49 protein-coding genes and 3 tRNA genes (2 of these 52 running past the window's edge) are annotated in these 57,387 nt (G+C 73.2%); 40 read left to right on the forward strand and 12 right to left on the reverse strand.

Features of this window, described 5'->3' with window-relative positions; genetic code table 11:
- From moaC to AB0D10_RS22805, 7 genes are all read left to right on the forward strand, one after another.
- Positions 1-145, forward strand: partial view of a cyclic pyranopterin monophosphate synthase MoaC gene (gene moaC / locus AB0D10_RS22775; RefSeq protein ID WP_360259380.1) — the end only. 296 nt of this gene lie to the left of the window's left edge; only the last 145 of its 441 coding nucleotides appear in the window; its start codon lies beyond the left edge, outside the window; its stop codon occupies positions 143-145.
- Entirely contained in the window at positions 142-660 is a 519-nt protein-coding gene (locus AB0D10_RS22780) for a MogA/MoaB family molybdenum cofactor biosynthesis protein (RefSeq protein ID WP_360259247.1), read from the forward strand. The genes moaC and AB0D10_RS22780 overlap by 4 nt, the downstream gene beginning before the upstream one ends.
- A complete protein-coding gene (locus AB0D10_RS22785) occupies positions 657-1,283 on the forward strand; it encodes a GNAT family protein (protein ID WP_360259382.1) in 627 nt (208 codons plus the stop codon). The genes AB0D10_RS22780 and AB0D10_RS22785 overlap by 4 nt, the downstream gene beginning before the upstream one ends.
- A 150-nt stretch (positions 1,284-1,433) precedes the next feature.
- The gene (locus AB0D10_RS22790; RefSeq protein WP_360259250.1) at positions 1,434-2,453 is read left to right on the forward strand and encodes a hypothetical protein; all 1,020 of its coding nucleotides are present in this window, start codon (positions 1,434-1,436) and stop codon (positions 2,451-2,453) included.
- An 81-nt stretch (positions 2,454-2,534) separates the two neighbouring features.
- Positions 2,535-2,608: transfer RNA gene (locus AB0D10_RS22795), tRNA-Ala, on the forward strand.
- Positions 2,609-2,862: 254 nt separating this feature from the next.
- Positions 2,863-4,173 carry a glycosyltransferase 87 family protein gene (locus tag AB0D10_RS22800; RefSeq protein ID WP_360259252.1) on the forward strand — a complete coding sequence of 437 codons (1,311 nt, stop codon included), beginning with the start codon at positions 2,863-2,865 and terminating at the stop codon, positions 4,171-4,173.
- 43 nt (positions 4,174-4,216) lie between these two features.
- Complete coding sequence (locus AB0D10_RS22805; RefSeq protein ID WP_360259254.1) at positions 4,217-5,848, forward strand: DUF2079 domain-containing protein; 1,632 nt, start codon at positions 4,217-4,219, stop codon at positions 5,846-5,848.
- 76 nt (positions 5,849-5,924) lie between these two features.
- On the opposite strand, the gene AB0D10_RS22810 is transcribed toward AB0D10_RS22805, so the two are convergent.
- Together AB0D10_RS22810 and AB0D10_RS22815 are read right to left on the reverse strand one after the other, a co-directional pair.
- A complete protein-coding gene (locus AB0D10_RS22810) occupies positions 5,925-6,788 on the reverse strand; it encodes a peptidase (protein WP_360259256.1) in 864 nt (287 codons plus the stop codon).
- 2 nt (positions 6,789-6,790) lie between these two features.
- Complete coding sequence (locus tag AB0D10_RS22815) at positions 6,791-8,140, reverse strand: VWA domain-containing protein (protein ID WP_360259257.1); 1,350 nt, start codon at positions 8,138-8,140, stop codon at positions 6,791-6,793.
- Positions 8,141-8,308: 168 nt separating this feature from the next.
- Between AB0D10_RS22815 and AB0D10_RS22820 the strand changes: the two genes are divergently transcribed.
- From AB0D10_RS22820 to AB0D10_RS22835, 4 genes are all read left to right on the forward strand, one after another.
- On the forward strand, positions 8,309-9,181 hold the full coding sequence (locus tag AB0D10_RS22820) for an ABC transporter ATP-binding protein (RefSeq protein ID WP_360259259.1): 873 nt from the start codon (positions 8,309-8,311) through the stop codon (positions 9,179-9,181).
- Complete coding sequence (locus tag AB0D10_RS22825) at positions 9,178-9,864, forward strand: ABC transporter (protein ID WP_360259262.1); 687 nt, start codon at positions 9,178-9,180, stop codon at positions 9,862-9,864. Before AB0D10_RS22820 ends, AB0D10_RS22825 begins: the two co-directional genes overlap by 4 nt.
- Before the next feature lie 411 nt (positions 9,865-10,275).
- Entirely contained in the window at positions 10,276-11,769 is a 1,494-nt protein-coding gene (locus AB0D10_RS22830) for an amino acid permease (RefSeq protein ID WP_360259264.1), read from the forward strand.
- 128 nt (positions 11,770-11,897) lie between these two features.
- Positions 11,898-13,328, forward strand: coding sequence for a glycosyltransferase family 87 protein (locus AB0D10_RS22835; RefSeq protein ID WP_360259266.1), 1,431 nt, complete (start codon positions 11,898-11,900; stop codon positions 13,326-13,328).
- Between the two features lie 53 nt (positions 13,329-13,381).
- Here AB0D10_RS22835 and AB0D10_RS22840 read toward each other — a convergent pair whose 3' ends face one another.
- Entirely contained in the window at positions 13,382-15,145 is a 1,764-nt protein-coding gene (locus tag AB0D10_RS22840; RefSeq protein ID WP_360259269.1) for a penicillin-binding transpeptidase domain-containing protein, read from the reverse strand.
- Between the two features lie 215 nt (positions 15,146-15,360).
- Positions 15,361-17,160, reverse strand: a complete 1,800-nt coding sequence (locus tag AB0D10_RS22845; RefSeq protein WP_360259271.1) for a phospholipid carrier-dependent glycosyltransferase — start codon at positions 17,158-17,160, stop codon at positions 15,361-15,363.
- Positions 17,161-17,265: 105 nt separating this feature from the next.
- Here AB0D10_RS22845 and rsmI point away from each other — a divergent pair, with 105 nt between their 5' ends.
- The 7 genes from rsmI (at position 17,266) to AB0D10_RS22880 (ending at position 25,518) form a co-directional block, all read left to right on the forward strand.
- Positions 17,266-18,135 carry a 16S rRNA (cytidine(1402)-2'-O)-methyltransferase gene (gene rsmI / locus AB0D10_RS22850; RefSeq protein WP_360259273.1) on the forward strand — a complete coding sequence of 290 codons (870 nt, stop codon included), beginning with the start codon at positions 17,266-17,268 and terminating at the stop codon, positions 18,133-18,135.
- Between the two features lie 289 nt (positions 18,136-18,424).
- Positions 18,425-18,796: a hypothetical protein gene (locus AB0D10_RS22855; protein WP_360259385.1), complete on the forward strand. Its 372-nt coding sequence runs from the start codon at positions 18,425-18,427 to the stop codon at positions 18,794-18,796.
- An 83-nt stretch (positions 18,797-18,879) separates the two neighbouring features.
- A complete protein-coding gene (gene metG, locus AB0D10_RS22860; RefSeq protein WP_360259276.1) occupies positions 18,880-20,502 on the forward strand; it encodes a methionine--tRNA ligase in 1,623 nt (540 codons plus the stop codon).
- Between the two features lies 1 nt (position 20,503).
- Complete coding sequence (locus AB0D10_RS22865) at positions 20,504-21,382, forward strand: TatD family hydrolase (RefSeq protein ID WP_360259278.1); 879 nt, start codon at positions 20,504-20,506, stop codon at positions 21,380-21,382.
- A 226-nt stretch (positions 21,383-21,608) separates the two neighbouring features.
- Positions 21,609-22,595: a 16S rRNA (adenine(1518)-N(6)/adenine(1519)-N(6))-dimethyltransferase RsmA gene (gene rsmA, locus AB0D10_RS22870; protein WP_360259280.1), complete on the forward strand. Its 987-nt coding sequence runs from the start codon at positions 21,609-21,611 to the stop codon at positions 22,593-22,595.
- A complete protein-coding gene (locus AB0D10_RS22875; RefSeq protein WP_360259283.1) occupies positions 22,592-23,512 on the forward strand; it encodes a 4-(cytidine 5'-diphospho)-2-C-methyl-D-erythritol kinase in 921 nt (306 codons plus the stop codon). Before rsmA ends, AB0D10_RS22875 begins: the two co-directional genes overlap by 4 nt.
- Positions 23,513-23,685: 173 nt before the next feature.
- Positions 23,686-25,518 carry an ABC-F family ATP-binding cassette domain-containing protein gene (locus AB0D10_RS22880; RefSeq protein WP_360259285.1) on the forward strand — a complete coding sequence of 611 codons (1,833 nt, stop codon included), beginning with the start codon at positions 23,686-23,688 and terminating at the stop codon, positions 25,516-25,518.
- 52 nt (positions 25,519-25,570) lie between these two features.
- Here the strand turns inward: AB0D10_RS22880 and AB0D10_RS22885 are convergent, their stop codons facing one another.
- Positions 25,571-27,442 carry an FUSC family protein gene (locus AB0D10_RS22885; protein ID WP_360259287.1) on the reverse strand — a complete coding sequence of 624 codons (1,872 nt, stop codon included), beginning with the start codon at positions 27,440-27,442 and terminating at the stop codon, positions 25,571-25,573.
- A gap of 412 nt (positions 27,443-27,854) precedes the next feature.
- Here AB0D10_RS22885 and AB0D10_RS22890 point away from each other — a divergent pair, with 412 nt between their 5' ends.
- From AB0D10_RS22890 to AB0D10_RS22910, 5 genes are all read left to right on the forward strand, one after another.
- The gene (locus tag AB0D10_RS22890) at positions 27,855-28,331 is read left to right on the forward strand and encodes a hypothetical protein (RefSeq protein ID WP_360259290.1); all 477 of its coding nucleotides are present in this window, start codon (positions 27,855-27,857) and stop codon (positions 28,329-28,331) included.
- Between the two features lie 44 nt (positions 28,332-28,375).
- Positions 28,376-30,046, forward strand: a complete 1,671-nt coding sequence (locus AB0D10_RS22895; RefSeq protein ID WP_360259292.1) for a hypothetical protein — start codon at positions 28,376-28,378, stop codon at positions 30,044-30,046.
- 239 nt (positions 30,047-30,285) lie between these two features.
- Positions 30,286-31,539, forward strand: a complete 1,254-nt coding sequence (locus AB0D10_RS22900) for a S8 family serine peptidase (RefSeq protein WP_360259387.1) — start codon at positions 30,286-30,288, stop codon at positions 31,537-31,539.
- 31 nt (positions 31,540-31,570) lie between these two features.
- Entirely contained in the window at positions 31,571-32,944 is a 1,374-nt protein-coding gene (gene mycP, locus AB0D10_RS22905; RefSeq protein WP_360259294.1) for a type VII secretion-associated serine protease mycosin, read from the forward strand.
- A gap of 231 nt (positions 32,945-33,175) precedes the next feature.
- The gene (locus AB0D10_RS22910) at positions 33,176-34,522 is read left to right on the forward strand and encodes an MFS transporter (RefSeq protein WP_360259296.1); all 1,347 of its coding nucleotides are present in this window, start codon (positions 33,176-33,178) and stop codon (positions 34,520-34,522) included.
- Between the two features lie 67 nt (positions 34,523-34,589).
- Here AB0D10_RS22910 and AB0D10_RS22915 read toward each other — a convergent pair whose 3' ends face one another.
- The gene (locus AB0D10_RS22915) at positions 34,590-35,186 is read right to left on the reverse strand and encodes a flavodoxin family protein (protein ID WP_360259298.1); all 597 of its coding nucleotides are present in this window, start codon (positions 35,184-35,186) and stop codon (positions 34,590-34,592) included.
- 177 nt (positions 35,187-35,363) lie between these two features.
- On the opposite strand from AB0D10_RS22915, the gene AB0D10_RS22920 reads away from it, so the two are divergent.
- The 5 genes from AB0D10_RS22920 to AB0D10_RS22940 all read left to right on the forward strand — a co-directional run bounded on the left by AB0D10_RS22920 (position 35,364) and on the right by AB0D10_RS22940 (position 39,363).
- Positions 35,364-35,831, forward strand: coding sequence for a helix-turn-helix domain-containing protein (locus AB0D10_RS22920; protein WP_360259300.1), 468 nt, complete (start codon positions 35,364-35,366; stop codon positions 35,829-35,831).
- Between the two features lie 107 nt (positions 35,832-35,938).
- Positions 35,939-36,011: transfer RNA gene (locus AB0D10_RS22925), tRNA-Thr, on the forward strand.
- A 176-nt stretch (positions 36,012-36,187) separates the two neighbouring features.
- Positions 36,188-36,856: a response regulator transcription factor gene (locus tag AB0D10_RS22930; protein ID WP_360259302.1), complete on the forward strand. Its 669-nt coding sequence runs from the start codon at positions 36,188-36,190 to the stop codon at positions 36,854-36,856.
- Positions 36,857-37,101: 245 nt separating this feature from the next.
- Positions 37,102-38,064: a UDP-glucose 4-epimerase GalE gene (galE, locus tag AB0D10_RS22935; protein ID WP_360259304.1), complete on the forward strand. Its 963-nt coding sequence runs from the start codon at positions 37,102-37,104 to the stop codon at positions 38,062-38,064.
- A 333-nt stretch (positions 38,065-38,397) separates the two neighbouring features.
- Positions 38,398-39,363 (forward strand): response regulator transcription factor, encoded by a 966-nt coding sequence (locus AB0D10_RS22940; protein WP_360259306.1) that lies wholly within the window; start codon positions 38,398-38,400, stop codon positions 39,361-39,363.
- A 52-nt stretch (positions 39,364-39,415) separates the two neighbouring features.
- Here the strand turns inward: AB0D10_RS22940 and AB0D10_RS22945 are convergent, their stop codons facing one another.
- On the reverse strand, positions 39,416-39,913 hold the full coding sequence (locus AB0D10_RS22945) for a MarR family transcriptional regulator (protein ID WP_360259307.1): 498 nt from the start codon (positions 39,911-39,913) through the stop codon (positions 39,416-39,418).
- Positions 39,914-40,024: 111 nt separating this feature from the next.
- On the opposite strand from AB0D10_RS22945, the gene AB0D10_RS22950 reads away from it, so the two are divergent.
- Positions 40,025-40,882, forward strand: a complete 858-nt coding sequence (locus AB0D10_RS22950) for a methyltransferase domain-containing protein (protein ID WP_360259309.1) — start codon at positions 40,025-40,027, stop codon at positions 40,880-40,882.
- Between the two features lie 60 nt (positions 40,883-40,942).
- Here the strand turns inward: AB0D10_RS22950 and AB0D10_RS22955 are convergent, their stop codons facing one another.
- A complete protein-coding gene (locus tag AB0D10_RS22955; RefSeq protein ID WP_360259311.1) occupies positions 40,943-41,545 on the reverse strand; it encodes a TetR/AcrR family transcriptional regulator in 603 nt (200 codons plus the stop codon).
- Positions 41,546-41,748: 203 nt separating this feature from the next.
- Positions 41,749-42,738: a fatty acid desaturase gene (locus AB0D10_RS22960; protein WP_360259314.1), complete on the reverse strand. Its 990-nt coding sequence runs from the start codon at positions 42,736-42,738 to the stop codon at positions 41,749-41,751.
- Between the two features lie 250 nt (positions 42,739-42,988).
- Here AB0D10_RS22960 and AB0D10_RS22965 point away from each other — a divergent pair.
- From AB0D10_RS22965 to AB0D10_RS23000, 8 genes are all read left to right on the forward strand, one after another.
- Positions 42,989-43,059, forward strand: a tRNA-Gln gene (locus tag AB0D10_RS22965).
- Between the two features lie 143 nt (positions 43,060-43,202).
- Positions 43,203-44,657, forward strand: coding sequence for a bifunctional UDP-N-acetylglucosamine diphosphorylase/glucosamine-1-phosphate N-acetyltransferase GlmU (gene glmU, locus AB0D10_RS22970; RefSeq protein ID WP_360259316.1), 1,455 nt, complete (start codon positions 43,203-43,205; stop codon positions 44,655-44,657).
- A gap of 202 nt (positions 44,658-44,859) precedes the next feature.
- Positions 44,860-45,837 carry a ribose-phosphate diphosphokinase gene (locus AB0D10_RS22975; RefSeq protein WP_360259319.1) on the forward strand — a complete coding sequence of 326 codons (978 nt, stop codon included), beginning with the start codon at positions 44,860-44,862 and terminating at the stop codon, positions 45,835-45,837.
- A 279-nt stretch (positions 45,838-46,116) separates the two neighbouring features.
- Positions 46,117-46,704 (forward strand): 50S ribosomal protein L25/general stress protein Ctc, encoded by a 588-nt coding sequence (locus AB0D10_RS22980; protein WP_360259321.1) that lies wholly within the window; start codon positions 46,117-46,119, stop codon positions 46,702-46,704.
- A 114-nt stretch (positions 46,705-46,818) separates the two neighbouring features.
- Entirely contained in the window at positions 46,819-47,397 is a 579-nt protein-coding gene (gene pth / locus AB0D10_RS22985) for an aminoacyl-tRNA hydrolase (protein WP_360259323.1), read from the forward strand.
- Between the two features lie 241 nt (positions 47,398-47,638).
- A complete protein-coding gene (locus tag AB0D10_RS22990; RefSeq protein ID WP_360259325.1) occupies positions 47,639-47,851 on the forward strand; it encodes a hypothetical protein in 213 nt (70 codons plus the stop codon).
- A 102-nt stretch (positions 47,852-47,953) separates the two neighbouring features.
- Positions 47,954-48,475 (forward strand): SigE family RNA polymerase sigma factor, encoded by a 522-nt coding sequence (locus AB0D10_RS22995; RefSeq protein WP_360259328.1) that lies wholly within the window; start codon positions 47,954-47,956, stop codon positions 48,473-48,475.
- The gene (locus AB0D10_RS23000; RefSeq protein WP_360259330.1) at positions 48,465-49,454 is read left to right on the forward strand and encodes a hypothetical protein; all 990 of its coding nucleotides are present in this window, start codon (positions 48,465-48,467) and stop codon (positions 49,452-49,454) included. Before AB0D10_RS22995 ends, AB0D10_RS23000 begins: the two co-directional genes overlap by 11 nt.
- Before the next feature lie 74 nt (positions 49,455-49,528).
- Here the strand turns inward: AB0D10_RS23000 and ppc are convergent, their stop codons facing one another.
- Complete coding sequence (gene ppc / locus AB0D10_RS23005) at positions 49,529-52,327, reverse strand: phosphoenolpyruvate carboxylase (RefSeq protein WP_360259332.1); 2,799 nt, start codon at positions 52,325-52,327, stop codon at positions 49,529-49,531.
- 259 nt (positions 52,328-52,586) lie between these two features.
- Here ppc and AB0D10_RS23010 point away from each other — a divergent pair, with 259 nt between their 5' ends.
- Complete coding sequence (locus AB0D10_RS23010) at positions 52,587-53,855, forward strand: histidine kinase (protein WP_360259334.1); 1,269 nt, start codon at positions 52,587-52,589, stop codon at positions 53,853-53,855.
- Positions 53,856-53,996: 141 nt separating this feature from the next.
- Here AB0D10_RS23010 and AB0D10_RS23015 read toward each other — a convergent pair whose 3' ends face one another.
- Positions 53,997-54,524, reverse strand: coding sequence for an SUKH-3 domain-containing protein (locus AB0D10_RS23015; RefSeq protein WP_360259390.1), 528 nt, complete (start codon positions 54,522-54,524; stop codon positions 53,997-53,999).
- 92 nt (positions 54,525-54,616) lie between these two features.
- Positions 54,617-55,078: a YwqJ-related putative deaminase gene (locus AB0D10_RS23020; protein ID WP_360259337.1), complete on the reverse strand. Its 462-nt coding sequence runs from the start codon at positions 55,076-55,078 to the stop codon at positions 54,617-54,619.
- 615 nt (positions 55,079-55,693) lie between these two features.
- Between AB0D10_RS23020 and AB0D10_RS23025 the strand changes: the two genes are divergently transcribed.
- Positions 55,694-56,695 carry an SMI1/KNR4 family protein gene (locus AB0D10_RS23025; protein WP_360259340.1) on the forward strand — a complete coding sequence of 334 codons (1,002 nt, stop codon included), beginning with the start codon at positions 55,694-55,696 and terminating at the stop codon, positions 56,693-56,695.
- A 76-nt stretch (positions 56,696-56,771) separates the two neighbouring features.
- Positions 56,772-57,387, forward strand: the beginning of a protein-coding gene (locus tag AB0D10_RS23030; protein ID WP_360259342.1) for an SUKH-4 family immunity protein. It continues 2,219 nt past the right edge of the window; 616 of the gene's 2,835 nt are visible here — the first part of the coding sequence; the start codon lies at positions 56,772-56,774; the stop codon falls past the right edge of the window.

Raw genomic sequence — 57,387 nt, forward strand, 5'->3', positions numbered from 1 at the left:
GCTGACCGCCGTCGCGGTGGCCGGGCTGACCGTCATCGACATGGTCAAGGCCGTGGACAAGGGCGCCGCCATCGAGTCCGTCCGGGTCCTCAGCAAGACCGGCGGCAAGAGCGGCGACTGGTTCGCGCCGGAGGTCGACGCGTGAGGGCGCTCGCCGTCACGGTCTCCAACCGCGCCTCGGCCGGGGTCTACGCGGACAAGGGCGGCCCGCTGCTGGTGGCCGGCCTGACCGCGATGGGCTTCACCGTCGACGGCCCCCGGGTCGTCCCGGACGGCGAGCCGGTGGAGGCCGCGCTGCGCGAGGCCGTCGCGGCCGGCTACGACGTCGTGCTGACCACCGGCGGCACCGGGATCTCACCGATGGACCTCACCCCCGAGATGACCGCCCGGGTGATCGACCGCCAGGTCCCCGGCATCGCCGAGGCCATCCGTGCGTACGGGCGGGAGAAGGTGCCGACCTCGGCGCTCTCCCGCGGGCTCGCCGGGCTCGCCGGACGTACCCTGATCGTCAACCTGCCGGGCTCGACCGGCGGCGTCAAGGACGGCCTGGCCGTGCTGGAGCCGCTGCTCGCCCACGCCGTCGACCAGCTCGGCGGCGGGGACCACCCCCGGCCCGACGCCCCGGCACCCGGGGCTCCAGCATCCAGGAGAGGGCACTGAACGCCGGCTGGCCGGTAGAACTCCACGAGGGGGACGTCGCGCTGCGCCCGATCCGGGCCCGCGACCAGCGGGACTGGCAGGAGGTGAGCCGCCGCAACCGGGACTGGCTGCGGCGGTGGGAGGCCACCGTGCCGCCCGGCCCGGCGGGCCGGGTCGCCGGGCCCCGCCCGACGTACCGGCAGATGGTCCGCTTCCTGCGCGGCGAGGCCTCGGCCGGCCGGATGCTGCCCTTCGTGGTGCTCCACGAGGGCCGACTGGTGGGCCAGTTGACCGTCGGCGGGATCACCTGGGGCTCGATGTGCTCGGCGAACATCGGGTACTGGGTCGACGAGGCGGTGGCCGGCCAGGGCATCATCCCGACCGCCGTGGCGCTCTCGGTGAACCACTGCTTCCGCACGCTCGGACTGCACCGGATCGAGGTCTGCATCCGGCCGGAGAACGGCCCGAGCCGCCGCGTGGTGGAAAAGCTGGGCTTCCGCTCGGAGGGAATCCGCCCGCGCTATCTCCACATCGACGGCGACTGGCGCGACCACCTGGTCTACGCGCTGACCGACGAGGAGGTCCCCGAGGGGATGCTGGAACGCTGGCGGGCGCTCAGCTCCGGTCGCGGAGCAAGTAATTGAATATATGTTCGAACGAAATATCGATATGGCATCGACCCGGTAGCGGACCGTCACAAATGCCGGCAAAATAGTCGGAGAATCAGCTTGATCACACGACACGCCGCGTCAAATTGCTGCCAGGCCTTCCCCGCCGCCCGTACGGTGTGAATCGTGAGCAGTAGCGGCCTTATCTACGCCGTCATCGTAGGGGCCTGGGCCGCCTATCTGGTGCCGATGTGGCTCCGCAGGCAGGACGAACTCAACGAGGCGCGCCCGACGGAACGCTTCAGCACCGCCATCCGCCTGCTGGCCGGGCGTTCGGCGCTGGAGCGGCGGGCAGCCCGGGCCCTGGGCGACGAACCGCGTGACGACGAGCACAGCAACGACGGCCCTCCCGAGCGGGACGGGGCCGCCCCCGGCGACCCCGCGGCGCGGGAGCCCGAACCCCCGGCGGAGCGCCCGGCCGAACGGCCCGCCCCCGCCCCGGCGCCCGCCCCGGCGCCGAGGGGCGGGGTCGAGCGCCGGGCACGGCTGCTCGCCCGCCGGCGCCGGATGGTCACCGCCCTCTTCCTCTCCTTCGCGCTCGGCGCGGTGGTCGCGGCGGTGGCCGGACTGGCCTTCCTCTGGGTGCCGGCCGTCCCGGCGGCCCTCCTGACCCTCTACATCGGCCACCTGCGCCGGCTGGAGCGCCAGCGGTACGAGGTGAAGCTCGACCGGGTCCGGGCCGCGCAGGCGGCCGAGCGGCTGCGCAAGCGCGAGCAACAGCGCGCCCAGGCCCCGGCGGCCGACGCCGTCGCGGTCGAGGCGCCCGCGGCGGAGTCGGCCCCGGCCGGGCCCGCCGAGGTGCGCGCCGCGCGCCGCCCGCACCTGCGGCTGGCCGCCGACCCCGAGGAGGCGACCGTCTCGGTGCCCTCCGCCTCCGCGGTGGCCGAGGCGACCGAGCACGAGGAGTGGGTCGACGGCATGCGCGAGCGCGGTGCGGCCGGCCCGGACTCCTGGGAGCCGGTGCCCGTCCCGCTGCCGACCTACGTCACCGCGCCGGTCGCGCCCCGGGTCTCCCGCGGCCTCGACCTGTCGGCCCCCGGCACCTGGACCGCGGGCCGCCCGGCCGAGTCCCGCACCACCCCGCTGTTCGACCAGTACGCCGAGCCGCAGGCCCCCGAGGCCCGCCCCCGCGCGGCCAACGAATGACCCGGGCCGCCCCCCGGCCCGCACCGCGGCCGGGGGGTGGTCACGGACCCCCTCCGAAAGGTGCTAGAGTTTCTTCTCGTTGGGGCTGTGGCGCAGTCCGGTAGCGCACCTCGTTCGCATCGAGGGGGTCAGGGGTTCGAATCCCCTCAGCTCCACCCAACGGACCGGCTCCGGCCGGTCCACCGAAATCCCGCCGGGAGGCAACTCCCGGCGGGATTTCGCGTTTTCTGACGCCGACTCGGTTCCGTCGGCCCCGGAGGTGTTCCGCGGGCTCGCCGTGGCCGGGATCACAACACCTTCCGGGCACGGTTTCTGACGCGGTTCGGGCCTCAGGGGGGTCGGTTATGGTGGGTGGGCCCAGACGCTGACGACGGAACGATCTGGTCTATCTCAACGGGGTGCCATCGCGGTGCGCGAGTTCGGTCTGACACGGCGGGTGCGGCAGTCCGGCCCGGACGAGCCCGGCGGCACCCCGGCGACCGGAAGATCGAATTCCCGGATCCTCGCGGCCTCCTGCGTGGCGGCGGTGTCACTGGCGGTGTTCGCCCTCTTCCGGCACACCCACGGCGCCACCATGGTCGACATGCTGGTCTACCGGGCAGAGGGCCAGGCCGTCGTCCGGGGCGAGGACCTGTACGCGATGCGGCTGCCCGGCTGGGACCTGCCGGCCACCTACCCGCCGTTCGCCGCGATGCTCTTCGTGCCGAGCACCTGGTTCGACGTGAGCATCCTGCGCGTCCTGGTGATGCTCCTCAACTACGCGTTGCTCGCCCTGGCCGTGCACCTGTCGCTGAAGCTGGCCGGGTGGGCGAAGCAGCACCGCACCGCCGTGGTGATCCTGGCGACCGGCCTGGGCATCTGGCTGGAGCCGGTCTTCACCACCTTCCAGTACGGCCAGGTCAACCTCGGCATCCTCTGCCTGGTCCTGTGGGACCTGACCCGCTCGGACCGGAACCGGTTCAAGGGCGTGGGCATCGGCCTGGCCACCGCCATCAAGATCACCCCCGGCCTGTTCGCCGTCTACCTCTTCCTGACCGGCCGGGTCCGGGCCGCGCTGGTCTCGGCCGGCACGTTCCTGGCGGCCGGCCTGATCGGCTGGGCCCTGCTGCCCGACGCCTCGTACGGGTTCTGGACCACGTACCTCTGGGACCCGAGCCGGGTCGGCGTGACCGTCCTCGTGGACAACCAGTCGCTGCGCGGCGCCGTCTGCCGGCTGCTCGACGTCAACGACCCCGGCCTGGTCGGGCTGATCGCCTCCGCGCTGGTCGGCGCCCTCGGGCTCGCCGTGGCGGTGCTCGCCGGGCGCTCCGCGCGGGTGCTGCGCCGGGCCGACGCCTGGGGCGCGGTCTGCGCCGCGTTCACCGCGCTGCTGGTCTCCCCGATCAGCTGGACCCACCACTGGGTCTGGTGCATCCCGCTCATCGCCCTGCTGGTGGTCGAGGCTCGGACCAGGGCGCGGCAGGTCCTGCTCGGCGTGACCCTGCTCGTGTTCCTCTCCCACATCATGTGGACGGTGCCGCACCGCTGGGGCCGCGGGGTCGACTGGTACTGGCAGCTGCCCGGCGCGATCTACCCGCCGATGGGGATCGCCGTCCTGGCCGTCGTCGGGGTCCGGGTGTACCGCGCCCGGAAGCAGGCCGCGGACGCCACCGGCGGCGGTTCCCGGGCGCTCCCGGCCACCGAGCCGGACCGCGATCCCGCGCTGACGAACCGGACCTGACGGACCGGACCGACGGACCCAGACCGGACGGATCAGACCTGACGTGACCACCCAGACCAGCCGGACCGCTCCCGCTCCCGCCCCGCCCGCCGCCGCTCCCGCCGTCCGCGGCGCCGCCACGGCCCTCCTGCGCGGCCCGGCCCGGCGCACCGCGCTGCTCACCGCGCTCTGCTTCGCGGTGATGTGCGCCATCGGCCTGCAGGGCTGGACGTCCGTCTCGCTCGGCGGCTTCGACCTCGGCATCTTCGACCAGGGCGTGCGCGGCTACGCCCACTTCGGGCTGCCCGTCTCGTCGCTGAAGAGCTACCACCACGAGTTCCCGCCAGGCTTCTCGCTGCTCGGCGACCACTTCTCGCCGGTCCTGGCCCTGCTCGCGCCGCTGTACTGGATCTGGGACGACCCGCGCTCGCTGATCATCGGGCAGTCGCTGCTCCTCGCGGCCGGGGTGCCGCTGATCCGGCGGATCGCCGCGCACGCCTTCGCCGCCGCCCCGCCGCGCACCGCCCGGCGGGCCGCCGACCTGGCGGGCCTGGTCCACGCGCTCGGCTGGCCGCTGCTGGTCGCCGCCCGGGTCGGCTTCCACGAGGTCGCCTTCGCGGTGCCGCTGACCCTGCTGATGCTGGAACGCGGCCTGGCGCGCCGGTACGGCACGGTGGTGCTCGCCGCCGCCCTGCTGTGCTGCACCAAGGAGGACCTCGGCCTGATGGTCGGGGCGTACGGGCTGGTGCTGCTGCTGCGCACCCGCCGCACCGAGGACCGGGCGGGCCGTTTCACCGGCCTCGGGCTGCTGCTGGGCGGGCCGGTCGCCTCGGCCGTCGCCATCACCTGGCTGATACCGGCGATGGGCGGGGAACCGGGCTACTACTGGAACTACGGCTCGCTCGGCACGGACGGCGGCGACGCGCTGCGCAACCTGCTGCACGACCCGTTCCTGCTGGTGCAGGCGGCCTTCGACCAGCCGCTCAAGCCGTTGCTGCTGCTTTGGCTGTTCGGCACCACGCTGCTGCTGCCGCTGCGCTCGGCGACCGTGCTGTGCGCGCTGCCGCTCCTGGCCGAGCGGATCCTCTCCAGCAACCCCAACCACTGGTCGATCGCCCGGCACTACGACTCGATGCTCTGGCCGGTCCTGCTCACCGCCGGGATCGAGGTGCTGGGCCGGCTGAGCGCGGCCGGGCGGCCCGCGCGGACCGTCCGGCGGGCGCGGCTGCTGGGACTCGGAGCGGCCGGGATCGCGCTGGTGGCCGCCGTCCCGATCGGGCTGGTGCAGCTGGCGGTGCCGTCCTCCTGGTCGGCCAAGCCGAGCGAGGCCGCGCTGGTGCGGGCGGCCGCCCTGATCCCGGACGGGGCGTCGGTCGAGGCGGACAACCAGATCGCGCCGCGGCTCACCGCCCGGACGGACGTGGTGCTGGTGGACGGCACACCGCGCGGGCGCGAGTACGTGCTCACCCGGTCGAACAAGCGCTCCTTCCCGTTCGCCACGGACACCGAGCAGGCCCAGCGGATCCGGCTGCTGCTGGACCACGGCTACCGGCAGCTCTGGGCCGAGGACGGGGTGGTCCTGCTGCACCGCGAGAGCGGCGAGCCGGTGCCCGGCGAGCACGTGCCGGGGCCGGGCAGCAAGCCGGTCCAGGACGTGGTCCCGTCCGACGTGGGGCACGACCTCTTCCGGGGCTGACACCGGACCCCGGAGAAACGGCCGAGGGCCGGCCGGAGCATCGCTCCGGCCGGCCCTCGCGCCGTGCGGGGACCCGTCAGGGGCGGTCGGCGTACGAGCCGCTGTGGTGCGAGCCCTGGGGCGGGACGGCGCCGTGGTGGCCGGGCCGCCGCCCGTGCGGGTGACGGGTCAGGTGGTAGCCGAGGACGCCCGCCAGCGCGGCCAGGAAGCCGCCGCCGATCGTCCAGTACCAGCGGCTGTTCCAGCCGGAGAACCAGCCGGTGTACCAGTGCTCCTCCTCCGCGACCGGGGCGGCCGCCTTGGCGGTGCTCGCGCCGCCGCCGGCCGGCGGGACCAGCGGGGCCTTCAGCTCCCCGCCCTCCGGCTGGGCGTTGTCCGAGTCGCCCTTGGCGGCGACGTGCAGCCGGACGGAGGAGGCCAGGCCGAGGTCCGGCTGCGGGACGTCGGTGACCGACAGCCGCACGTAGTAGGTGCCGGGCAGCGGGTCTCCGGACCACGGCTCGGCCCAGGTGCGGACCTCGCGCAGGGTGCAGTCGAGCGCCAGCATGGCGGTGCCCTGGTCGGCGGTGGCGTTCTGGGTGCCCGCGGTGCAGGCCTGGCGGCGGCGCAGCCCGTCGAAGACCTCGACGGACCAGGTCTGCGGGCCGTGCCGGTCGTTCGCGGGAGCCAGGTTGACGCTCAGGCTGACCGTCGGGGTCTGCCCCTCGGAGGCGCCGAACGCCCAGTACAGGTAGTCACCGGTGGAGACGGCGACGTTGGCGTCCTGGTTGGGGGAGAGGTTGACCGCGGTCAGGAACGAGGTGCCGGCCTTGGTGGCCGGGGCCGGGGTGCCGCTCGCGCTGGCCGAGGGGGACGGCGCGGCCGAGGCGGCCGGCGCGCCCAGGGCGAGGGCGGGCAGCAGGGCGAGGGCGGCGAAGGCGCCGCGGATCATCGTACGCATGGTCAGTTCTCCCGCCAGATGGCGATCCGCCACCGTGCGATCCAGCCGAACAGCAGACCGCAGACCAGGCCCGCGAGGGTGAGGGTGAGCAGCAGGATCCAGCCGCGGCCGAGGCCCATCGCGGCGCCCTCGGGGGCGGGCGAGGAGGAGGCCAGGTCCACGGTCAGCTCCAGCGGCAGGCCGGGGTCGGCCTGCACGCCGGCCTGCGGGGCCAGCGAGTTGCTGACGACCAGGCAGACGGCGGTCTCCGGCTTCTCCTTCGGGTCCTTCGAGGCGGAACCCGGGCTCGCGGTGACGTAGCCCTTGGAGTCGGCGGTGGACCAGCGCAGGCCGGTGGAGATCACGTCGGTGCGGCTGCTGCCGGCGTCGGTGCCGCGGACCAGCTCCTGGCCGGCGGCGCTGGTGGCCTGCAGCAGGACGCCGTAGTCCCGGGCCACCGGGCGGTCCAGCGCGACGCTGACCGAGGCGCGCAGCTCCTGGCCGGCCTTGACCGGGACCTTGTAGACGCGGTGCTCGGAGAACTTCTCGCGGTCGGTGTAGACGCCCGGGGCGAGCACCGGGGCGCTCTCGCACTTGTCGGTGCCGGAGGTCTTGACCGGCGTCACCGTGTAGGTGTCGTTGGAGCGGTCGACCAGCTGCTTCACCTTGTCGGTGAGCTGCTCCTGGGTGCGCACGTCGGTGTAGGTGCCGCCGGTCGCGTTGGCGATGCAGAGCAGCTGCTGGCGGGTCTTGTCGTCGTGGGCCAGGCCGAGGGTGTCGACCACCAGGTGGATGCCCTGGGAGGCGAGTTCGCGGGCGACGTCACAGGGGTCGGGCGGGGTGCAGGTGTCCTCGCCGTCGGTGATCAGCACCACCCGGCGGGTGGTCTCGCCCTTGCCGAGGTCCTGGGCGGCGCCGCGCAGGGCCAGGCCGATCGGGGTCCAGCCGGTGGGCCGCAGGGTGGCGACGGCGGTCTTCGCCTCGACCTTGTTGGTCTTGCCGACCGGGAACAGCTGCTTGGTGTCCTGGCAGCCCTGGACCTTGTCGTTGCCGGGGTAGGTCGCGCCCAGGGTGCGGATGCCGAACTCGGTCTCCGCGGGCAGCGCGTCGATCACCTCGTTCAGCGACTGCTGGGCCACCGAGATGCGGCTCTTGCCCTGGATGTCGGTGGCGGTCATGGAGCCGCTGACGTCCAGGATCAGGTCGACCCGGGGGGCCTCCTTGGGGGCGGGGGCGCCGGCTGATGGTTCGTCGGCGTGGGCGGGCAGGCCGAGGAGCAGCGAGGCGCCCGTTATCGCCAGGGCGCCCAGCAGGCTGCCGAGCCTGGTCTGTGGTCGTCGTCCGGTAGTCACCCGGCCGATCCTAGGGATCATCAGTTCGCCATGGCGAAACGGGACCGGATCGTACACCCACCGACTCCGGTACGACCTCCGGCGTGACCTCGGGCGTGAACTCCGGCGCGCGGCAGCGCAGTCCGGGCTCACGGCGGCCTTACGCGTCGTGGATAGCCTTCTGGGTCGGTGGACGGATCGGGGGGTCGCATGGAGCTGACGGCGGTCGGGAAGCGGTACGGGCGCGGCGGGCGGTGGATCCTGCGCGGGGTCGATCTGTCCGCCGGCCCCGGGGAGTTGGTGCGGATCGCGGGTGCGAACGGGAGCGGCAAGTCGACGCTGCTGCGGCTGGCCGCCGGGATCGAACGGCCGAGCGCGGGCCGGGTGGCACGGCCCGGCACGACGGCGTACGTACCCGAACGCTTCCCGCCGGCGTTGCCGTTCGACGTCGTCTCGTACCTGGTGCGGGTCGGCCGGGTGCACGGCCTGTCGGCGGATCGGGCACGGCGGCGGGCGGGGGAGTGGCTGGACCGGTTCGGCATCGCGGACCGGGCGGGCACCCCGCTGAGCCGGCTGTCCAAGGGCACCTGCCAGAAGGTCGCGGTCGCCCAGGCGCTGCTGGCCGAGGCCCGGGTGCTGCTGCTGGACGAGGCCTGGACCGGCCTGGACCCGCAGGCCCGGGCGGTGCTGGACGAAGCGGCCGCCGAACGGGCGGCGGCGGGCGGCACGGTGCTGTTCGTCGACCACGACCCGGCCCGGCTGGAGGGACTCACCAGCGCGGCGTACCTGGTCGGCGCGGACGGCGCGCTGCGGCCCGTCGACGACGCGACGGCGGTGCCGGCGCGGGGCGGTCCGGTGATGGAGATCGAGGTGGACGTCCCGGACGGCGCCCCGCTGCCGGACCGGCTGCCGGGAGCACCGGAGCGCACCGCGCTGGCCGGGACGGCGGTGCGGCTGGCGGTGCCGGCCGCGCACTCGGACGCGCTGCTGCGCCGGCTGCTGCTGGGCCGCCCGGCGGTCCGGGTGCTGGCGGTGCGGCCGTGCGGGGAGACGGGGCCGGGGACGAGCGAGGGGGAACGGTGACGGGGCAGGTCGGCCCGCTGGCGCGGTACCACCTGGAGCTGCTGCTGCGTTCGCACGCGTGGCTGCCGCCCTTCCTGACGTACGTGCTGCTGCTGGTGATCGGGGTGGAGGCGGGGGACCCGCTGCTGGGCAGCCTCGGACTCGGCGCGGGGCTGCTGCTGCCGGTGAGCGCCTGGTGCGTCCGTGGCGCACTGGCCGCGGAGCCGCCGTCCTCGCGGGCCTGCCTGGTCGCGGCGGCGGGGCCGGCCCGGGTGCACCTCGGCGCGTTGCTGGCGGCGCTGACGGTCTCGCTGGTGCTGGCGGCCGGGCAGGTACTGGCGGTGTGGTGGACCGCCGGGCAGGTGGCGAACCGGGGCGCGACGGCGCAGCCGGAGGTCGGCTCGGCACTGCTGGCCGGGCTGCTGGCCTCGGTGGTCTGCGCGCTGCTCGGGGTGTCGGCCGGGGCGCTGGCCGACCGGCCGGTGCTGATCCGCGGGCCGTACGGCATCCCGGTGGCGCTGACGCTGGCCACGCTGCTGCTGGTGGTGCCGGTCTCGCCGGCCAACGCGGCGGTGCGCGGCCTGGTGGAGGCGGCCCGGACCGGCCGGGTCGCGGTGCCGTGGGTGCAGCTGCTGCTCGCCGTCGCGCTGCTGGCCGCCTGTTGCGCGGGCGTCGCGGCGCTGGCGGGGCGGCGGCCGGAGTGAGCGGACCGGAGCGGGCGGGCGGGGCCGGCGCCGGCGGCGGCGGTGGTGGCGGACGTGGTGGCGGGCGTGGTGGTGGCGGACGGTGACGCCTCGGACGGCCCGGGTGGCGGCCCGGCTGCGCCGCTCGCCCGCTCGGTGGTGCGGGCGGCGCTCGGCCGATGACCCCCGTGACCGCTCTGAGCTGCTGCTTTATCGGCTCAACGGTCGATGCGCCGTTTGCGAAGTGTCCGGTTTGTACATCAATATATGCCGATTTGGACAATGCGCGTACCCGGACTGTTCGTTTGCGACACTGGTGCTTTCGCCGGGTACTGTCCCATCTTTGTTCGGTTGGTCCACAATGACACCCCCTCGGGGGGATCGGGCGACCAGCCGTCAGGACACCCTCCCCCGCCCAGAAGGACCGCCGTTTTGGCCAGCAACACCCTCGGTGCGCGTCTGCTGCGACGCAAGCCCGTCTCGACCCTGATCGCGGAGAGCGAGGGGCGTGACGCCCTTCCGGCCGGCGCGCCCGAGGAGGGCGGCCGCTCCGGCATCCACCTGCGCCGCTCGATCGGCCTCTGGCAGCTGTCCTCGATCGGCATCGGCGCCACCATCGGCACCGGCATCTTCTTCGTGCTGAACACCGCGGTGCCCTCGGCCGGCCCGGCCGTCATCCTGTCCTTCGTGATCGCCGCGATCACCGCCGGACTCACCGCGCTCTGCTACGCCGAGATGGCGTCCGCGATCCCGGTCTCCGGCTCCTCGTACTCCTACGCCTACGCCACCCTCGGCGAGGGCGTGGCCTTCGGCGTCGGCATCTGCCTGCTGATGGAGTACGGCGTCTCCGCCTCCGCGATCGCGGTCAGCTGGGCGGAGTACCTGAACAAGTTCCTCGACCTGGCCTTCGGGGTCAAGATCCCCGAGGCACTGTCCGGCGCGCCCGACGGCACCCACTGGTTCAACCTGCCGGCGCTGCTGCTGGTCGCCATGGTCTGCGTCCTGCTGATCCGCGGCGTGAGCGAGTCGGTCAAGGTCAACGCGGTGATGGTCGGAATCAAGATCCTCATCCTGATCCTCTTCGTCGGCGTCGCGCTGACCGGCTTCCACTCCGGCAACCTGACCCCGTTCATGCCGCTCGGCATCGGCGGCGTGCAGGTCGCCGCCTCCAGCATCTTCTTCTCCTTCATCGGCCTGGACGCCGTGTCCACCGCCGGTGAGGAGGTCAAGAACCCGCGCCGCACCCTGCCGATGGCGATCATCATCTCGCTGGTCGTCGTCACCCTGCTCTACATCCTGGTCGCGCTCGCCGGCATCGGCGCCCAGCCCTGGAACAAGTTCGACGGCCAGGAGGCCGGCCTCGCCCAGATCCTGCAGGACATCACCGGCCAGACCTGGCCTGCGATGGTCTTCGCGATCGGCGCGATCATCTCGATCTTCAGCATCACCCTCGTGGTGATCTATGGCCAGACCCGCATCCTGTACTCGATGGGCCGCGACGGCATGCTGCCCAAGCGCTTCGCCGAACTCTCCCCGCGCACCGGCACCCCGATCTGGAACACCATCGTGGTCGGCGTCGGCGTGGGCGCGCTGGCCGCGTTCGTCCCGCTGAACGTCCTGGCCGACATCACCAGCCTCGGCACCCTCATCGCCTTCTCGGTGGTCTCGATCGGCGTGATCGTGCTGCGCCGCACCCAGCCCGACCTGCCGCGCGGCTTCCGGGTGCCCGGCTACCCGGTCGTCCCGCTGCTCAGCGTGGCCTTCTGCATCTACCTGATCACCGGCCTGCACGCCGACACCTTCCGGGCCGGCGGGATCGCCCTCGCCGTCGCCGTGGTCGTCTACTTCGGCTACAGCGTCAAGCACTCGCGGCTGGAGCAGGCCGAGCAGCCGGAGGCCGTTCCGGCCGACCGCACCGCCGACTGACCCCCAGGCGAATCCGACGTGAAGGGCCGCCGACCGACCGGACACCCGGCGGCCCTTTTCGTGCCGTCACCCGCCCAGTGCCCGACGCCATGGCGACAGGGCCGGGCCCGCACCCATAACCTTCCACCATGGTGAGCACCCGCACGCCCGGCTTCTCCCGCCCGCGCGGCCGCTTCACCGGCCGCCGCAGAACGCCGGCCCAGACCTTCGCGACCGAGACGTCGTCCGGATCAGGACGACCCCCGAGAGGCTTCTCGACCCGGCCGTTCCCCCGCCAGCGTGGCGAGAGCACGTTTCCGCCCACGCCCGATCGGCTGAATCCCGCCAAGCTCGCCGGTCTCGCCTCGATGCGGACCGTCCAACTGCTCGGCTGCCTGATCGCGGCCGGCTGGGCCGCCGCCTTCCCGCTCGTCTCCGACCTGGCCAACCAGCGGCAGTGGGGCCTGATCGCGGCCCCCGCCTACGCCCTGGCCGGACTGCTCTGCCTGACCCTGCCGCGCCGCTTCGCGGCCCGTGCCGCCGCCGCGGTGGCCCTCGTCGGCGCCGTGCTCCTGCCGCTCGGACTGCTCGCCCTGCACGGCCGCCACCAGTCCGAGGTCATGGTGGTCGAACGCTCGGCCCACCTGCTGCTCACCACCGGTGACGTCTACCTGCCGCACCCGGTGGTGGTCACCGACTACAACCCGTACCTGCCGGCGATGGCCCTGTTCGGGCTGCCGCGCCAGCTGCTCGGCGACTCCACCGCCTTCGCCCGGGTCGCCGGGGACGCCCGGATCTGGTTCGCCCTGACCTTCTTCGTCTGCCTGCTGGCCGCCTGGCGGCTGCTGCGCCCCTCCCGCCCCGGTGGCGACCCGCGCGCGCCGCTGCTTCCGCTGGCCGTCCTCACCGCCTCGCCGCTGATAGCGCTCGCCCTGGTGGTCGGCGGGGTGGACCTGCCGCTGATCGGCGTCTGCTGCCTCGCCATGGCGCTCGCCGAGCGGGACCGCACCGTCGGCGCCGGATTGGTGCTCGCCCTCGCCTGCACCCTGAAGTGGACGGCCTGGCCCGCGCTGCCCGTCGCCGTCCTGCTGCTCTGGCGGCTCTACGGCCGCCGGCCCGCTGCCCGCACCGCGCTGATCGGGACCGCGGTGAGCGTGGCGGTGACCCTGCCCTCAGTCCTGACGCAGGCGGACGCGCTGCGCGAGCAGGTGGTGCGCTTCCCGCTCGGGATGACCGCGATCCGCACCCCGGCGGGCAGCCCGCTGCCCGGCAAGGTACTGGCCGGGTTCGGGCCGACCGGGCACACCATCTCGCTCGCCCTGATGACCGTGGCCCTGGTCGGAGTGGCGATCTGGCTGCTGGCCCGGCCGCCGGTCTCCGCGATCGCCGCCGCCGACCTGCTGGCTGCCGGGCTCGCGATCGCCTTCATGCTCGCCCCGGCCGGGCGCTTCGGGTACCTGGCGCTGCCCGTGGTCCTGGTGATCTGGCCCCGGCTGGCGGCCCGGCGCTGGAGCAGCCGGCGCCCGGCCCCGCCCGGCCTGGTGCCGGACGTGCCGGAGCCCGCCCTGCCGCGAGGCTGAGCGGGCTCCGTGAGCGGGCGGGGCCGGTGCCGGGGAGGCGTCCGGGGACGGCCTCAGCGGCCGGCGGCGGCCTTCAGGATGCCGGCCACCGCCGGGCCGGCCGCGTCGACGCCGTGGCCGCCGCCCTGGACCTCGGCGGCCACCGCGATGTTGCCGCGGAACGCGGTGAACCAGCTGTTGGTGGTGGACGCGCCCTGGACCTCGGCGGAGCCGGTCTTGGCGCCCGCGTTGTCGGTGATCCCGGCCATCACCTGGCTGGCCGTGCCGCCGACGGCGGTGGCGTTCATCATCGCGCGCAGCTTGCCGGCGACGTCCGGCGAGATCTGGCGGGCCGCGGCCTGCTGCGGCAGCCCGGCGACCAGGATCGGCTGCTTGAACGCCCCGCTCTGGACGGTGGCGGTGATCGAGGCGATGGCCAGCGGGTTCATCTGGACCTTGCCCTGGCCGATGTAGTTCATGGCCTGCTCGTCCTTGCTGCCCGGCGTCGCCGGGATCTTGCCGTCGGCGTTCGGCAGGCCGGTCTTCCACTCCAGGCCGATGCCGAACACGTCCTTGGCCGTGCCGGACAGCGTCTCCGGCTTGAGGCTGGTCAGGCCCTGGTTGATGAAGGCCGTGTTGCAGGACACCATGAAGTCCTGCTGGAGCGTGTTGTTCGGGAAGGCGCCCGGGAAGTCGTTCGGGATCGCGACCGCGTTGCTGCTCTTCTCCGGGCAGGCCACCACGGTGTCCGGGTTGATCCCGGCCTCCAGCAGCGCCGCCGAGGTGACGATCTTCATCGTCGAGCCCGGCGCGAGCAGCCCGGTGAAGGCCCGGTTCTGACCGATGGAGGGCGAGTTGGCGAAGGCCAGCACCTGGCCGGTGCTCGGCTCGATCGCCACGACCGAGCCGGGCTTGCCGCCCAGGTCGGTCATCGCCTTCTCGGCGGCGGCCTGGACGGTGTTGTCGATGGTCACCTTGAACGGCTTGCCGGGCTTCGGCTCGACGATGGTGAACAGCTTGTCCGAGGGGCCCTTGCCGGCCGGGTCGTTGATCACCACGGCCTTGCCCGCGTCCTGGTCCCTGGTCGGGTCCGGCGGGAGCAGCTTCTGGGAGTTCTCCTGGACGCTGTTCATCAGCGCCGCGGTGAGCGAGGCGGCCTGCAGCTGCTTGCCGTTGCGGTCGACCACGGTGGACGGCGGGGCGAAGACCGGCTGGGTGGCGATGGTCTCGTTGCCGGACAGGTGCGGGTGGATCACCGACGGCGCCCAGTGCACGGCCGGGGTGTTGTCGCTCATCTTCACGACGCCGAGGAAGCCCTGGTAGTCCCAGGCGCGGCTGGTGCCCTCGAACTCGGCACGGGCCTTGAAGCTCATCAGCGTGCCGGTGGGCCCGGGCGCGGCGGTGGCGGACGGCGAGTCGGTGGCGCCCGGGGCGCCGGCCGACGGCGTCGCGGAGGCGCCGGCGGTGGGCTTGGCCGGGGCCGGGGTGCCGGTGGCGGCGGAGAAGACCTGCTGGGTGGTCGGACCGGTCGGGGTGAGGGTCAGCGCGCTCGGCTTCACCTGGTCCTTGAACGCGGTCAGCGCGGTGGTGGCGGCGGCCGGGTCGTCGGTCAGCGAGGCCGCCTTGGCGATGTCGCCGGCCGCCCATGCCGCCAGGAAGTCCTTCGCGCCGGCCGCCGCCTGGTCGGCCGAGGGCGGCTCGGCGACCACCGTGCGGGCCTTCGCGCCCCCGGACCCGGAGTCCGAGCCGCCCATCAGGCTGTACGCGGCGTAGCCGCCGCCCGCGAGGACGACGATGGACACGCCGGTGATGATGCCGATCTTCGCGCCACTGCGCATGGTGCAGTTCCCCCAGGGGTCTCGCGGCCGGGCGCAACCGGCCGGGGCCGGAAACGCGGTACGCCCCCCACCCTAGGCAGCCGGAATCGGTGCGCCGACGAAACGCCCGGGACTTGTGACGGATCTGGTACGTGTCGTGCACCGCATACGGACGAAACGGGGGGAGGCGGTGTGCGCCGGAGCGCGGGCGGGGCGCCCGGCGGCGGACCCGGCCGTCAGATCCAGGTGTTGAACCACATCCGGCGGCGCCAGTCGTCCAGCGGGATGGTCTGGCCGGTGAAGAGCGGGAAGAAGAACAGGAAGTTCCAGACGATCAGCAGCACCAGCAGGCCGGCCGCCGCGGAGCCGATGATCCGGCGGTCCCGGGAGGCGTCGGCGGGGCCGATCAGGGCGCCGATCAGCATCGTCACCGCGAGCACCAGGAACGGGACGAAGACCACCGCGTAGAACAGGAAGATCGTCCGCTGCTGGTAGGCGAACCAGGGCAGGTAGCCGGCGGCCAGGCCGCACAGCAGCGCGCCCGCCCGCCAGTCCCGCCGGAACGCCCAGCGCCACAGGCAGTAGACCAGCGCCACCACGGCCGTCCACCACAGCAGCGGGGTGCCGATGCCCAGCACCTCGCGGGCGCAGTCGGCGACGGTGCAGCCGGCCTGGCCCTGCTTGGGGGACTCGTAGTAGAAGGACACCGGCCGGCCCAGCACCAGCCAGGACCACGGGTTGGACTGGTAGGTGTGCGGGTCGCTCAGGTGGGTGTGGAACTCGTAGACCGTCGTGTGGTAGTGCCACAGGGCGCGCAGGCCCTCGGGTATCCACGGGAAGTCGGTGGAGCGGCCGACCGCCCAGTCCCGGCCCCAGCCGCCCTTCCCCGGGGCGATGCTGCTGGCGAACCAGCCCCACCAGGACGCGACGTAGACCGCGATCGGGACCACGACGACGGAGACGAAGGCCGGCGCCACGTCCCGGGTGAGCACCGCGCGGAACGGCTGCGGGGCACCGGCCAGGCGGCGGGCGCCGACGTCCCAGAGCGCCGTCATCAGGCCGAAGGCGGCCATCACGTACAGGCCGCTCCACTTGGTGGCGCAGGTCAGGCCGATGCACACGCCGGCCGCGATCCGGTACGGGCGCCAGCCCAGGCCCAGCCGCTGGGCGAGCTCCGGGTCCGCCACCCCGCCCAGCCGTTCGGCGAGCAGCCCCCGGGTGCGGTCGCGGTCCAGCAGCAGGAAGCCGAAGGCGGCGACGATCCAGAACATCACCACCAGGTCCAGCAGCGCGGCCCGGCTGAGCACCAGGTGCAGGCCGTCCACCGAGAGCAGCAGGCCGGCCACGCAGCCCAGCAGGGTCGAGCGGAACATCCGGCGGGCGATCCGGGCCAGCATCAGCACCGACAGGGTGCCGAGCAGGGCCACCGCGAAGCGCCAGCCGAAGGGGTTCATGCCGAACAGCTGCTCACCCGCGCCGATGATCCACTTGCCCACCGGCGGATGGACCACGTACGAGGGCGCCGCCCGGTACGGGACGGCCGCGCCGGGCGTCATGATCGTCGTGTTGGCGTCCTCCGGCCAGCTGATCTCGTAGCCGCCGTGCCAGAGCGCGTAGGCGTCCTTCGCGTAGTACGTCTCGTCGAAGATGATCGCGTGCGGCTGGCCGAGGTTCGTGAAGCGCAGGATCCCGGCGAACACCGCCACCGCGACCGGGCCCAGCCAGCCCGACCAGCGGCACAGGAAGGCCCACAGGCCCTGCGGCAGGGCGAAGCCCAGGCGCAGCAGCAGCGGCGACTGCGGCACGTCGCGCGGCGTCACCCGGGGGCCGTCCGGCATCGGCGGCACCAGGCGCTCGGCCAGCGGCACCGTCGGGCGGGCGCGGTAGCCGTGGCCGGCCAGGCGCTCGCGCCACGTGGGGGCCGCGGGGACGGCGGGGGCGGCGGATCCCGCCGGGCGGGGTGACGGCACGCCGACGCCGCCCCGCGCGGAGTGGTCCGTACCCGTGGGCGTCTGCGCCGCCGTGTCGCCGTTCATCCGCCACATCGTAGGGGCGCTCTTCGTACGCGTGTCCGCTCCCTCGGAAGCTGCCCGAATCGTCACCAAAAGCCCCGCGCGGCGGCAGCTGGAAGGATGGGGCCCGTGACAGGAGTACTCGTTCTCGCAGGCACCCCCATCGGCGACGTCTCGGACGCCCCGCCCCGACTGGTCAACGAACTGGCCACGGCGGACGTCATCGCGGCGGAGGACACCCGGCGGCTGCGCCGGCTCACCCAGGCACTCGGGGTGACCCCGGCCGGCCGGGTCGTCTCGTACTTCGAGGGAAACGAAGTCGGCCGCACCCCCGAACTGGTCGACGCGCTGCTCGGCGGCGCCCGGGTGCTGCTGGTCACCGACGCCGGCATGCCCTCGGTCTCCGACCCCGGCTACCGGCTGGTCGCCGCGGCCGTCGAGGCCGGCGTCAAGGTCACCGCGGTGCCCGGGCCGTCCGCGGTGCTCACCGCGCTCGCACTGTCCGGCCTGCCCGTCGACCGCTTCACCTTCGAGGGCTTCCTGCCGCGCAAGACCGGCGACCGGGCCCGGCAGCTCGCCTCGATCGCCGCCGAACCGCGCACCATGGTCTTCTTCGAGGCGCCGCACCGCATCGCCGAGGCGCTGGCCGCGATGGCCGAGGCGTTCGGACCGGAACGTCCCGCCGCCGTCTGCCGCGAGCTCACCAAGACCTACGAGGAGGTCAAGCGCGGTCCGATCGGTGAACTGGCGGCCTGGGCCGCCGACGGCGTCAGGGGCGAGATCACCGTCGTCGTCGCCGGAGCCCCGCCGGCCGCGCCGCAGGAGCTGACCCCGGCCGAGCTGGCCCGGCTCGTGGCCGTGCGCGAGGAGGCGGGGGAGCGACGCAAGGAGGCCATCGCGGCCGTCGCGACCGAGCTCTCGCTGCCCAAGCGGGAGGTCTTCGACGCCGTCGTGGCGGCCAAGAAGGAAGGCCTGGACGCGGCTCCGAAAAAGGGGTGAATTCCGGGGGTTGCGTTGCGCACGGGTAGTCGTACCTTGGAGGGAAGGCCCCGGTAAACACCCGCTGAGCTGAAGTTTCGGTCGCGGTTTTCGGTCCCTGGGAGGCCCTTCGTATAGGGCTTCCCAACCCGCATCCAATTCTTCACAAGCGGGGCATCGGCCGAGGCGGTCCGGGCATTTCCTGAAAGGGAAAGACCCAGCCGGGCGAGCGCCCGGCGGGCGCTGGGAGACGGCTATGAGCGAGATCGTCGGTAGCCCCCGCAGTGGCAACGCACTGAGCACCGCAGGCCTGGCCGGCCGCGGGCACACTCCCGTCGAGACCGTACGGGAGGCCTACTCCTTCGCGTGCCTGCGCTGCGGGTACGGCTGGGAGCAGGCGTACGACATCGAGCACCACGTGGCCAAGGACGGGCACGTCGTGTTCGAGTACCACGCCAACGGCGTCCGGGTGCCGTCCCCGCTGCTCAAGCCGACCTGCCCCGGATGCGGTGGCCACACCGTCCGGATCATGCGCGAGGGCCGGGTGTCCTCCGCCGAACAGCTCTGGCACCACGCCCCCGGCTTCTCGGCGCACGCCGAGCCGGCCGGGCCGCTCCCGGAGTCCGTGCCCGACAAGCCGCGCGGACGCTGGGCCCGGTTCTGGTCGCGGCTGCTGGGCTGACACCGAGGACGCGGGAAGGACCGCCCCCGGCCGGGAACAACTCGGTCGAGGGCGGTGCGCGTGCCCGACTAAGCTTTCCGACCATGGCGGCCACTGCAGACCACAGCACCACCGGGGCGAGCGCCCCGGCGTACTACGTTTCCACCCCGATCTACTACGTCAACGATCGCCCCCACCTGGGCCACGCGTACACCACCGTGGCGGGCGACGTCCTCACCCGCTGGCACCGCCAGCGCGGCGAGAAGGTGTGGTACCTGACCGGCACCGACGAGCACGGTCAGAAGATCATGCGGACCGCCGAGGCGAACGGCGTCAGCCCGCAGGAGTGGTGCGACAAGCTGGTCGAGGAAGCCTGGAAGCCGCTCTGGGAGCACCTGGAGATCGCCAACGACGACTTCATCCGCACCACCCAGCAGCGCCACACCGACCGCGTGCAGGAGTTCGTCCAGGACCTGTACGACAAGGGCGAGATCTACAAGGGCGGCTACTCCGGCCCCTACTGCGTCGGCTGCGAGGAGTACAAGCTCCCCAACGAGCTGCTCGACGGCGCGGCCGAGGACGAGAAGCTCTGCCCGATCCACAAGAAGCCGGTGGAGTGGCTGGAGGAGGAGAACTACTTCTTCCGCCTGTCGGCCTACGGCGAGAAGCTGCTGGAGTTCTACGCCGAGAACCCCGGCTTCATCGCCCCGGAGTCCGCCCGCAACGAGGTGCTGCGCTTCGTCGAGCAGGGCCTGCAGGACCTCTCGATCTCCCGCTCCACCTTCAACTGGGGCGTACCGCTGCCCTGGGACGAGAAGCACGTCCTCTACGTGTGGGTCGACGCGCTGCAGAACTACATCACCGCGGCCGGCTACGGCAGCGACCCGGAGCGCTTCGCCGAACTGTGGCCCGCCTCCGTCCACCTGGTCGGCAAGGACATCCTCCGCTTCCACGCCGTCATCTGGCCCGCCATGCTGATGGCCGCCGGGCTGCCGCTGCCCAAGCGCGTCGTGGCCAACGGCTGGCTGATGGTCGGCGGCGAGAAGATGTCCAAGTCCAACCTGACCGGCATCGCGCCCACCGACCTGACCTCGCACTTCGGCGTGGACGCCTACCGCTACTACTTCCTGCGGGCGATCCCGTTCGGCACGGACGGCTCGTTCTCCTGGGAGGACTTCACCGCCCGCTACACCTCCGAACTCGCCAACGACTTCGGCAACCTGGCCTCCCGGGTCGCCGCGATGGTCGGCAAGTACTTCGACGGGGTGCTGCCGGCCTCCGCCGCCCCCGGCGACGCCGAACAGGCCGTCGCCGACGGGCTGACCAAGGCCGTCGCGACCGCCGACCGGAAGATCGGCGAGGAGCTGGACTTCGCCGGCGGCCTCGCGGCGATCTTCGAGTTCGTCAAGCAGGTCAACGGCTACATCACCGAGCAGGAGCCCTGGAAGGTCGCCAAGGACGACTCGGAGGAGGGCCGGGCGCGTCTCGCGACCATCCTCTACACCGCCGCCGAGTCGCTGCGCGCCACCGCCGTCCTGCTCAACCCGGTGATGCCGTCCACCGCCGAGAAGCTGTGGGACTCGCTGGGCGCCGACGCCGCCGGACTGGGCGCGCTCTCCACGCAGACCGTCGCCACCGCCGCCGACTGGGGCCGGCTCCCCGCCGGCGCCACCGTCACCAAGGGCGAGATCCTCTTCCCGCGCCTCGAAGAGAAGCCGGCCGCCTGACGTGGCCGCCAAGGACGACGACCGGTCGACCCCGCCGCCGCTGCCGGAACCCCTGGCCGTGGCGGTGGCCGACTCGCACACCCACCTCGACATGCAGTCCGGCACCCCGGCCGAAGGCCTGGCCCGCGCCGCCTCGGTCGGGGTCACCACGGTGGTCCAGGTGGGCTGCGACGTGCCCGGCTCGCGCTGGGCCGCCGAACTGGCGGCCCAGTACGAACAGGTGCACGCGGCCGTCGCCCTGCACCCCAACGAGGCGCCGCGGATCTTCCTCGGCGACGCGGACGGCTGGTCCGGGCAGCAGCGCACCGCCGGCGGCGCCGCCGCCCTCGACGAGGCGCTCGCCGAGATCGACCGGCTCGCCGCCCTGCCCCAGGTCCGGGCGGTCGGCGAGACCGGCCTCGACTACTTCCGTACCGGGCCCGAGGGCGTGGAGATCCAGAAGGAGTCGTTCCGCCGCCACATCGACATGGCCAAGCGGCACGGCAAGGCCCTCGTCATCCACGACCGGGACGCCCACCAGGACGTCATCGACGTCCTGCTCGCGGAAGGCGCCCCGGAACGGACCGTCTTCCACTGCTACTCCGGCGACGCCGAGATGGCCAAGACCTGCGCCGAGCACGGCTGGTACCTCTCCTTCGCCGGCCCGGTCACCTTCAAGGCCAACCAGCCGCTGCGGGACGCGTTGCTCGCCACCCCGCTCGACCGGATCCTGGTCGAGACCGACGCCCCCTTCCTCACCCCGCACCCCTACCGCGGCCGGCCCAACGCCCCGTACCTGATCCCGGTCACGGTGCGCTCGATGGCCGCCACACTGGGGCTGCACGAGGACGAGCTGTCGGCGGCCGTCGCGGAGAACACGGCGCGGGCCTTCGGGTACTGACCGGGGTCGATCGGGTCCGGTCGGGTCGGGTCCGATCGGGTCGGGTCGGGTCGGGTCCGGTCGGGTCGGGTTCGGTCGGGGAGCGAGGGGCGGCCGGTGCGTCGTCCGGGGCGGTGCCCGGTGCGTCGGGGGGCGGTGCCCGGTGATGGCGTCCGAGGCGGTGCCGGGAGCCGCCGTCCGGGTCGACGCGTCCGGACGGCGGCCCCCGCGCCCGTATCCTTGGCGCGTGAGCACCACCGACCCCACCCCTGACAGCCACCTGCTGGGCGCCGCCGACATCCGGGAACTGGCGGCCGCGTTCGGCGTGAAGCCGACCAAGCAGCGCGGGCAGAACTTCGTCATCGACGGCAACACCGTGCGGCGGATCGTCCGGGCCGCCGACGTGACGGAGCAGGACGCGGTGGTGGAGGTCGGGCCGGGGCTCGGCTCGCTCACCCTCGCGCTGCTGGAGGTGGCGCGGCACGTCACGGCGGTCGAGATCGACCCGGTGCTGGCACAGCACCTGCCGGACACCGTCGCGGGCCGGATGCCGGCCAAGGCGGACGCCTTCGACCTGGTGTTCAGCGACGCCATGGAGGTCACCGAGCTGCCCGGGCCCGCCCCCACCGCGCTCGTCGCCAACCTCCCGTACAACGTGGCCGTGCCCGTCCTGCTGCACATGCTGGCGACCTTCCCCACCATCGAGCGGACCCTCGTCATGGTGCAGAGCGAGGTCGCCGACCGGCTCGCCGCCAAGCCGGGCAACAAGGTCTACGGCGTCCCCTCGGTCAAGGCCAACTGGTACGCCGACGTGAAGCGGGCCGGCGCCATCGGCCGGAACGTGTTCTGGCCCGCCCCCAACGTCGACTCCGGGCTGGTCTCGCTGATCCGCCGCGAGCCGCCGAAGACCAGCGCCAGCCGCGAGGAGGTGTTCGCGGTGGTCGACGCCGCGTTCGCCCAGCGGCGCAAGACCCTGCGCGCCGCACTGGCCGGCTGGGCCGGCTCCCCCGCCGCGGCCGAGCAGGCGCTCGCCGCCGCCGGGATCGACCACAAGCTGCGCGGCGAGATGCTGACGGTCGAGCAGTTCGCGGCGATCGCCGAGCACAAGCCGGCGAAGGACGGGGCCGCGAAGGACGGGGCGGCGAAGGAGCAGTCGGCGAGGGACCGGGCGGCGAAGGACGGGACCGCGAAGGACGGGTCGGCGGAGGACGAGACCGCGAAGGACAGCGAGTGATCACCGTACGGGTGCCCGCGAAGGTCAACGTCCAGCTGGGGGTCGGCGGACTGCGCGCCGACGGCTTCCACGACCTGGCCAACGTGTTCTTCGCCGTCGCCCTCGGGGACGAGGTCACCGCCACCCCCGCGGAAGGCGTCACCCTGACCTGCTCCGGACCGGACGCCGCCGCCGTCCCGCTGGACGACAGCAACCTCGCCGCCCGCGCCGCCCGGCTCCTCGCCGCCCACCACGGCATCGCCGCCCCCGGCGTGCACCTGCACATCGCCAAGGCCATTCCGGTGGCCGGCGGCATGGCCGGCGGCAGCGCCGACGGTGCGGCCGCCCTCGTCGCCTGCGACGCGCTGTGGCAGCTGGACACCCCGCTCGACACCTTGCTGGAACTCGCCGCGGAACTGGGCTCGGACGTGCCGTTCGCCCTCCTCGGCGGAGTCGCGCTCGGCCGCGGCCGGGGCGAGATCCTGGAACCGCTGGCCGTCGAGGGCACCTTCCACTGGGTCTTCGCCGTCGCCGACGGCGGCCTGTCCACCCCTGCCGTCTTCCGCGAGTGCGACAGGCTGCGCGAGCAGGCCGGCACCGGCTCCGGCGATACCGACGTCCCCACCCCCGACGCCGACCAGGCGCTGCTCGCCGCCCTCGCCGAAGGCGACGCCGTCGCCCTCGCCGACGCGCTCGCCAACGACCTCCAGCCCGCCGCGCTCTCGCTGCGCCCCTCGCTCGCGGACACCCTGCGGGCCGGCACCGAAGCGGGCGCGCTCGGGGCACTCGTCTCCGGCTCCGGACCCACCTGCGCCTTCCTCGCCAAGGACGCCGACGCGGCCGCCGCCGTCGCCGAAGCCCTGCGCGCCTCCGGCACCTGCCGGACGGCCCACGCGACGTACGGGCCGGTGCCGGGGGCAGCCCTGCTGCCGCAGTAGCAGGACGCGCCACGCGCGGCGCGTCGCCGGGACGGCAGTGCGGCGGGGGCGCCGCTGCGGTAGCAGTGCGGCGAGGGCGTTGCTGCGGGCCCATTAGGCTGGGGAGATCGGGGTCACCCGAGCCAGGGGCGGTGGTCCGCCCCGCGACCGCCGAACCCAGGAGCGCAGCACACGTGGCCGTCAACCTCGCCACCATCGAGTCCGTCACGAAGGTCTACGGCACCCGCGCCCTGCTGGACGCGGTCAGCCTCGGCGTCAGCGAGGGCGACCGGATCGGCGTCGTCGGCCGCAACGGGGACGGCAAGACCACCCTGATCCGGATGCTCGCCAAACTGGAGGAACCCGACAGCGGGCGGATCACCCACTCCGGCGGCCTCCAGCTGGCAGTCCTCACCCAGCACGACTCGCTCGACCCCGAAGCCACCATCCGGCACGAAGTGATCGCCGACCGGGCCGACCACGAATGGCTCGGCGACGCCCGGATCCGCGACATCATCGAAGGCCTCTTCGGCGGCCTCGACCTGCCCGGCTTCGCCGACGGCCTCGACACCGTCATCGGCCCGCTCTCCGGCGGCGAGCGCCGCCGCATCGCCCTCGCCAAGCTGCTGCTCGGCTCGCCCGACCTGATCGTCCTCGACGAGCCCACCAACCACCTCGACGTCGAGGGCATCAACTGGCTCGCCGAACACCTGCAGAAGCGCCGCTCCGCCCTGGTCTGCGTCACCCACGACCGCTGGTTCCTCGACCAGGTCTGCACCCGGATGTGGGACGTCCAGCACGGCGAGGTGCACGAGTACGAGGGCGGCTACTCCGACTACGTCTTCGCCCGCGCCGAACGCTCCCGGATCGAAGCCGTCGAGGAGCAGAAGCGCCAGAACCTCGCCCGCAAGGAACTCGCCTGGCTGCGCCGCGGCGCCCCCGCCCGCACCTCCAAGCCGCGCTACCGCATCGAGGCGGCCAACGCCCTGATCGCCGACGTGCCCGACCCGCGCGACAAGTCCGAGCTGATGAAGTTCGCCAACGCGCGGCTCGGCAAGACCGTCTTCGAGCTGGAAGGCGTGACCGTCAAGGCCGGCCCGAAGCTGCTGCTGGAGAACCTCACCTGGCAGCTCGGCCCCGGCGACCGGATCGGCCTGCTCGGCGTCAACGGCGCCGGCAAGACCTCGCTGCTGCGCGCCCTGCGCGACGCCTACGCGAGCGAGGGCGACGTGCAGCCCGCGTCGGGCGTCATCAAGGTCGGCAAGACCGTCCGGCTCGCCTACCTGTCGCAGGAGGTCGTCGAGCTCGAACCGACCACCCGGGTGCTGCAGGCCGTCGAGCAGGTCCGCTCCCGCGTCGACCTCGGCAAGGGCCGGGAGATGAGCGCCGGCCAGCTGTGCGAGCAGTTCGGCTTCGGCAAGGACAAGCAGTGGACGCCGGTCGGCGACCTCTCCGGCGGCGAACGCCGCCGCCTCCAGCTGCTGCGGCTGCTGATGGACGAGCCCAACGTGCTGTTCCTCGACGAGCCGACCAACGACCTGGACATCGAGACGCTCAACCAGCTGGAGGACCTCCTCGACGGCTGGCCCGGCTCGATGGTCGTCATCAGCCACGACCGCTTCTTCATCGAGCGGACGACCGACGTCGTCCACGCCCTGCTCGGCGACAAGAAGATGCGGATGCTGCCGAACGGCATCGACGAGTACCTGGAGCGGCGCGCACGGATGGCCGCCGCGGCCGCCCAGGCTGCCCAGACCGCCACCGCCTCGGCGGCTCCCGCGGCAGCCGCGGACACCGCCGCCCCCGGCCTCTCCGGCGGGGACCTGCGGGCCGCCAAGAAGGAGATGCAGAAGCTGGAGCGGCAGATCGCCAAGCTGGACCAGAAGGAGTCCAAGCTGCACGCCCAACTCGCCGAGCACGCCGCCGACTTCTCCAAGGTCGCGGAGCTGGACGGGCAGCTGCGCGCGGTCCGGGACGAGAAGGAGGAGCTGGAGATGAGCTGGCTGGAGCTGGCCGAGCAGGTCTGATCCTGCGGACCGGTGGACCGGCATCCCGGTTCTCCGGAGTCCCGGCTCCTGACTAACCGCCAGCCAGGAGCGTTTCGAGTTCGTCCGCCGCACGGCCCAACGCACTGCGCGTCGGGTCGTGCGGCGCGGTCGGACGGTCCGCCGCAGTCGTCGGCGGGCGGTGCGCACGGGCGGCCGCGGTCAGCTCGTCCAGCGACCGGCGGACCCGGTCCACCTCGGCCGGGTCCGGCACCCGGCCGCCGTACCGGATCTGCGCCGCGAACGCCGCCACCGCGCCGCCCAGCCGCTCCAGCGCCGCCGTCGCCGGCAGCCAGCTCTCGGCCAGCCGCCCGGTGGGCGGCGGCTCGGACAGCCCCTGCCGTACCTCCTGGCGGGCAGCCGCCAACGACCGGTACGCAGAACGGCGCAACCACACCTCGGCCCGGTCGGCCCGTCCCGCGGTCACCGCGTCGAGATAGGCCCGCAGCGCCGTCGCCGCGTCGACCAGCCGGGGCTCGATCCGGTGGCGCGGACGCTCCGGCCACAACAGGTAACCGAACAGCAGGACCACCGAACTGGCCAGGACGGTGTCCAGCACCCGCGGCCAGAACTCCGCCGCACTGCTCTGGCCGCCGAGTTGGAGCAGGACCAGCGCCATCGGCGTCATCACGACGGTGTTCAACCCGTAGTGCGCCGCCGAGGCGTACGGCAACAGCGCCACGCAGAGCGCCGCCGTCGCCGTCAGCGCCCACTCCTCGGTGGTCAGCATCACCAGCGCCGCCGTCACCGCCACCCCGAGCACCGTGCCCACCGAACGGCTCACCGCGCGCAGGAACACCGAGCCGAGATCCGGCTTCAGCACGAACGCGATCGTCATCGGCACCCAATAGCCCTTGCTGAGCGGAAAGCCGGCCGTCACCGCCGAACCGACCGCCACACACAGCGCCACCCGCAACCCGTACCGCACCGACGGCCGGGACAGCAGCCGCACCCGCAGCCGCCACGGATCGGGCGGCGGCGCCGCAGCGGTGCCGAGCCGCGCCTCACGACCGGCCACCGTCTCGGCGGCGGCACGCAGGGCCACGTCCAAGGCCCGCCGGGACGGTGTGTCCGGCCGCCACCCCGGCACGGCGACCTCACCACCACCCCGCCGCACCGCATCCGCCAGCCGGTGCGGCACTTCGGCGACCTCCGGCGGCACCGGCCGCCGGGCCCACAACAGACCGGTCGCCGCCTCGGTCGCGGCGAGCGCGGCCTCGTACACACGACTCGCGGGCCCGCCCCCGGGCAGGACGTCCTGGACCAGGTTCAGACGGGCCGTCAGCACCTGGCGCGAAGCGGCCGCCCGCACCGTACCCAGATCGGCCAGCGTCCGGCCGAGCGCGTCGAAGGCGGCCGCCAACGCCCGGTACCGCGGATCCGCCGCAGGACGATCCGGCACCCCCGCCGGCAGCCCCAACAGCACCACGAACCCGGCACCGGCCACCATCATCGGCGCCCCCGCCCACCAGGGCCCCGGCAACGGCATCCCGCTCCCCAGCGCCGCCGACACCAGCAACAGCATCCCGGCCGCCGAACCACGCGGACCCGTCGCACTCAACGCACCCGAAACGAAAGCCGTCACCGTCAACGCGGCGCCCAGGACGACACCGCCGACACCGGCGAACTGCAGCACGGCGCCCACCAGCATGCCGACCGCCGAAGCCGACACCGCGCTCCCGATCCGGACCACCCGCAACCGCGCCGGCTCGACCCGGTCGTTCATCGTCGCGTGCATCGCCCCCAGCCCGGCGAACACCCCCAGGTCCAACCGGCCCGCCCACAGACCCGCCGCCAACGGCACCGCCATGCCCACCGCCGCCCGAACCATCAACGCCCACGGCACCGGCGGCCGCTCGGGCCGCACGGCACGGGCCCACCAAGGAGTGGCCTTCGGGAAACTCATGCGGACACGTCCGTTCTGCGGCCTGGGGTCGCTGCTGTGCGACATTGCGCGGCAGATGGGGCGTACCGGGTCAGTCTACCCAGCGGCCCGCACGGCCGGCCGTACGTGTCAAGTTCGTACCGATCGCGTACGGGCGGGCCAAGGGCCCTGCCCGCCCGACGGAGGCGGTGGCTACGATGACGGAGGCGAAAACCGCCCACAGGCCGGACGGTTCGCCGACCAGGGCGGTACGGCCGAGAAGTTGACGGTGTGTTGCGGCACGGAACCACCCGGGGGACCCGGGGTGGCAACCTGCCGTACGGGGGAGAGGTGAACTGCTGTGTCCGACAAGGATGTACCGGGCTCGGGGACGAACCCCGGAGGGACGAGCCCCGCTGGAGCCAGCCCACCGGCTGCCGGCGAGACGTACACATTGCCCTCCAACCCGAAGATGTACGGCCCCACGATCAGTGAGTCGCAGACGTACGGCGACGCCAACTCCCTGGTCGCCGCCTTCGGCAACCAGAACGTCCAGGTCGAGATCGACACGCTCACCGTCTTCGCGAAGAAGGTCGAGGCGCTGCTCCTGGCGATGGACGGATCGGCGGCTGCGCCGTACAACCTGCAGGAGCAGAAGCTCAAGGGCAAGGACTTCGCGAGCGCGACGTTCGTCGAGGCCACGGATCTCACGACCGCCTACGACAAGGTGCACAGCCAGCTCGTCCAGCTCCACAAGGATTTCCTGGCCCAGATCACGGCGATGAAGGACGCGGTCTCGAAGACGGCGGGCAACTACCAGACCAACGAGGACAACACGACGGCCGCGCAGAAGGCGGTCGCCAAGAACGCCGGCGTCACCACGCCGGCGGGGGTGGCGCCCGGCCCGAACCGAGGCGGCACCGACCTCTGATGGTGGCACGGGGGAAAGACGTACGGGGAAACGGGGAGTAGGCAATGTCAGGCGAAACGAAGTTCGACAGTTTGCAGCATGAACAGCTCATTGCCATGGTCAAGGACACCAACCCCACGGTGGTGCTGAGCCGTGGTACGCAACTCGGGTCGGCAGGGAGGGTTCTGAGCGAGCTGAGTGGGGCACTCAAGTCGCACGTCAGCAACCTTGCCTGGGAAGGCCCGGCCGCCGAGAACTTCAAGACGTGGGCCGGAAACCTCCAGAAGTCGGCCGAGATGCTGGGCAAGTACTCCACCGGCGCTGGTGACGCCATGCACGTGGCTGGTGAGGCACTCAGCGCCGCCAAGTCGGGCATGCCGCCCGTGCCGCCGGACGCCCTCAAGTGGGTCAACGGTCGCAAGACCCAACAGCCCGACCCCCAGGTGGTCCAGCGGTTGCAGTTGGTATCCATCAAGCCGGACGGCAGTGGGCCCACCAGCGCTGAAATCGACACAGCCATGAAGCGCGCTCAGCCCGACACGTGGGTCTCCGAAACGCAGGCGATGGCCGGCACGCGTGAGCTCTACATGGCCCACCAGGAAGCCATCCACCAGATGGAGAAGCTGGGGCAGGCGTACACCGCGGCGACGACGACGTTGAACGGGCTCGGCGACAACGTCGTGCTGCCGGGAACGCCCGATCCAACGAATCAGTACAGCTCCACGGCGATTTCCCGAGACGGGGGTAGCGGTAGCTACGGTGGCTCCGTGCGCGCTCCTCATGCAGGTGGGGACAGCGTCGGGGGCAGCAACAGCCCGTCCGCAGGTCACTACGGCGGCGGTTCGGTGGCGCCCAGCGCCCCGGCGAGCAACTGGCAGGAGCCGCCCAGCTCCGGCCGACCCGGCCCGACGCCTCCGCACGGCGGTGGCCAGCTGCCACCCGTGCCGCAGGAGCCCGGTTCCGTGACCACGCCGACCGCTCCGCCCAGCCGTCCCGGCACCGATCTCAACAGTTTGCCGACCCTACCAACCTTGCCGGGGCAGACCGGCCCGGTCGGTCCAGGGGGTGGCCTGCCGGTCAACGGGCAGGGCGGTAACCCGGTCGTTCATGGGCTGCCCGGTGGCCCGGGCGGGACTCCGGGCATTCCGGGCTTCCCCGGCGGTGGTCCCATCGGCTTCCCGGTCGTGGGCGGCGGCTCGAGCCCTGCCAAGGGCGGTGGCGGCTACCTGCCAGGCAGGAGCGGCGGCTCGGTTCCGGCCCGTGCGGTCCCGTTCGGTGGTGGCACGGTGCCGGGCAAGTCCGGTTCCCCTGGCCTGCCCACGGGAACGGTCTTCGGCTCTCGTGAAGCCCAGGCCGGTCGCGCCGGAACGCCTGGCGGGGTAGGCGGCATGCATCCTGGAATGGGCGGCCACGGAGTCGGTGGCTCGGGAGGCGGCGGCGCGCGAGGAGGCCGGGGCCTGACCTCGACTCCCGGTGGCACGGTCGGTGGTCGCAAGGGACCGGCCGCCAGCGGCGAGTTCACTCCGGGGGGCACGGGCCTGCGCAACCGGGCTGGTGCGGCAAGTGCGGCCGAGGGCGGAGCCCGGTCCGGCCAGAACGGCATGATGGCACCTGCTACGGCGGGCCACGGCGGTCGGAACGAGCGTGACAAGCGCAAGCGGGCCGACTACCTCCATGAGGACGAGGACACCTGGACCGACGGTATGCCGTACAGCAACCCGGACGTGGTTGAGTAGGACGGCGACGACTGCCCGGCCACTGGCCCTTTTCAGTGGCCGGGCAGACCTGTTCGGGCAGCGTCTTCCCGGCCGGTGAAGAGATCGACGAGGAGTGGTGAATGGGGCGGGCGAAGGTGCGAGGGCGTTGGCGGGCTGCTGCCGGGGCGCTCCTGGCGGCTGGACTCGTGGTCGGCCCAATTGCAGCGCCAGCGGCAGCAGAAGGTTCTATTCGTGACAGGCAGTGGCACTTGGATGCCATGCATGCGCCGGAGATGTGGAAGATCTCCAAGGGCCAGGGGATCACGGTGGCGATCGTCGACGGCGGATTCAAGCTGGACCACCCCGATCTGGTAGGGCAGTTCCTGCCGGGGAAGGACTTCAGCGGTGCCCCCGGAGGCGTAGGGGCCTACGCAGACGGACACGGGACCGGAATTGCGAGCCTGATCGCCGGAACCGGCAAGAGCGGCGGAGGGACCGGTGCTTACGGCTTGGCTCCTGGCGTCAAGGTTCTACCACTCAAGATCAATAATGGTGCGGTCTCGGCAGCTCTTCCGTCCGACTTCTTTGACCAGATCGGCCAGGCGGTTAATTTCGCGGTTGACCAGGGTGCGAAGGTCATCAACATTTCGCAGGGCATGGACGCAGCCAGGTTCTCCGCGGAGGACGTAGGGAAGCTGAACGGGATCCTCGCGCAAGCGAGGGCCAGGGGAGCCCTGGTCGTGGCGAGTGTTGGAAACCAGGCGCAGACTGGAAATCCTGTCTCTTATCCCGGCGGGTTGCCCAACGTGGTTGGTGTCGGGGCCGTCAACCGCGATGCGGTGGCGACAGATGAATCCGAGCAGGGTCCGCAGGTGATTCTCGCAGCACCTGGTATGGATATCGTTGCCGCCTGTGTGGCTGATACCGGTTACTGCCAGAGTCATGGAACATCCGACGCTGCAGCTCTGGTCTCCGCGTCGGCGGCGCTAGTTTGGGCCGTTCACAAGGACTGGACTGCAAATCAGATCTTGCGGGTTCTCATCAATACGTCGGGGAAGCCGAATGACGGATCCGTGCGAAACAATGACGTTGGCTACGGTGGAGTGCGGCCCCGGATCGCTCTGACTGATCCGGGGGACCCTGGCCCGGCGGACGTGTCTCCGGTTCCGGTGACGGAGCCGTCCCCGTCGTCGACCCCGTCCAGGTCTGCGAGTTCGCCCACGCCCACATCGTCGGTGCCGAGTCCGACTGAGAGTCCGGTCGGCGGAGCGGCCGGAGCGCCGACGGCGCAGCCGAAGGCTGGTGCGTCGTCCGGCTCGAGCAGTGCGCTACCGATCGTGGGTGGCGTGGTGGCCGGGTTGGTGCTGCTGGCGGGGGTGGTGTTCGTGGTGGTGCGGCGGCGGAGGTCCGCGGTCGTGCCGCCGTCGGCTCAGGTGCCGCCGGTGCCGTCCCAGCAGGCGGGGGTGGTGCTCCCGCCTCCGCCGTCGTACGAGCCGCCGGTGGCTCCGGGGGAGAATCCGTACGCCAAGTAGTTGAAGGTGTCCGGTGTGGTGGGGGAGTCGGATGGGCAGCCGTTGGTCGTGGGCTCGGCGACTCGTGGTCGTGGGGCTCGCGAGTGCGTGCGTGATGGGGGCGGTTTCGCCTGCGCTTGGGGCCGGGTCGATCCGGGCTGATCAGTGGCATCTGGATGCCATGCACGCTCCGGAGATGTGGAAGACCTCCACCGGGGAGGGGATCACCGTTGCGGTGATCGACGGGGGCTTCAAGCTCGATCATCCGGATCTGGTCGGGCAGTTCCTTCCGGGGAGGGACTTCAGTGGCAGCCCCGGTGGTGTGGGGTCCTTCGTTAACGGCCACGGCACGGAGATGGCCAGTCTGATCGCGGGGACCGGCAGGAGCAGTGGTGGGACGGGCGCCTATGGACTGGCGCCGGGGGCCAAGATTCTTCCGCTGAAGATGAACGACGGATCGGACCGGTCCCTCGGGGCTTCCATCTCGTCCGACTTCCTCGATGAGGTCGGGCAGGCCGTGAACTACGCGGTCGAGCAGGGTGCGAAGGTCATCAACGTTTCGGAGGAGAGCACGGCGGTCACGGCCACGCCGGAGAACGTCGCCAAGTTGAACCGCATTCTCGCGGCGGCCAGGGCGAAGGGGGTGCTCGTGGTCGCGAGCGTCGGGGACTCCGCGAAGGACGGCAATCTCGTCATGTATCCGGCCGCGCTGCCCAACGTCGTCGGCGTCGGAGCCCTTGACCGAAACGGCACGGTGACGGATGAGTCCCAGACGGGGCCGCACGTCACGCTCACGGCCCCCGGCACGGAGGTGATCGACGCCTGCACCAGCTCGACCGGCTACTGCAAGCGTCATGGAACGTCCGCTGCTGCCGCTCTGGTGTCGGCCTCGGCAGCGCTCGTCTGGGCGGTGCACAAGGACTGGACGGCGAATCAGGTCCTGCGGGTGCTGATCGATACGGTCGGAAAGCCGAACGACGGATCCAACCGCAGGGATGACATCGGATACGGTGCGGTCCGGCCGCGGATCGCTTTGACGTCTCCTGGCGACCCGGGTCCGGCGGACCGGTCGCCGCTCGCGTCCGACGTGGTCCTGCCGTCTTCGGTGCTGTCCCCCGCCGCGAGCCTGCCGTCGCCCGCGTCGTCGGCGTCGGGTCCCGCTGCGAGCCCGACCGCCGGTGCCGTCGGTGCACCGACGGCGCAGCCGAAGGCCGGCGCGTCGTCGGGGTCGGTCGGCGTGTTGCCGGTCGTCGGTGGTGTGGTGGCGGGGTTGGTGCTGGTGGCCGGGGTGGTGTTCGCCGTGCTGAGGCGGCGGCGGCCGGCGGTCGTTCAGCCGCCGGTCCACGTGCCGATGCTGCCGCTCCCGCCCTGGACGACGCCCGAGTCCTCGCAGGTGTACCGGCCTCCGGCGCGGCTGGAGGAGTAGCCGTTCGGGTAGGAGCCGGTGGGCCGTGACGGCGGCGGCGTCCGGGCGGCACTGCCGGAGCCCGGAGCCCGGAGCCCGGAGCCCGGCGCCGCGGTCGGCGGGGCGGCGCGCGGTGTGTCCCGGGCCCGGGGCTCGCACGGGGTGCGGCCCGGGCGTGGGGGTGTGGCTGCGCGCCGGGGTCACTCGGGTGGCGGCTGGTGGGGGTGGGGGCGTGGTGGTGAGGGTGGTGGTATGGATGCGGAGGGTGCTTGGCGGGCAGGGCAGTTGCGGCGGGCGGCGGCTGCGGCGCTGATCGGTACGGCGATCGAGTTCTACGACTTCTTCATTTACGGGACGGCGGCCGCGTTGGTGTTCGGGCCGGTGTTCTTTCCCGGGCTGGGTTCGGTGGGGGCGTTGTTGGCGGCGTTCTCGGTGTACGCGGTGGCGTTCCTGGCCCGGCCGTTGGGGGCGGTGGTGTTCGGGCACTTCGGGGACCGGGTGGGGCGGAAGGCGACGTTGGTGGTGTCGCTGTTGCTGATGGGGTCGGCGACGACGGCGGTGGGGCTGCTGCCGGGGTTCGGGGCCTGGGGGTGGTGGGCGCCGGTGGTGCTGGTGGCGTTGCGGGTGTGCCAGGGCGTCGGGTTGGGCGGGGAGTGGGGCGGGGCGGCGTTGTTGATCGCGGAGAACGCGCCGGCCGGGCGGCGGGGGCGGTACGGCGGGTTTCTGCAGTTGGGGCCGACGAGCGGTTTCGTGCTGGCGAACGGGGTGTTCCTGGCGCTCCAACTCGGTTTGGACGAGCGGGCGTTCCGCGAGTGGGGTTGGCGGGTGCCGTTCCTGGCCTCGTTCGTGCTGGTCGCGGTGGGGTTGTTCGTGCGGCTGGGGATCGAGGAGTCGCCGCTGTTCCGGTCGGCCGGTCGCGGGGAGCGGGCCCCGGTGCTGGAGGTGTTGCGGGAGCACTGGCGTCCGGTGCTGGCGGGCGGCGGGGCGATCACGGTGGGGTACGCGTTGTTCTACCTGACGACGACGTACGTGCTGGCGTACGCGACCTCGGGGCTGGGGGTGGCGAGCACGCTGGTGCTGACGATGCTGCTGGTCGGCGCGGTGGGCATGGCGGTGATGGTGTGGCTGAGCGCGTCGCACAGCGACCGGTGGGGGCGGCTGCGGACGCTGCGGTGGGCGACGGGTTTCGCCGCGGGCTGGTCGCTGGTGCTGTTCCCGCTGGTGGAAACGGTGAGCCGGCCGCTGATGTTCGTGGCGCTGGCAGGCGCGATGGTGGGGTTGGGCTGCATGTTCGGGCCGGTGGCGGCGTTCCTGCCGGAGTTGTTCCCGACCCGGGTGCGCTACACGGGTGCCGCGTTGACGTACAACCTGGGCGGTGTGATCGGTGGTGCGACGACGCCGCTGGTGGCGACGCGGTTGACCGAGGCGTACGGGACGGCGCAGCCGGCGGGTTGGTACCTGGCGGGGCTGGGCGTGCTGGCCCTGGGGTGTCTGCGGCTGCTGCCGGAGACGGTGGGTGCCGAGCTCGGGTCGGTGGATGGGCCGGTGGACGGCGGACGCCGCCGGGCGCCCCTGCTGGGGACGGATCCGGCGGCGTAGGTGCGCGAACGGCGGGGCGGGTGTCCGGGGTCCCGGGGCCGCCCGGGGCCGCCCGGGGCGGGCCGGTTCAGCCGGCCAGGGCGGCGCGGCCGGCCAGTACCACGGCGGTGTGCCGGGCGACGCGCTCGCCGAGGTGCTCGGCGGTCGCGATGTCGGCCTTGTGGACGGCTTCCGGGCCGGCGTCGGACGGGGAGGAGGCGGCGGCGCCGCCGAAGAAGCCGAGGCGGTTGAGGTCGTTCTCGGAGGCGGTGGTGGCGTTCCAGCCGGGCTTGAGGCCGAGGTTGACCCAGTTCATGCCGTGCTGGGCGGCGAGGGTCTGGAAGTAGCCGAGGGTGCTGCCCTTGTCGCCGCTCTTGGAGGCGGAGTTGGTGAAGCCGGCGGCGACCTTGTCCTTCCACGCGTCGGTGAACCAGCGCTTGCTGGTGGCCTCGGCGAAGACGTGGAAGGCGCCGGAGGCGGTGCCCATGTAGGTGGGGGAGCCGAAGACGATGGCGTCGGCGGCGTCCAGCTGGGCCCACTGCTCGTCGGTGATGGTGTCGACGGCGATGGTGACGACCTCGGCGCCCGCTGCGGCGGCGCCGCGGGCGACGGCTTCGGCGATCACGGCGGTGTGGCCGTAGCCGGAGTGGTAGGCGAGGGCGACGATCGGTCGGGTGGCGCTCATGCGGGCTCTCCTGGGAGGGGACGGGCGCGGGCCGGCGGGGCCGGACCGGTGGCGTGGGGGACGGGCCGGGGGCAGGACGCGGTGAGGCGGCCCCGATCCGTCTAGGTCTCCAATATAGACCAGGTCTCTATTGGTTACCAGGGGTGGATCGGAGACCGCGGGGCTACCCTGGAGGGCATGACGACGGACGAAGCGACCCGGGCCCGGGCGGGGCAGCACGAGGAGCCGCAGGCGTGCGAGGGGCCGGCGGGGGAGTCGGGGGAGGGGGCGGCGGAGCAGGGCTACGACGTCTTCGCCCAGCTCTGCCCCAGTCGTGAGGTGTTCGCCGAGCTGGCCGACAAGTGGTCGTTGCTGATCCTGATGAGCCTCGCCCTCTGCGGGCCGCAGCGCTTCTCCGAACTCCAGCGCGGGGTCGGCGGGGTCAGCCGCAAGATGCTCACCCAGTCGCTGCGCAACCTGGAGCGCAGCGGCCTGGTGCTCCGCACGGTCTTCCCGGAGACGCCGCCGCGCGTGGTCTACGACCTGCTGCCGCTCGGCCGCGAGCTGGCCGAGCTGGTCGCCCCGCTCGGCCGGTGGACGGAGCACCGCGCCGGCCGGATGATGGCGGCCCGCGAGGAGTTCGACGCGACGCACGCCCGGGGTTGAGGTCTCCCGGGCGGGCGTGCGGCCGCCCGGGCGGGACCGATTTCCCTTCCGGGCGCACGGCCGTGTAATGTCTTCCTTGTTCGACCGGCCCGGTGAAAACCCGGCAAGCCCCTATAGCTCAGTCGGTAGAGCGTCTCCATGGTAAGGAGAAGGTCTGCGGTTCGATTCCGCATGGGGGCTCAACTGAAGGACCCCTGCCTCACGGCGGGGGTCCTTCGCGTTTCCGCTGACGGCCTGCCGCGATGGCCTGCCGCGACGGGCTGGCGGGTCGGGTACGGAATGCGCTGTGATGGTGCGTCATCGGCCGTCCGCCCGAGGGGTGCGGACGCGAGCCGGACCCCGACCGGGAGGGTGTCATGGGCGTTCGACTCGTGGTGGTCGACGACCACCGGCTGTTGGCCGAGGCGCTGGCCACCGCACTCCAACTCCGTGGCCACCGGGTGCTCGCGGTCGGTTCCCCGGCCGGTGTCGCCGCCGACCTGGTGACCGGGCGGCGGCCCGAGGTGTGCCTGCTGGGAGTGGCCGCGCCGGGGGAGCCGGGCGCCTTCGAGGGGCTGCGCCGGATCCGCCGGGACCGGCCCGAGGTGGCCGTGATCGTGCTCGGACCGGTGGGTGAACTGCGCGGTGTGGCCGCGGCGTTCGCGGCCGGCGCGGCGGGGTACGTGCCCAGCGACGAGCGGATCGAAGTGGTCGAGCGGGCCATCGGGCGGGCCCGGGCGGGCGAGGCCGCGGTCGCGGTGGACATCCTGCGCGGAGCCTTCGACCAACTGCTGCGCCCGGCCGCCGAACCGGACGACGAGGCCGTCCGGCTGCTGCGGCTGCTGACCCGGCGTGAGGTGCAGGTGCTGGCCCGGATCGCGGACGGCGAGGACACCGCGGCGATCGCCGCCGGGATGCGGATCGCCGCCAGTACCGCCCGGACGCACGTCCAGCGGGTGCTGATGAAGCTCGGCGCGCGGACCCGCCTGGAGGCGGCCGCGGTGGCGGCGCGCACCGGCCTGCTGGAGCGGATGTCCGGAGGCTGAGGGCGTCGGGGAGGACGGCCGCGAAGGGGCCGGCGAGCCCGCCGCGGAAGCCCGTCGCACAGGGCGCCGGGGCGGCGGCCGGACGCGGGCGGGATGACCGGCGGCTGAGGACTTGGTGAAGAGCGTGCGAGCGGCCACCCGCGTGGTCCTGAGCACTCCGGCGGGTTGGGAGAATGGCGGCAGTCGTACGCATTCCGTCGATGGCCCCCGGATCGGGCGGACCATCGCCCGCTGGAGGTCTCAACATGAGTAAGTACCTGGTCACGGGTGGCGCCGGCTACGTCGGCAGCGTGGTGGCCGCCCACCTGCTGGAGGCGGGGCACCAGGTGACCGTCCTGGACGACCTCTCGACCGGCTTCCGCGAGGGCGTCCCGGCCGGTGCCGAGTTCGTCGAGGGCCGGATCCAGGAGGCCGGCGAGGTGCTCGACGGCTCCTTCGACGGCGTGCTGCACTTCGCCGCCTCCTCGCAGGTCGGCGAGTCGGTCGTGGACCCGGAGAAGTACTGGCGCAACAACGTGGCCGGTTCGCTGGAGCTGATCAGCGCGATGCGCGCGGCCGGCGTGCGCAAGCTGGTGTTCTCCTCCACCGCCGCCACCTACGGCGAGCCGGAGGCCGTGCCGATCGCGGAGACCGCCCGTACCGCGCCGACCAACACCTACGGCGCCACCAAGCTCGCCGTGGACCACCTGATCACCAGCGAGGCCGTCGCGCACGGCCTGGCCGCCGTCTCGCTGCGCTACTTCAACGTGGCCGGCGCGTACGGCGTGTACGGCGAGCGGCACGACCCCGAGTCGCACCTGATCCCGCTGGTCTTCCAGGCCGCGCTCGGGCAGCGCCCGCACATCGCGGTGTACGGCGACGACTACCCGACCCCGGACGGCACCTGCATCCGCGACTACATCCACGTCGCGGACCTGGCCGACGCCCACCTGCTGGCGCTGGGCGCCGCCAAGCCGGGCGAGCACCTGATCTGCAACCTGGGCAACGGCAGCGGCTTCTCGGTGCGCGAGGTGATCGAGTCGGTCAAGCGCGTCACCGGCCGGGAGATCCCGGTGCAGGTCGCGGGGCGTCGCGCCGGTGACCCGGCGGTGCTGGTGGCCTCGGCCGCCCGCGCCCACGAGGCGCTGGGCTGGACCCCGCGCCGCCCGAACCTGGACGACATCGTCGCCGACGCCTGGAAGTTCACCCTGGAGAAGAACGGCCGGTAGTCCGGCCCGGCGCACCGGCCGCCCAGCGCGGCCCGGCGGCTGCCCGACGGCCGGCCGCCGTCGGGCAACCGCTCCCGGACCTGCGGGAGCGCCGCCCGCGGCGGCCGGGCACCGGTCGGGCGTACAAGTCCCTCCTCTCACGCACCTTCTGACGAAACTTCACCAAATCGCCACGAGGGCGATTCCCGACCCCGTACGCTGAGTTCGGTACCGGTGGGGGCCGGCGCCCTTTCCACCGGCCACCGGTGGGCGGGCGGAGCGGCGGGTCCGGAACGCGGACGCCGGGCCGTTCCCCGCTCCCGGGCTCGGGCGGTCTGAGCAGGGGGAGGGACGATGGGGCGGATTCGCGTCCTGGTGGTCGACGACCACCGGATCTTCGCCGAAGCACTCGCCGCGGCGCTCGCCGCCGAGCCCGACGTGGAGGTGGGCGCGGCCGGCAGCGCGGCCGCCGCAGAGCGGGCGCTGGAACGCGCCGCCGCCGAGGGCCGGCCCTACGACGTGGCGTTGATCGACGCCGACCTCGGGGCGGGCGGGGCGGGAGCGGTCGGACCGCCGGGGGCGGCTCCGCCGACGGCCCGCAGACGGCCCGGACCGGAGCCCGCCGAGGACACCAGGCGCCGGGCGTCCCCGCCCGTACCGCCGCCGCGACGGCCGGCCGGACCGCCCGGGGCGCCCTCCCCGCTGTCGGCCGCGGTGCCGGGTGCACCGCCCGGCGGCAACCGCCCGGGGGCGGATCCGCTCCGGCCCGACCACCTCAGACCTGCCGCCCCGCCGCCCGACGGCATCACCCTGCTGGCCCGCCTCCGCCGCGCCCACCCCGGGCTGCGCGCCGTCGTGCTGGCCACCGCCGACGACCCGCACCGCGCCGCCCGCGCCCTGCACGCCGGTGCCACCGGCTGGGTGGCCAAGGAGAGTTCACTGGCCCGGCTGCTCGCCGTGGTCCGGGGCGTACTGCGGGACGAGACACACCTGCCGCCCGCACTGCTCACCGGGGTGATCCGCGAGCTCACCACCGCCCGGCGGGACCGCACCGAGAGCGAGCGGCTGGTGGACACCCTGACCCCGCGGGAGAAGCAGATCCTGCGCTGCATGGTCGCGGGTCTGGGCCGGCAGGCCGTCGCGGAGCGGCTCTACCTGTCACCGCACACCGTCCGGACGCACATGCAGAACGTGCTCGGCAAGCTCGGGGTCCACTCCACGCTGGCCGCCGTCGCGGTCGCCCGCCGGGCCGGGGTCAGCCCCGCCGATCATCAGGCCGTGCCGCCGCCGTCGGTGGCGGCCACCGTCGAGCGTTCGTGACGCCGGGCCGAGGGTGGCGTCGGGTCGAAGGTGACGTCGGGTCGGCCGCGGGTCAGCCCGGGATGTTGTCGAACGGGGCGATCAGCAGTCGCAGCAGTGTGGCGAGTTCGGTCTGCTGGCCGGAGGTGAGCTGGGCGAGCAGTTCGCGTTCGTGCGCGAGGAGTCCGGCGAGTGCCTGGTCGGCGCGGTCGCGGCCGTCGTCGGTGAGCCGGACCAGCACGCCGCGCCGGTCGTCCGGGTCGGGCAGCCGCTTGACCAGGCCCTTGCCGGTGAGCCGGTCGATCCGGTTGGTCATGGTGCCCGAGGTGACCAGGGTCTGGGTGAGCAGCTGGCCGGGGGAGAGCTGGTAGGGGGAGCCGGCCCGCCGCAGGGCGGTGAGGACGTCGAACTCCCAGGGCTCCAAGCCGTGCTCGGCGAAGGCGGTGCGGCGGGCGCGGTCCAGGTGCCGGGCGAGCCGGCTGACCCGGCTGAGCACCTCCAGCGGCTCCACGTCGAGGTCGGGGCGCTCCCGGCGCCATGCTGCGACCAGCCTGTCGACCTCGTCCTTCATGACGATCAGTGTATCGGTGGATGTGTCGATGTGAAGTCTCTTGACATCGAGAAATATGCCGACGAGGCTGCATCGAGATATCTTGATATCGAGACACTTGCGAGGTTGACCATGACCGCCCCCGTCTGGGACCCGGCGCAGTACGTGCGCTTCGTCGACGAACGCACCCGCCCGCTGCGCGACCTGCTCGCTCGCGTCCCCGTCCTTCCGCACCCCGGCGAGGAGACGATCCTCGACATCGGTTGCGGCCCCGGAAACTCCACCGCCGTCCTGCGCGAACGCTGGCCGCACGCCCGCCTCACCGGCGTCGACAACTCCGCCCCGATGCTCGCCACCGCCCGCACCGAGGGCGAACCCACCGCCGACTACGTGCTCGCCGACGCCCGCGACTACGACCCGGCCCCGGTCCGCCCCGACCTCGTCGTCTCCAACGCGGCCCTGCAGTGGATGAACCCGTCCGAGCCCGAGCCCCGACAGGGGCACCCCTCGCCCACGGCCGGCGAGGAGGGACGGGCCGACGGCCACCTCGGCATCGTCCGGCGCTGGGCCGCGGCCGTGCGCCCCGGCGGGGCCGTCGCCCTCCAGGTCCCCGGCAACTTCGACGCCCCCAGTCACACCCTGCTCGCCGACCTGCGCCGCAGCGCCCGCTGGCGGGGCACGCTCGGCGAGGACGCCGTCCGCGCCGGCGTCCACCCGCCCGAGCGCTACCTCGACGCCCTCGTGGGCGCCGGCTGCCACCCGGACGTCTGGGAGAGCACCTATCTCACCGTGCTCCCCGGGCCGGACCCGGTCCTGGAGTGGGTCAAGGGCACCGCGCTGCGCCCCGTCCTGACCCTGCTCGCCGATCCGGCCGACCGGGCCGCCTTCCTCGCCGAGTACGGGCGGCTGCTGCGCGAGGCCTACCCGTCCGGGCCGTCCGGGACGGTCTTCCCGTTCCGGCGGATCTTCGCGGTGGGGACCAAGCGGTAGGGATCAAGCGGTGGGGACCAAGCGGTAGGGCCGGACGGCCGCGGGAGTGCGCGGCGGGGCTCAGCCCCTGCGGTCGCCGACCAGCCTCGGGTGCCGCTCCAGGCCCTCCAACCCGTGCCAGGCGAGGTTCACCAGGTGGGCCGCCACCGTCGCCTTGTCCGGCTTGCGGACCTCCAGCCACCACTGCCCGGTCAGCGCGACCATCCCGACCAGCATCTGCGAGTACATCGGGGCCAGCCGCGCGTCGAAGCCGCGCGACTTGAACTCCAGGCCCAGGATGTCCTCCACCTGCGTCGCGATGTCGCTGATCAGCGAGGCGAAGGTGCCGGTCGACTGGGCCACCGGCGAGTCCCGGACCAGGATCCGGAAGCCGTCCGTCGAGGTGTCGATGTAGTCCATCAGCGCGAAGGCGGCCTGTTCCAGCAGCTCACGCGAGTGGCCGCCGGTCAGCGCCCCCGTCACCATGTCCAGCAGCAGCTGCATCTCGCGGTCCACCACCACCGCGTAGAGGCCCTCCTTGCCGCCGAAGTGCTCGTACACGACGGGCTTCGACACCCCGGCGCGCTCGGCGATCTCCTCCACCGAGGTGCCGTCGTAGCCGCGCTCCGCGAAGACCGTCCGGCCGATCTCCAGCAGCTGCTCGCGGCGCTGCTTGCCGGTCATCCTGACCCGGCCGCCCCGGCGGCGCGGGGCCGGGCCGCCGGTGCTCCGGTCCGCGGCCCCGTCGGCGGTGCCGCCCTTCGGTGCAGCGGACCGCGGACGGGCCGGCGCCGTAGCGGGCGCCGCGTCCGTCCGCGTGCTGTGGTGACCGCCTGTGGTGTCTGCGCTGCTCCCGTTCACCCCTACATCATGCTGGAAGCGCCGCCTCATGCGGCGCGGCGGGCGGCGATCCGCTGCCCGTCCGGCCAGCGGACGTCCCGGACCCAGCCGGCCAGCTCGAACCAGCGGATCAGCCGGGCCGAGGAGTCGATCTGCCCGCGCAGCACCCCGTGCCGGGCCGCGGTCGGGTCGGCGTGGTGCAGGTTGTGCCAGGACTCGCCGCAGGAGAGGACCGCGAGCCACCAGACGTTGCCGGAGCGGTCCCGGGAGCGGAAGGGGCGCCGGCCGACGGCGTGGCAGATCGAGTTGATCGACCAGGTGACGTGGTGCAGCAGTGCCACCCGGACCAGCGAACCCCAGAAGAAGGCGGACAGCGCGCCCTGCCAGGACAGCGTCACCAGGCCGCCGACCAGCGGGGGGATCAGCAGCGAGATGGTGGTCCAGAGCCAGAACAGCCGGGAGATCCGCCTTATGGCCGGGTCGCGGACGAGGTCCGGGGCGTACTTGATCTGCGAGGTCTGCTCCTCGTCGAACATCCAGCCCATGTGCGCCCACCAGAGGCCCTTCATCAGCGCCGGGACGCTCTCCCCGTAGCGCCAGGGCGAGTGCGGGTCGCCGTCCTTGTCGCTGAAGCGGTGGTGCTTGCGGTGGTCGGCGACCCAGCGCACCAGCGGGCCCTCGACGGCGAGGCTCCCGGCGATCGCCAGGGCGAGGCGCATCGGGCGGCCGGCCTTGAAGGCGCTGTGGGTGAAGTAGCGGTGGTAGCCGACGGTGATGCCGTGGCAGGTCAGGAAGTACAGGGAGACGGTGATCGCGACGTCCGTCCAGCCCAGCCCCCAGCCCCAGGCCACCGGTACGGCGGCCAGCAGGGCGGCGAACGGCACGAGGATGAACAGCCCGAGCGCGGCCCGCTCGGCCAGGCCCTGCTTCTCCCCGCCACGGGTGGCGGACAGCTGCGTGGCGGCGGTGTCGGGATCGGGAGACGGAGTGCGGGGCGCGGCGGTCCCCGCGCGCGCCTCGCCGGCCTGGATGGTCATGGGCGTCCCTTTGCGGCGTCCCGGAACGGGAGAGGAGCGGAGCCTACGTCGGCGTAACCTACGGCATCGTAGGTTGCGTGCCGCGTCCTGGGGAACACACCGCCGCGCGGCGCTTGAGTGAATTCACCCGACTGGATGGCTGAACCCGGGGCCCCGCGAGTTCGCCCGGGGAGCACCGATCCGGGCCCTGCGGATCGGTGCAAGTCGATACCCACGGCGGGGTCCGCTCGGGTAGGGTCTGACACGACTGTCCGCCGTGGTGTAATGGCAGCACAGGGCCCTTTGGAGGCCTTTGTCTGGGTTCGAATCCTAGCGGCGGAGCCTTTGCACGCCTCTGGTTCGGGCGTCTTCCACCGCGCCGGTATTGTCGGTGCTGCTCGGCGGACTGTGCGTATGGCGACCGGCCTGGGTCCCGGCCGGGCCTGCTCTGCCCTCTCTGTGAACCTACCGAGGAGCCTCCCCGCATGGGTGCCAATTCGCTTGCCGCCGTTGTCGTGCTCGCCGCCGGTGGCGGGACCCGGATGAAGTCGAACAAGCTGCCCAAGGTCCTGCACGAGGTGTGCGGGCGGTCGCTGGTGGGTCACGCGGTCGCGGCGGCCGGGGAGCTGACGCCGGAGCAGCTCGTGGTGGTCGTCGGGCACCAGCGCGAGCAGGTCCAGGAGCACCTGACGGAGCACTACCCCGCAGCGCGGACCGCCGTGCAGGAGCAGCAGAACGGCACCGGTCACGCGGTGCGGACGGCGCTGGAGGCCCTGGCCGCCGACGGCGCGGTGCTGAACGGCACCGTCATCGTCACCGCCGGCGACTCGCCGCTGCTGACCGGGTCGACGCTGCGCCGGCTGGCCGACGCCCACACGGCCCAGCAGAACGGCGTCACCGTGCTGACCGCCGTGGTGCCGGAGCCCTACGGCTACGGCCGGATCCTGCGCGACGAGGACGGCACGGTCGCCTCGATCGTCGAGGAGCGGGACGCCAGCGCCACCCAGCGCGCGATCGCCGAGATCAACTCGGGCGTCTTCGCCTTCGACGCCGAGCTGCTGGTCGAGGCGCTGGCCGAGCTCACCACGGACAACTCGCAGGGCGAGGAGTACCTGACCGACACCCTGGAGATCCTGCGCAAGGCCGGTCACCGGGTGGGCGCCGTGGTCGCCGAGGACCACCGGGACATCCTGGGCATCAACGACCGGGTCCAGCTGGCGCAGGCCCGCCGGCTGCTGAACGACCGCCTGCTGGAGCGGGCGATGCGCGCGGGCGTCACCGTGGTGGACCCGGCGACCACCTGGATCGACGTGCAGGTGACCTACGAGCCGGACGCCGTGGTGCTGCCCAACACCCAGCTGCAGGGCGTCACCCACCTGGCCGAGGGCTGCGAGGTCGGCCCGAACTCGACCCTGAAGGACACCCTGATCGGCGCCGGCGCCCGTGTGAGCAACACCACGGCCGACCGCGCCGAGGTCGGCGAGCTGGCCACCGCCGGCCCGTACGCCTACCTGCGTCCGGGCGCGAAGCTGGCCCGCAAGGCGAAGGTCGGCACCTACGTTGAGATCAAGAACTCCGAGCTCGGCGAGGGCGCCAAGGTGCCGCACCTGTCGTACATCGGCGACGCGACGATCGGCGAGGGCACCAACGTCGGCGCGGCCTCGGTCACCGTCAACTACGACGGCGTGAACAAGCACCGCACCGTCATCGGCGCGCACTGCCGCACCGGCTCGGACAACATGTTCATCGCCCCGGTGACCGTCGGTGACGGCGCCTACACCGGCGCCGGCTCGGTGATCACCGCCGACGTACCGGCGGGCGCGCTCGGCGTGAGCCGCGCGAACCAGCGCAACATCGAGGGCTGGGTCGAGCGCAAGCGCCCGGGGACCTCGTCGGCGCAGGCCGCGAAGGCCGCGACGGACGGCGCCCCGGAGGCCTGACACACCGGGCGGGAGTCCGGGGTCCGGTCCCGGGGCGGACGCTTTCTGCGCGGGCGCGTAACCTTGGGGACATACGTGCGCCACTGGGCTTACCGCCCGTGTCCAGGCGTACCGACAATTCCCCGACCCCGTACTGCGCGTGGGCCTCGCCTGCCCGCATCGGGTCGAGGATTCAGCGTCCGCAACGCGAGGAGACGGTGCAGTGAGCGGGATCACGACGTCGGGTGAGAAGAAGCTCAAGCTCTTCTCCGGCCGTGCCCACCCGGAACTGGCGAGGGAGGTGGCCGAGGCGCTCGGGACCGAGCTGGTCCCCACCAAGGCCCTGGACTTCGCCAACGGTGAGATCTACGTCCGCTTCCTGGAGTCGGCCCGCGGCGCGGACTGCTTCGTGATGCAGAGCCACACGGCTCCCATCAACCAGTGGATCATGGAACAGCTGATCATGATCGATGCTCTGAAGCGGGCCTCCGCCAAGAGCATCACCGCGATCCTGCCGTTCTACGGGTACGCCCGCCAGGACAAGAAGCACCTCGGCCGCGAGCCCATCTCGGCCCGGCTGGTCGCCGACCTGCTGCGCCAGGCCGGTGCCGACCGCCTGATGGCCGTGGACCTGCACACCGCGCAGATCCAGGGCTTCTTCGAGGGCCCGGTCGACCACCTGTTCGCGCTGCCGCTGCTGGCCGACTACATCGGCGGGAAGGTGGACCGGTCCAAGCTGACCGTCGTCTCGCCGGACGCCGGCCGGGTGAAGGTGGCCGACCAGTGGTGCGACCGCCTGGACGCCCCGCTGGCGATCATCCACAAGCGCCGCGACATCACCCAGGCCAACACCATCCTGTCGGCCGACGTGGTCGGTGACGTCGAGGGCCGGGTCTGCGTCCTGGTCGACGACATGATCGACACCGCCGGCACGATCTGCGCCGCGGCCGACGCGCTGTTCGAGAACGGCGCCGCGGACGTCCTGGTGGCCGCCACCCACGGCGTGCTCTCCGGCCCGGCCGCGGACCGGCTGAAGAACTCGCGGGTCAGCGAGTTCGTGTTCACCAACACGCTGCCCACCCCGGCGCAGCTCCAGCTGGACAAGATCACCACGCTGTCCATCGCCCCGTCGATCGCGGCCGCGATCCGCGAGGTGTTCGAGGAGGGCTCGGTCACGAGCCTCTTCGAGGGCGTGCACTGACGAAGCCCGCGCAGGCGGCCCCGGTCCCGGAAGGGCCGGGGCCGCCGCCGATTTCGCGCCGGGCGGCAGGAGCGGTTAGACTCGTGAAACTGCTCGGCGAGGGATGCCGTGCGCCTGCTCGACGGGCGCCCGCTCCGTGATCGACGCGCTGCCGGTGCCGGATTCCCGTCCGCCGGCAGGCCGTTGCCGCCGAGTGACCCCCGAACGTACTGAGGGTGTGGTCCCGGCGGTTTTTCGCGTTGCCTGCACCCCCGCGCCATTTTCACGAGGAGTGCAGTCGTGTCCGAGATCCGTATTGCCGCTGAGACCCGCACCGAGTTCGGCAAGGGTGCTGCCCGTCGCGCCCGCCGCGCCGGCTTCGTCCCGGGTGTCGTCTACGGCCACGGCCACGCCCCGGTTCACCTGAACCTGCCCGGCCACGACCTGATGATGGCCCTGAAGACCCCGAACGCCCTGCTGGTCGTCCCGATCGAGGGCAAGGACGAGTACGTGCTGCCGAAGGCCGTCCAGCGCGAGGCCATCAAGCGCAGCATCGAGCACGTCGACCTGCTCCTGGTCAAGCGCGGCGAGAAGGTCACCGTCGAGATCCCGGTCCTCACCGAGGGCGAGCTGGCCCCCGGCGGCAACCTGCTCGAGCACGTGCTGAACGCCCTGCCGATCGAGGCCGAGGCCACCCACCTGCCCGAGTCCGTCACCGTCTCGGTCGAGGGCCTGGAGGCCGGTGCCTCCATCCACGCCAAGGACATCACCCTGCCGGCCGGCGTCACCCTGGCCGTCGAGGCCGACGCCGTCGTGCTGCAGGTCATCGGCGCCCAGGCCGCCCCGGTCGAGGACGAGGCCGCCGAGGCCGAGGGCGCCGAGGCCTGAGCCTCGCCCCTGAAGAGCTGAGACCGCTGCCCCGGTCGCTCCCGCTGGAGCGGCCGGGGCAGCGGTGTGTCCGGGATGATGACGTCGAGCGTGAAGGCGAGGAGTGAGGGCGCTATGGCGGACGAGTACGAGGGCCCCTGGCTGGTGGTGGGTCTGGGCAACCCGGGCGAGCAGTACGCCCGGAACCGGCACAACATCGGGTTCATGGTGGTGGACCTGCTGGCGCAGCGGATGGGCGCCAAGTTCAAGGCGCACAAGAGCCGGGCGCAGGTGGCCGAGGGACGGCTGGCGGGCAAGCGGGTGGTGCTGGCCAAGCCGATGTCCTTCATGAACCTCTCCGGCGGCCCGGTGACGGCGCTGCGCGACTTCTACAAGGTGCCGGCCGCCGCGCTGGTCGCGGTCCACGACGAGCTGGACGTCGACTACGCGGCGCTGCGGCTGAAGCTGGGCGGCGGGGACAACGGCCACAACGGGCTGAAGTCGATCACCAAGTCGCTCGGCCCCGAGTACCACCGGGTGCGCTGCGGGATCGGCCGCCCGCCGGGCCGGATGGAGGTCGCGGACTTCGTGCTGAAGGACTTCTCCTCGACCGAGCGCAAGGAACTGGAGTGGTTCGTGGACCGCTCGGCCGACGCGGTGGAGGCGCTGCTGTCCGAGGGGCTGGAGCGCGCCCAGGGCACGTACAACTCCTGAACGTCCGTCAACACGGTGCGCCGGGTACGCAACAGTCGTACAACGCTTGACCGGCCAAACCTGAATCCGTGTGAGAAGCCTGTGCGGGATCGGATAGCGTCGGCCCGGTACGCGAACGAGTCCTGGGGAGTTCTCGATGCGGAGTTTGGGTCCGGTCCGCCCACTGCGGCGGACCCGGGGGGTCCGGCTGAAACAGCTCGGACGGAAGGTCGGTACGGCCGGTGCGCTGGGAGCGGCAGGGGTGCTGCTGTCCGGTGCCGCGGTGGCGCACGCCGACCCGGTGGCGGAGCCGGATCCGCTGATCGCCCCGGAGCCGGCGGCGGCGCAGCCGGTGCTCGGTGAGTCGATGGGCCCCGACGCGGGCCTGCTGGCCGTCGGCGGCGGCCTGGTGGTGGCGGCCGGCGGCGCGGCGCTGTGGCTGAAGCGCAGGCGCGCGGGCGAGCCCGCGGAGTAGTGACGAGTCCTCAGGGGCCGGTGTCCACGGTGGTGGGCGCCGGCCCTTCGTCGTGCCCGCCCGGGTGTCATCCGTTTCCGGCGTGCCGGGCGTCGTGAGGGTATGAAGCGCGAATCGATGCGCCCGGGGGGCTCCGGGTCCGATCCGTTCGACGAGTTCGTCGCGGCTCGGTACCAGGCCCTCCTACGGGGGGCGTACCTGATCACCGGGGACGTCCACGACGCCCGGGACCTGCTGCACGACGCGTTGGCGCGGGTCTACCCGAAGCGGACGGCGATCCGGGACGCGCGGGCGGCCGAGGCGTACGTGCGGACGACGATGGTCCGTACCCACGTCTCGCGGTGGCGGCGGACCCGGCGCGAGGTCCTCACGCCCGTGCTGCCGGACTCGCCGGGGACGCCGGTGGCCGAGCACGACGAGCAGCTGGCGGCGGTGATGCGGACGCTGCCGCCCCGGCAGCGGGCGGTGGTCGTGCTCCGCTACTACGTCGACCTGCCGGTGGCGCAGGTCGCGCAGGAGCTCGGCTGCTCGGTGGCCACGGCGAAGACGCATCTGGCGCGGGCGATGAAGACGCTCCGGCAGGAGCTGGCACCGGCGAAGGAGATGGTGGGTCATGGCGGCTGAACGGCCGGAACAGCCGGACGGGTTCGAGGAGGAGCTCGCCGTGCGGCTCGGCACACGGGCGGGGTCGGTGGCCGGCAGTCCGCCGCTGGCGGCACTGCGGGACGCCGGGCGGCGGCGGGCGCGGTGGCTGACCGTGCTGCGGGGGACGGCCGCGGTGGTGGTGCTGGCAGCCGGGGTGGGGATGCTGAGCCGGCTGGGCGACGGCGGGGGCCCGGGAGGCGTGGAGCACCGCCCGCCCGCGGGTGCGGCCAGTCCGCCGCCCGGGGTGTCGGCCTGGAACGAGGTGGGCCCGGTCGTGGCCTGCAAGGGGCCGACGTCGCTGCGGACCCCGGGCTGGCACGATCGCCCCGTCTCGCCGTCGTCGGGCCTGTCGTCGTCGGGCCTGCCGTCGTCGGGAGGTCCGACCGGGGGCCGGTCCTCGTCGGGTTTCCCGTCGACCGGCTCGCCGTCGGGCGGTGGTCCGTCGACCGGCTTCCCGTCGGGCGGCTCGCCGTCGGGTGGCGTGCCGTCGACCGGGTTCCCGGCGGCCTGGCCGACGTCCTCGGGCCCGTCGTCCCCGTTGTCGTCCGCGCAGCTGATCCGGCTCGATCTGGCGCGGGCGGGTGAGGCCGTCGACAGGGTGGCGAACACGGGCTACCGGGACCACTACTTCGGCAGTTGCCGGGACGCGGAGACCGGCACGCTCTATGTGATGCGCGTTCCGGGCAGCGCTCTGGACGCCGCGGTGGCCGGCGCGGCGGCCGACTGGCCCTCGGTGAAGCTGCAGTTCACCGATGCTGCGGCCTCGCGCGACGAGCAGGAGGTCCTGGTGGGCAGGATCGACGGGGACCGCGCGTACTGGCACTCCGAGGGCGTGGAGATCGGGTCCGTGGCGGTCGGCGGCGACGGTGCCGGAGTGGTGGTCGGCACCCCTCAGTGGGAGTCGGCCGGGGCACGGATCAAGGCGAGGTACGGCCCACTGGTGGTCGAGGTGCGCTAGCGGACCCTGCGAACCCCGCGGAACGTGCAGGGGCCGACGGCACGCGCCGTCGGCCCCTGTCGGCGTGCCCCGGGTCAGCCGGTGTTGCGCAGACCGGCGGCGATGCCGTTGACGGTCAGCAGCAGCGCGCGGGCGCGCAGCGGGTCGTCGTGGCGGCCGGCCTCGACCTCCTCGCGCTGGCGGCGCAGCAGCGCGACCTGGAGGTAGGAGATCGGGTCGAGGTAGGCGTCGCGGACGGCGAAGGTCTGCTTCAGCACCGGGTTGTGCTCCAGGAGTTCGCTCTCGCCGGTGAGCCGGAGCACCTGGCGCAGGGTGAGGGCGTGCTCGTCCTTGATCTGGTCGAAGACGTGGCGCAGTTCGCCGGGCACCAGCTGCTCGACGTAGTGGCTGGCGATCCGCAGGTCGGTCTTGGCCAGCGTCATCGCGACGTTGGACAGGAAGTTGCGGAAGAAGTGCCACTCGCCGTACATCTCGTCCAGCACGTCGCCCAGGCCCGCCGCGCGGGCGGCGGCGAGGCCGGAGCCGACGCCGTACCAGCCGGGGACGATCTGGCGGGACTGGGTCCAGCCGAAGACCCACGGGATGGCCCGCAGGCCGTCCAGGCCCGCGCCGGAGTCGGGGCGGCGGGACGGGCGGGAGCCCAGGTGCAGCGAGGCGAGCTGGTCGACCGGGGTGGCGGCGAAGAAGTACTTCGGCAGGTCCTCCTGCTCGACCAGGCCGCGGTAGGCGGTGTGGGCGGCCTCGGAGACCTGGTCCATCGCGGCGTCCCAGCGGGCCAGCGACTCGGGGGCCTGGCGCGGCGCGGTGTGCAGTGCCGAGGCCGAGAGGGTGGCGGAGATGGTCAGCTCCAGGTTCTCCCGGGCGAGGGAGGGGAGCAGGTACTTGTCGGAGATGACCTCGCCCTGCTCGGTGACCTTGATCTCGCCCTCCAGGGTGCCCCAGGGCTGGGCCAGGATGGCCTCGTGCGAGGGGCCGCCGCCGCGGCCGACGGTGCCGCCGCGGCCGTGGAAGAGGCGCAGCCGGATGCCGTAGCGGTGGGCGACGTCGCGCAGCCGGCGCTGGGCACGGTGGATCTCCCACTGGGAGGTGGTGATGCCGCCGAACTTGGAGGAGTCCGAGTAGCCGAGCATGACCTCCTGGATGTCCCCGCGCAGCGAGACGAGCAGGCGGTAGGAGGGGTCGGAGAGCATCTCGTCGAGGATGCGGTCGGCCTGCTGGAGTTCGTCGGTGGTTTCCAGCAGCGGCACGATGCCGATCTTGGCGATGCCGGCGTGCAGGTCGATCAGGCCGGCCTCGCGGGCCAGGACGGTGGCGGCGAAGACGTCGTCGGCGCCCTGGCACATCGAGATGATGTAGCTCTCGACGATCTCGTCGCCGAAGCGCTCGAAGCCCTCGCGGATGGTGTTGAAGACGCCGAGGGTCTTGGTGCCGGCCTCGTCCAGCGGGGCCGGGGTGGGGGCGAGCGGGCGGCGCGAGCGGAGCTCCTTGGCGAGCAGCTTCTGCCGGTACTCGCGCGGCATGTCGGCGTAGCGCCAGGCCTCCTCGCCGAGGCGGTCGAAGAGCTGGCCGAGGGCGTGGTGGTGGGCCTCGGCGTGCTCGCGCACGTCCATGGTGGCGAGCTGGAGGCCGAAGGCCTCGATGGTGCGGATGGCGCGGGCGAGGCGGCCGTCGGCGATGAGCTCGCCGCGGTGGGCGCGCAGCGACTCCTGGATCAGCCGCAGGTCGGCGACGAGCTCGCGGGTGCCGAGGTAGTCGCGGCCCTCGACGTGCGGGGTGCCGCCGGCCAGGCGCTCGCGGGTGTTCTCCAGCTTGAGCCGGATGCAGGTGGCCTTGAGGCGGTAGGGCTCCTCGGCGTTCATCCGCTTGTAGCGCGGGCTGAGTTCGGGGAGCACGTGCAGGTCGGTGTTGAGCGAGGCGAGCAGTTCGACGGAGGCGCCGGCCAGCCGCTCGGAGGTGGAGAGGGTGTTGCGCAGGTCGTCGATGGCGTCCAGCGCGTCCTTGATGCCGTACTCGTGCTGGAGGTTGAGGACGTCCCAGGTGACCTGCGGGGTGACGTTGGGGTTGCCGTCGCGGTCGCCGCCGATCCAGGTGCCGAAGGTGAGCGGACGGACGCCGTCGGGCAGGGTGAGGCCGACCCGGGCGAGCTCCTCCTGGAGCTCCTCCAGGACCTCGGGGACGGCCTCGCGGTAGAGCTCGTCCAGGTAGTAGACGGCGTTGCGGGCCTCGTCGGTGGGCTCGGGGCGGGCGATGCGCAGCTCGTCGGTCTGCCAGAGCAGGTCGATGACCTCGGCGAGGCGGCGGTCGGCGGAGCGCTTGGCGCTGCTCGTGCGGGCCGGGTCGGCGGCGACGAGGCCGGACGCGAGCTCCTCGCGGTGGATGCGGTCGAGGAGCTCGCCGATCCGGCGCAGCTTGTTGAGGACGCTGCGGCGGGCGGCCTCGGTGGGGTGCGCGGTGAAGACGGGGCGGACCGCGAGGTGGGCGAGGGTGTCCTGGAGGTGCTTGGGGTCGGCCTCGGCGAGCTGGTCGGCGGTCTGCGCGAGGAGGGAGCCCTCCCGGGCGCGGCGGGTGGCGAACTCGCGGCCGCGGTGCACCTGCTCGGTGACGTTGGCAAGGTGGAAGTAGGTGGAGAACGCCCGGACCAGCTTGGCGGCGGTGTCCAGGTCGATGCCGGACAGCAGTTCGGCGGTGGCCTCGCCGTCGGTGCGGCTGAGCAGGCGGACCTGTTCGACCAGGCCCAGCAACTGGGGGCCCTCCTGGCGGACCAGCGTCTCGCCGAGCAGGTCGCCGAGGCGGCGGATGTCCGCCCGCAGGGCTGCGTTGTCAGCGACGACGGGCGTGGGGTTGTCCGCCGGGTTGGGGACCGGAGCGGTCACGGCTGGCTCCCTGTGGTGGTGGGGTTCGGCAACGGCTCATCGTCACAGGTCCACAGGCGTGTGGCGGGTGTGACGCGTGCGGACCGCGCTGTCCGACGCGACCAGCATAGGTGTCGGGGCGTGCCCTGTCCGCGAGGTGGCCGGATGGCGGACAGCGCCGCCGAAAGGCGCCTGTGGTCTGGACCACTTGGCGGACCCGGAAGGTGTGCCGGACAATCCCGGTGGGGAGGGGTGGGGGTTGCCGCATAGTCTGTCGGACATGAGCAAGTCGCCTGGGGAGCGCGCGCCGGACCGGTCGTTCTGGTGGTGGAAGCGGCCGCGCAGCGCCTTCCTGGACATCGGGCTGGCCCTGCTCGCCGCGCTGGAGTGCGCGGTCAGCACGATCGCCTTCCTGTCCGCCCGGGTGGACCTGACCACCGCGGGCAAGGTCGGGATCGCGGTGCTCGCCACGCTGGCCGGCGGATCGCTGGTGCTGCGCCGGCGCTGGCCGGCCGTCCCGGTGCTGGTCACCCTGGTCGCGATGCCCGGGATGCTCGGCGTGCTGCTGCTGGTGGTGGCGCTGTACACGCTGGCGGAGACCTGGGAGTGGCCCTCGCGGCGCTGGCGGGTGGTGGCGCTGTCCGCGCTGGCCTTCGCCGAGGCGGTCGCCGTGATGATGGTGTCGATGCTGACCCCCGGCGACTCCGGGGTGGAGCAGCCGCCGCTCTGGGGCCAGGTGCTGATAGCCGTGCTGGTCGCGGTCGGGCTGACCGTCCCGCCGGTGGTGACCGGTCTGTACGTGGGCGCGCGGCGCCGGCTGATCGAGTCGCTCAAGGACCGCGCGCACGGCCTGGAGACCGAGCTGGACCTGCTGGCCGAACAGGCCCAGGAGCGGGCCCGCCGGGCCCGGCTGGAGGAACGCACCCGGATCGCCCGGGAGATGCACGACGTGGTGGCGCACCGGGTGTCGCTGATGGTGGTGCACGCCGGGGCACTGGAGCGGATCGCCGGCAAGGACCCGGAGAAGGCCGCGCAGAGCGCCAAACTGATGGGCGAGGTGGGCCGGCAGGCGCTGAACGAGCTGCGCGAGATCCTCGGCGTCCTGCGGATGGACGACGAGCGGCCGCCGGAGCCGGACTCGCTGGCCGGGCTGCCGCGGCTGGTGGACCAGTCCCGGGCGGCCGGGATGGCCGTGACGCTGACGGTCAGCGGCAGCCGGCAGGAGTTCACCGGCGAGGCCGAGCAGACCGCCTACCGGGTCGTCCAGGAAGGGCTGACCAACGCGCACAAGCACGCGGGGGGCGCACAGGTGTCGGTCCTGCTGGCGTACGCGCCGAACGGGGTGCGGGTCAGCGTGGTGAACGCCTGCCCCGGCGGGGAGCGGGGCGCGGCCCAGCTGCCCAGCGGGGGCAACGGGCTGGTCGGGATGCGCGAGCGGGTGATCGCCCTGGGCGGCACCTTCTCGTCCGGGCCGGAGGCGGACGGCGGGTTCCGGGTCGAGGCGGTGCTGCCGTCCCGGCTGGCGGTACGGGCCGAGCGGCTGCGGTAGCCGTCGGCCGTTCCCGGTGCCGTTCGTGCCGACGGGTGCCCCGGCGGCCGCTCTGGCGGGGCACCCCCCGGCCGGTCTTCTCCGGTCGGTCTTCCTCCAGCCGGTCTTCCGGTGCCCGACGCCCCGGTGCCCGCCGGCCTCTCAGTACCCGTGGGCGGTGCGCAGCCGTTCCGGAGCGGTGCCCAGCACCAGGGCGGTGATCGCCTGGTCGATGCCGTGGCCGAGGAACCACTCGCCGGTGTGGTCCAGGCTGTAGACCCGGCCCTCCTCGTCGACGGCCAGCAGCGCCTGCCCGTACGCCTCCTCGCCGAGCGGGGCGACCTGGACGCCCAGCGCCCGGCCGAGGTCGAGCAGGGTCCGGGGCTGGTGCAGGCCGCACAGCGGGTCGATCAGGAACGGGGTGCGGGCCAGTTGGCGGCCCGGACCGGACAGGTCGAAGGCGAGGCCGCCGAACTCGGCCCAGGCCTCCACCGCCGCCGGGAACACCGCGTGCCGCGCGCCGGTGGGCTCGCCGTGCCCGACCAGGGTGTCGGCCCACTCCTCGGCCTGCTGCATCTCCCAGCGGCCGGGGTGCCAGCCCGCCGACTTGAGTTCGGCGGCGACGTCGGCGGGGAAGCGCGGGCGGGTCCGCCCGGCGGCGCCGGTGGCCTGGTCGCCGGTGGCGGTCAGGGTGGCCGGCGGGGGTGGGGGCGGGCTGGGCGGGTTCAGGGCGGACTCCTGGGCTCGGGGACGGGGGACGGACCGGGCCGGCACTCGGCCGGTCAGCGCGAGGGGGGCCCGACGGCCACGCTCTGCACGGTGAAGTGCTCCAGCATCGGGGCGCAGGAGCGGCACGGCGGGGCGTGGGTGCCGTGCGCCGGATCACCCTCCTCGCGGATCCGGACGGTCGTCATCCGGGCGCCCTTGAGTGCCTTGCGCGCCTCCTGCAGGCTCATCGGCTTGCGGGCGGCGCGCTTGGAGCGTCGGCCGTCGACCGCGGTCAGGTACTGGGAGAGCAGGACGGCCTCCGGGCAGCGGCCGGTGAACCGCTCGCGGGCCTCCAGCGGCACGGTGTCCAGGAAGCCGGTGACCAGGTGGTGCAGGACCGGGCGGCGCTCGTCCTTGCCGCCCGCCAGGGTGTGCACCTCGCCGCCCTTGAGCGACAGCGCGGCGGCGACGGCGGGCAGCAGGCTGTCGCGGTGGTGGCGCAGCACGGGCGGGTCCGCCGGCTCACCGCTGGTCATCCGTCGTCCTCCTCCTCGTTGCCCGGTGTCGGCCGGAATGGCCCGGCCGGTCCTGGCCAAGCCTGTCAAACGACACCGACATCCGTACAACCGGGGTGCGGCGGCGACGGATACCGGGCGGATCGGACGGGCACCCGCCCGATGCTGGCGGAACGCGCTCCGCCGCGTCCTGACTTGTCCGCTGATTTACCGAAACCCCCTCCGGCCCGGACGGCGGCCGGTACCGTTCCGGCGGCGGGCCGGGGGAGCGAGGGCGGCGCGGCCGCCACCCCGGGGGTCGTCGGCCGGGCCGACTCCTGTGCCCGCGGCGGACGTTGAGGCCTCCGGGTGCCGCCCGTGCCGGCCCGCCCGCAGCCCGCGTCCCGTCAGCCGGGGCGCCGTGCCGGGCCGTTCCCGGCCGCCGGACCGGCCGTCCACGAACCACTCCGCCGCCCCGCACCCGCGCCTCGTCGGGGCGCAACGGGAGCGGGTGGCGCGGGCGCCGGGCGGACCGTGGCGGGTCGGTCCGTTCCCGTGCGGCTTCTCCACAAAGCCGGGGGTCCGGGCCTTGAGGGGACCCCCTAGGCTGGTGCCAGCAAGCACCGAGTATTTGCAGCAGCCAGTGGGGGCTCCCAGATGACGACAGGTCGGCCCGGCGTCGCCGCCGCACCGAACGCGGCGTACGCAGGTCAGGTGGTGCAGTTCCCGGATCCGGTCCGTGCCGAGCGGCACCCCGCCGGGGTCAGCGTGGACGAGTACGGCTACCCGGACTTCGGCCCGTACGCGGCCGCCGCGGCCGAGGTCGCCGACCCGCCGGACGGCTTCGGCGTGGACGAGCTGCGGCTGACCGACTACGTCTCGGCCAACGCCGCGCTCTACACCCAGGGCCACCCGCTCTGGGCCGACCTGGACACCGCCGTGGCCACCCCGCCCGGCTGGACCTGGCACCATGCGGTCGGCGGCGCGGCCCCCGGCTGGCGCCGGATGGAACTCGTCCCGGTCGAGGTCAAGGCACTGCTGCGGCACCACGGCGGCCTGGCCACCTCCGCCGCCGACCACACCCGCCGCGGCACCCGCCCGCTGCAGGAGCGCCGTCCCGTCCACTTCTCGCTGGCCAAGGACGGCGGCGACCCGATCGGCGTCGCCGAGGACCTGGTCCAGCGCGCCGAGGAGCGCCTCGGCTACCGGCTGCCCGGCGCCTACCGCACCTTCCTCAAGCTCGGCGGCGGCCGCGGCCCCGTCGGAGTGGCGCTGGACACCGACCTCGGTCTGCTGCTCGACCAGCCGTTCCTGACCCTCACCGAGGAGTACGGCACCGAGGACGTCGTGTACGCCAACAAGTGCCTGCGCGACCACCTCACCAAGGACTTCCTGGCCGTCGCCTACGCGCAGGGCGGCCTGGTCGCACTCAAGGTGCGCGGCGAGCGGACCGGTTCGGTCTGGTTTCACCTGTACGACGATGCCCGCGACTCCGGTGCCCCGGAGGCCCCGGAGGACCGCTGCGCCCGGCTGCTGCTGCCCTGTGGCGAGAACTTCGACGACTTCCTGCTCCGGCTGGCCGGCAGCCCGCCGGAGCTGGAGACGGTCGCGGAACTGATGGTGGACGGCGGGTTCGCCCGGGCCGTCCCGGTGGGCTGATGCACGGGGACGCGGCGGTGGCGGTGGTGCTGGTGGAACGGGGGACGACGAGGATGCGGACAGGGGTGAACCGGGCGTGGTGACGTACGCGCAGGCGCAGGAGCTCGCCGAGGAGTGGATCAACGGCGGGGTGCCGCGCTCGCAGCAGCGCGAGGTGCGGGTCCGGGAGTTCGACCTGGGCTTCGTCTGCTGGGCGATGCCGCCCGGGGACGGCGCCGGGGACGGGGCCGCGGGCCCGGACGGCCCGGGCGGTGGCCCGGGTTCGGGCGGGTCCGGCTCGGGTGAGGCGCGGCTGGTGATCGCGCGGGACTCGGGCGCCAGCACGCTCTGGCCCGCGCTGCCCGTCAACGAGGTCGTCCGGCAGTACGAGGAGGCCTACGGGCGGCCGGTCGCGGCCAACCCGGCCGGGGCGGCGAAGCCCGCGCCCGGGCCGGTGGAGGCGACGTCCTTCCTGCTCAGCCCGCCGCAGTGGCTGCAGGAGGCGGGGGCCGCGGCGATCGCGGCGGAGGCGGAGCGACTGGGGGCCGGTGTGCCTGCGCCTGCACCTGCGCCCGTGCCTGCTGCCGCGCCGACGCCTGCCGCGCCGACGCCTGCCGCGTCGGTTCCCGGGCCCGCCGAGGACCCGTTCGCCCCGCCGGTGCCGCCCGCGCCCGCCGTGCTGACCGAGCCGCCGGTCTCCGACCGTCCGGCCG

This window comes from Kitasatospora sp. NPDC048545 (assembly GCF_040651155.1).
In the GTDB taxonomy this organism is placed as follows: Bacteria; Actinomycetota; Actinomycetes; order Streptomycetales; family Streptomycetaceae; genus Kitasatospora.

Bases quoted from the DNA above. Each gene is read 5' to 3' on its own strand.
- AB0D10_RS22810 (WP_360259256.1), bottom strand. From the start codon at position 6,788: ATGCGTACGATGATCCGCGGCGCCTTCGCCGCCCTCGCCCTGCTGCCC.
- AB0D10_RS22815 (WP_360259257.1), bottom strand. From the start codon at position 8,140: ATGATCCCTAGGATCGGCCGGGTGACTACCGGACGACGACCACAGACC.
- AB0D10_RS22820 (WP_360259259.1), top strand. From the start codon at position 8,309: ATGGAGCTGACGGCGGTCGGGAAGCGGTACGGGCGCGGCGGGCGGTGG.
- AB0D10_RS22835 (WP_360259266.1), top strand. From the start codon at position 11,898: ATGGTGAGCACCCGCACGCCCGGCTTCTCCCGCCCGCGCGGCCGCTTC.
- AB0D10_RS22840 (WP_360259269.1), bottom strand. From the start codon at position 15,145: ATGCGCAGTGGCGCGAAGATCGGCATCATCACCGGCGTGTCCATCGTC.
- AB0D10_RS22845 (WP_360259271.1), bottom strand. From the start codon at position 17,160: ATGAACGGCGACACGGCGGCGCAGACGCCCACGGGTACGGACCACTCC.
- metG (WP_360259276.1), top strand. From the start codon at position 18,880: ATGGCGGCCACTGCAGACCACAGCACCACCGGGGCGAGCGCCCCGGCG.
- AB0D10_RS22885 (WP_360259287.1), bottom strand. From the start codon at position 27,442: ATGAGTTTCCCGAAGGCCACTCCTTGGTGGGCCCGTGCCGTGCGGCCC.
- AB0D10_RS22895 (WP_360259292.1), top strand. From the start codon at position 28,376: ATGTCAGGCGAAACGAAGTTCGACAGTTTGCAGCATGAACAGCTCATT.
- AB0D10_RS22900 (WP_360259387.1), top strand. From the start codon at position 30,286: ATGCATGCGCCGGAGATGTGGAAGATCTCCAAGGGCCAGGGGATCACG.
- mycP (WP_360259294.1), top strand. From the start codon at position 31,571: ATGGGCAGCCGTTGGTCGTGGGCTCGGCGACTCGTGGTCGTGGGGCTC.
- AB0D10_RS22910 (WP_360259296.1), top strand. From the start codon at position 33,176: ATGGATGCGGAGGGTGCTTGGCGGGCAGGGCAGTTGCGGCGGGCGGCG.
- AB0D10_RS22915 (WP_360259298.1), bottom strand. From the start codon at position 35,186: ATGAGCGCCACCCGACCGATCGTCGCCCTCGCCTACCACTCCGGCTAC.
- AB0D10_RS22920 (WP_360259300.1), top strand. From the start codon at position 35,364: ATGACGACGGACGAAGCGACCCGGGCCCGGGCGGGGCAGCACGAGGAG.
- AB0D10_RS22930 (WP_360259302.1), top strand. From the start codon at position 36,188: ATGGGCGTTCGACTCGTGGTGGTCGACGACCACCGGCTGTTGGCCGAG.
- galE (WP_360259304.1), top strand. From the start codon at position 37,102: ATGAGTAAGTACCTGGTCACGGGTGGCGCCGGCTACGTCGGCAGCGTG.
- AB0D10_RS22940 (WP_360259306.1), top strand. From the start codon at position 38,398: ATGGGGCGGATTCGCGTCCTGGTGGTCGACGACCACCGGATCTTCGCC.
- AB0D10_RS22945 (WP_360259307.1), bottom strand. From the start codon at position 39,913: ATGAAGGACGAGGTCGACAGGCTGGTCGCAGCATGGCGCCGGGAGCGC.
- AB0D10_RS22950 (WP_360259309.1), top strand. From the start codon at position 40,025: ATGACCGCCCCCGTCTGGGACCCGGCGCAGTACGTGCGCTTCGTCGAC.
- AB0D10_RS22955 (WP_360259311.1), bottom strand. From the start codon at position 41,545: ATGACCGGCAAGCAGCGCCGCGAGCAGCTGCTGGAGATCGGCCGGACG.
- AB0D10_RS22960 (WP_360259314.1), bottom strand. From the start codon at position 42,738: ATGACCATCCAGGCCGGCGAGGCGCGCGCGGGGACCGCCGCGCCCCGC.
- glmU (WP_360259316.1), top strand. From the start codon at position 43,203: ATGGGTGCCAATTCGCTTGCCGCCGTTGTCGTGCTCGCCGCCGGTGGC.
- pth (WP_360259323.1), top strand. From the start codon at position 46,819: ATGGCGGACGAGTACGAGGGCCCCTGGCTGGTGGTGGGTCTGGGCAAC.
- AB0D10_RS22995 (WP_360259328.1), top strand. From the start codon at position 47,954: ATGAAGCGCGAATCGATGCGCCCGGGGGGCTCCGGGTCCGATCCGTTC.
- AB0D10_RS23000 (WP_360259330.1), top strand. From the start codon at position 48,465: ATGGCGGCTGAACGGCCGGAACAGCCGGACGGGTTCGAGGAGGAGCTC.
- AB0D10_RS23010 (WP_360259334.1), top strand. From the start codon at position 52,587: ATGAGCAAGTCGCCTGGGGAGCGCGCGCCGGACCGGTCGTTCTGGTGG.
- AB0D10_RS23020 (WP_360259337.1), bottom strand. From the start codon at position 55,078: ATGACCAGCGGTGAGCCGGCGGACCCGCCCGTGCTGCGCCACCACCGC.
- AB0D10_RS23025 (WP_360259340.1), top strand. From the start codon at position 55,694: ATGACGACAGGTCGGCCCGGCGTCGCCGCCGCACCGAACGCGGCGTAC.